This window comes from Cognatishimia sp. WU-CL00825, assembly GCF_040364665.1.
Taxonomy (GTDB): Bacteria; Pseudomonadota; Alphaproteobacteria; order Rhodobacterales; family Rhodobacteraceae; genus Cognatishimia.
Genome location: NZ_BAABWX010000005.1, coordinates 1 through 57,671 on the forward strand (window position 1 = coordinate 1; position 57,671 = coordinate 57,671).

51 protein-coding genes are annotated in these 57,671 nt (G+C 52.1%); 29 read left to right on the plus strand and 22 right to left on the minus strand.

The annotated features are described in order from the left end of the window. From ABXG94_RS14675 to ABXG94_RS14690, 4 genes are all read right to left on the minus strand, one after another. A partial coding sequence (locus ABXG94_RS14675; protein WP_353535469.1) for a DUF1513 domain-containing protein occupies window positions 1-1,060 on the minus strand: 1,060 nt, incomplete at its 3' end. Further along, a complete protein-coding gene (locus tag ABXG94_RS14680) occupies window positions 1,061-2,065 on the minus strand; it encodes an imelysin family protein (protein ID WP_353535471.1) in 1,005 nt (334 codons plus the stop codon). It abuts the gene before it with no gap. Further along, complete coding sequence (locus tag ABXG94_RS14685; protein ID WP_353535472.1) at window positions 2,065-3,579, minus strand: di-heme oxidoreductase family protein; 1,515 nt, start codon at window positions 3,577-3,579, stop codon at window positions 2,065-2,067. Before ABXG94_RS14685 ends, ABXG94_RS14680 begins: the two co-directional genes overlap by 1 nt. A 60-nt stretch (window positions 3,580-3,639) precedes the next feature. After that, window positions 3,640-4,872: an imelysin family protein gene (locus ABXG94_RS14690; RefSeq protein ID WP_502901722.1), complete on the minus strand. Its 1,233-nt coding sequence runs from the start codon at window positions 4,870-4,872 to the stop codon at window positions 3,640-3,642. Window positions 4,873-5,201: 329 nt separating this feature from the next. Between ABXG94_RS14690 and ABXG94_RS14695 the strand changes: the two genes are divergently transcribed. Continuing rightward, window positions 5,202-6,032, plus strand: coding sequence for an amidohydrolase family protein (locus ABXG94_RS14695; protein WP_353535475.1), 831 nt, complete (start codon window positions 5,202-5,204; stop codon window positions 6,030-6,032). A 44-nt stretch (window positions 6,033-6,076) separates the two neighbouring features. Here the strand turns inward: ABXG94_RS14695 and ABXG94_RS14700 are convergent, their stop codons facing one another. The 4 genes from ABXG94_RS14700 to ABXG94_RS14715 are packed head-to-tail and all read right to left on the minus strand — an operon-like array spanning window position 6,077 to window position 10,957. Beyond that, window positions 6,077-7,612 carry a sulfatase family protein gene (locus tag ABXG94_RS14700; RefSeq protein WP_353535476.1) on the minus strand — a complete coding sequence of 512 codons (1,536 nt, stop codon included), beginning with the start codon at window positions 7,610-7,612 and terminating at the stop codon, window positions 6,077-6,079. Between the two features lie 3 nt (window positions 7,613-7,615). Continuing rightward, a complete protein-coding gene (locus ABXG94_RS14705; protein WP_353535477.1) occupies window positions 7,616-8,482 on the minus strand; it encodes a carbohydrate ABC transporter permease in 867 nt (288 codons plus the stop codon). Then, the gene (locus ABXG94_RS14710) at window positions 8,479-9,393 is read right to left on the minus strand and encodes a carbohydrate ABC transporter permease (protein ID WP_353535479.1); all 915 of its coding nucleotides are present in this window, start codon (window positions 9,391-9,393) and stop codon (window positions 8,479-8,481) included. Before ABXG94_RS14710 ends, ABXG94_RS14705 begins: the two co-directional genes overlap by 4 nt. 52 nt (window positions 9,394-9,445) lie before the next feature. After that, a complete protein-coding gene (locus tag ABXG94_RS14715; protein ID WP_353535480.1) occupies window positions 9,446-10,957 on the minus strand; it encodes an ABC transporter substrate-binding protein in 1,512 nt (503 codons plus the stop codon). A 112-nt stretch (window positions 10,958-11,069) separates the two neighbouring features. Between ABXG94_RS14715 and ABXG94_RS14720 the strand changes: the two genes are divergently transcribed. Beyond that, window positions 11,070-12,026, plus strand: a complete 957-nt coding sequence (locus ABXG94_RS14720; protein ID WP_353535482.1) for a LysR family transcriptional regulator — start codon at window positions 11,070-11,072, stop codon at window positions 12,024-12,026. Window positions 12,027-12,028: 2 nt separating this feature from the next. Here ABXG94_RS14720 and ABXG94_RS14725 read toward each other — a convergent pair whose 3' ends face one another. The 5 genes from ABXG94_RS14725 to ABXG94_RS14745 form a co-directional block, all read right to left on the minus strand. After that, window positions 12,029-12,448 carry a GlcG/HbpS family heme-binding protein gene (locus tag ABXG94_RS14725; RefSeq protein WP_353535483.1) on the minus strand — a complete coding sequence of 140 codons (420 nt, stop codon included), beginning with the start codon at window positions 12,446-12,448 and terminating at the stop codon, window positions 12,029-12,031. Continuing rightward, complete coding sequence (locus ABXG94_RS14730; protein ID WP_353535484.1) at window positions 12,438-13,220, minus strand: DODA-type extradiol aromatic ring-opening family dioxygenase; 783 nt, start codon at window positions 13,218-13,220, stop codon at window positions 12,438-12,440. Before ABXG94_RS14730 ends, ABXG94_RS14725 begins: the two co-directional genes overlap by 11 nt. A gap of 2 nt (window positions 13,221-13,222) precedes the next feature. Further along, window positions 13,223-14,185 (minus strand): glutathione S-transferase family protein, encoded by a 963-nt coding sequence (locus tag ABXG94_RS14735; RefSeq protein WP_353535486.1) that lies wholly within the window; start codon window positions 14,183-14,185, stop codon window positions 13,223-13,225. 101 nt (window positions 14,186-14,286) lie between these two features. Next, window positions 14,287-15,180: a LysR family transcriptional regulator gene (locus ABXG94_RS14740; RefSeq protein WP_353535487.1), complete on the minus strand. Its 894-nt coding sequence runs from the start codon at window positions 15,178-15,180 to the stop codon at window positions 14,287-14,289. Window positions 15,181-15,245: 65 nt separating this feature from the next. Continuing rightward, complete coding sequence (locus ABXG94_RS14745; protein WP_353535489.1) at window positions 15,246-16,577, minus strand: MFS transporter; 1,332 nt, start codon at window positions 16,575-16,577, stop codon at window positions 15,246-15,248. Between the two features lie 168 nt (window positions 16,578-16,745). Here ABXG94_RS14745 and ABXG94_RS14750 point away from each other — a divergent pair, with 168 nt between their 5' ends. Continuing rightward, a complete protein-coding gene (locus ABXG94_RS14750) occupies window positions 16,746-17,585 on the plus strand; it encodes a 2OG-Fe(II) oxygenase (protein WP_353535490.1) in 840 nt (279 codons plus the stop codon). Between the two features lie 13 nt (window positions 17,586-17,598). Here the strand turns inward: ABXG94_RS14750 and ABXG94_RS14755 are convergent, their stop codons facing one another. Further along, a complete protein-coding gene (locus tag ABXG94_RS14755) occupies window positions 17,599-18,540 on the minus strand; it encodes an asparaginase (RefSeq protein ID WP_353535491.1) in 942 nt (313 codons plus the stop codon). 195 nt (window positions 18,541-18,735) lie between these two features. Here ABXG94_RS14755 and ABXG94_RS14760 point away from each other — a divergent pair, with 195 nt between their 5' ends. From ABXG94_RS14760 to malQ, 9 genes are all read left to right on the plus strand, one after another. Further along, window positions 18,736-19,410: a D-lyxose/D-mannose family sugar isomerase gene (locus ABXG94_RS14760; RefSeq protein ID WP_353535492.1), complete on the plus strand. Its 675-nt coding sequence runs from the start codon at window positions 18,736-18,738 to the stop codon at window positions 19,408-19,410. A gap of 13 nt (window positions 19,411-19,423) precedes the next feature. Continuing rightward, on the plus strand, window positions 19,424-20,359 hold the full coding sequence (locus tag ABXG94_RS14765; RefSeq protein ID WP_353535493.1) for a carbohydrate kinase family protein: 936 nt from the start codon (window positions 19,424-19,426) through the stop codon (window positions 20,357-20,359). A gap of 147 nt (window positions 20,360-20,506) precedes the next feature. Then, window positions 20,507-20,749 carry a DUF2934 domain-containing protein gene (locus tag ABXG94_RS14770; protein ID WP_353535494.1) on the plus strand — a complete coding sequence of 81 codons (243 nt, stop codon included), beginning with the start codon at window positions 20,507-20,509 and terminating at the stop codon, window positions 20,747-20,749. 148 nt (window positions 20,750-20,897) lie between these two features. Then, window positions 20,898-23,291: a glycogen/starch/alpha-glucan phosphorylase gene (locus tag ABXG94_RS14775; protein ID WP_353535495.1), complete on the plus strand. Its 2,394-nt coding sequence runs from the start codon at window positions 20,898-20,900 to the stop codon at window positions 23,289-23,291. Window positions 23,292-23,330: 39 nt separating this feature from the next. Further along, entirely contained in the window at window positions 23,331-25,529 is a 2,199-nt protein-coding gene (glgB, locus tag ABXG94_RS14780; RefSeq protein WP_353535497.1) for a 1,4-alpha-glucan branching protein GlgB, read from the plus strand. A 35-nt stretch (window positions 25,530-25,564) separates the two neighbouring features. After that, on the plus strand, window positions 25,565-26,824 hold the full coding sequence (gene glgC / locus ABXG94_RS14785) for a glucose-1-phosphate adenylyltransferase (protein WP_353535498.1): 1,260 nt from the start codon (window positions 25,565-25,567) through the stop codon (window positions 26,822-26,824). 1 nt (window position 26,825) lies between these two features. Next, window positions 26,826-28,262 (plus strand): glycogen synthase GlgA, encoded by a 1,437-nt coding sequence (gene glgA, locus ABXG94_RS14790; RefSeq protein ID WP_353535499.1) that lies wholly within the window; start codon window positions 26,826-26,828, stop codon window positions 28,260-28,262. An 8-nt stretch (window positions 28,263-28,270) separates the two neighbouring features. Further along, on the plus strand, window positions 28,271-30,373 hold the full coding sequence (gene glgX / locus ABXG94_RS14795) for a glycogen debranching protein GlgX (protein WP_353535501.1): 2,103 nt from the start codon (window positions 28,271-28,273) through the stop codon (window positions 30,371-30,373). Next, complete coding sequence (gene malQ, locus ABXG94_RS14800; RefSeq protein ID WP_353535503.1) at window positions 30,370-32,337, plus strand: 4-alpha-glucanotransferase; 1,968 nt, start codon at window positions 30,370-30,372, stop codon at window positions 32,335-32,337. Before glgX ends, malQ begins: the two co-directional genes overlap by 4 nt. A gap of 73 nt (window positions 32,338-32,410) precedes the next feature. Here the strand turns inward: malQ and ABXG94_RS14805 are convergent, their stop codons facing one another. The 3 genes from ABXG94_RS14805 to ABXG94_RS14815 all read right to left on the minus strand — a co-directional run bounded on the left by ABXG94_RS14805 (window position 32,411) and on the right by ABXG94_RS14815 (window position 36,071). Next, the gene (locus ABXG94_RS14805) at window positions 32,411-33,895 is read right to left on the minus strand and encodes a heme biosynthesis protein HemY (protein ID WP_353535505.1); all 1,485 of its coding nucleotides are present in this window, start codon (window positions 33,893-33,895) and stop codon (window positions 32,411-32,413) included. Between the two features lie 10 nt (window positions 33,896-33,905). Beyond that, window positions 33,906-35,300, minus strand: coding sequence for a hypothetical protein (locus ABXG94_RS14810; protein WP_353535507.1), 1,395 nt, complete (start codon window positions 35,298-35,300; stop codon window positions 33,906-33,908). A gap of 75 nt (window positions 35,301-35,375) precedes the next feature. Next, window positions 35,376-36,071, minus strand: a complete 696-nt coding sequence (locus ABXG94_RS14815) for a uroporphyrinogen-III synthase (RefSeq protein ID WP_353535508.1) — start codon at window positions 36,069-36,071, stop codon at window positions 35,376-35,378. Between the two features lie 70 nt (window positions 36,072-36,141). Between ABXG94_RS14815 and tsaD the strand changes: the two genes are divergently transcribed. The 5 genes from tsaD to ABXG94_RS14840 are packed head-to-tail and all read left to right on the plus strand — an operon-like array spanning window position 36,142 to window position 39,339. Next, window positions 36,142-37,239 (plus strand): tRNA (adenosine(37)-N6)-threonylcarbamoyltransferase complex transferase subunit TsaD, encoded by a 1,098-nt coding sequence (gene tsaD / locus ABXG94_RS14820; RefSeq protein WP_353535509.1) that lies wholly within the window; start codon window positions 36,142-36,144, stop codon window positions 37,237-37,239. After that, on the plus strand, window positions 37,236-38,195 hold the full coding sequence (locus tag ABXG94_RS14825; protein WP_353535511.1) for an NAD(P)H-dependent glycerol-3-phosphate dehydrogenase: 960 nt from the start codon (window positions 37,236-37,238) through the stop codon (window positions 38,193-38,195). Before tsaD ends, ABXG94_RS14825 begins: the two co-directional genes overlap by 4 nt. Window positions 38,196-38,197: 2 nt before the next feature. Further along, window positions 38,198-38,470 (plus strand): YciI family protein, encoded by a 273-nt coding sequence (locus ABXG94_RS14830; protein ID WP_353535513.1) that lies wholly within the window; start codon window positions 38,198-38,200, stop codon window positions 38,468-38,470. Further along, the gene (locus ABXG94_RS14835) at window positions 38,470-38,889 is read left to right on the plus strand and encodes an EVE domain-containing protein (protein ID WP_353535514.1); all 420 of its coding nucleotides are present in this window, start codon (window positions 38,470-38,472) and stop codon (window positions 38,887-38,889) included. The genes ABXG94_RS14830 and ABXG94_RS14835 overlap by 1 nt, the downstream gene beginning before the upstream one ends. A gap of 54 nt (window positions 38,890-38,943) precedes the next feature. Further along, the gene (locus ABXG94_RS14840; RefSeq protein ID WP_353535516.1) at window positions 38,944-39,339 is read left to right on the plus strand and encodes a DUF1761 domain-containing protein; all 396 of its coding nucleotides are present in this window, start codon (window positions 38,944-38,946) and stop codon (window positions 39,337-39,339) included. A gap of 264 nt (window positions 39,340-39,603) precedes the next feature. Here the strand turns inward: ABXG94_RS14840 and ABXG94_RS14845 are convergent, their stop codons facing one another. The 3 genes from ABXG94_RS14845 to ABXG94_RS14855 form a co-directional block, all read right to left on the minus strand. Further along, complete coding sequence (locus tag ABXG94_RS14845; RefSeq protein WP_353535518.1) at window positions 39,604-39,945, minus strand: DUF2853 family protein; 342 nt, start codon at window positions 39,943-39,945, stop codon at window positions 39,604-39,606. A gap of 237 nt (window positions 39,946-40,182) precedes the next feature. Continuing rightward, on the minus strand, window positions 40,183-41,577 hold the full coding sequence (gene ahcY, locus ABXG94_RS14850; protein ID WP_353535519.1) for an adenosylhomocysteinase: 1,395 nt from the start codon (window positions 41,575-41,577) through the stop codon (window positions 40,183-40,185). Window positions 41,578-41,670: 93 nt separating this feature from the next. Then, window positions 41,671-41,985 (minus strand): hypothetical protein, encoded by a 315-nt coding sequence (locus ABXG94_RS14855; protein ID WP_353535520.1) that lies wholly within the window; start codon window positions 41,983-41,985, stop codon window positions 41,671-41,673. A 387-nt stretch (window positions 41,986-42,372) separates the two neighbouring features. Between ABXG94_RS14855 and ABXG94_RS14860 the strand changes: the two genes are divergently transcribed. Both ABXG94_RS14860 and ABXG94_RS14865 read left to right on the plus strand, forming a co-directional pair. Next, window positions 42,373-42,960 (plus strand): HD domain-containing protein, encoded by a 588-nt coding sequence (locus ABXG94_RS14860; RefSeq protein ID WP_353535522.1) that lies wholly within the window; start codon window positions 42,373-42,375, stop codon window positions 42,958-42,960. Then, window positions 42,957-43,445 (plus strand): GNAT family N-acetyltransferase, encoded by a 489-nt coding sequence (locus tag ABXG94_RS14865; protein WP_353535523.1) that lies wholly within the window; start codon window positions 42,957-42,959, stop codon window positions 43,443-43,445. Before ABXG94_RS14860 ends, ABXG94_RS14865 begins: the two co-directional genes overlap by 4 nt. Before the next feature lie 3 nt (window positions 43,446-43,448). Here the strand turns inward: ABXG94_RS14865 and ABXG94_RS14870 are convergent, their stop codons facing one another. Together ABXG94_RS14870 and ABXG94_RS14875 are read right to left on the minus strand one after the other, a co-directional pair. Further along, the gene (locus tag ABXG94_RS14870; RefSeq protein ID WP_353535525.1) at window positions 43,449-44,003 is read right to left on the minus strand and encodes an ActR/PrrA/RegA family redox response regulator transcription factor; all 555 of its coding nucleotides are present in this window, start codon (window positions 44,001-44,003) and stop codon (window positions 43,449-43,451) included. An 80-nt stretch (window positions 44,004-44,083) separates the two neighbouring features. Next, window positions 44,084-44,701 carry an SCO family protein gene (locus ABXG94_RS14875; protein ID WP_353535527.1) on the minus strand — a complete coding sequence of 206 codons (618 nt, stop codon included), beginning with the start codon at window positions 44,699-44,701 and terminating at the stop codon, window positions 44,084-44,086. A 171-nt stretch (window positions 44,702-44,872) separates the two neighbouring features. Here ABXG94_RS14875 and regB point away from each other — a divergent pair, with 171 nt between their 5' ends. From regB to ABXG94_RS14925, 10 genes are all read left to right on the plus strand, one after another. Further along, window positions 44,873-46,270, plus strand: coding sequence for a sensor histidine kinase RegB (gene regB, locus ABXG94_RS14880; protein WP_353535528.1), 1,398 nt, complete (start codon window positions 44,873-44,875; stop codon window positions 46,268-46,270). Between the two features lie 66 nt (window positions 46,271-46,336). Beyond that, window positions 46,337-47,875: a PAS-domain containing protein gene (locus tag ABXG94_RS14885; protein WP_353535530.1), complete on the plus strand. Its 1,539-nt coding sequence runs from the start codon at window positions 46,337-46,339 to the stop codon at window positions 47,873-47,875. 47 nt (window positions 47,876-47,922) lie between these two features. Continuing rightward, a complete protein-coding gene (gene tsaE / locus ABXG94_RS14890; protein ID WP_353535531.1) occupies window positions 47,923-48,399 on the plus strand; it encodes a tRNA (adenosine(37)-N6)-threonylcarbamoyltransferase complex ATPase subunit type 1 TsaE in 477 nt (158 codons plus the stop codon). Further along, window positions 48,392-49,414, plus strand: coding sequence for an aminoglycoside phosphotransferase family protein (locus tag ABXG94_RS14895; protein ID WP_353535532.1), 1,023 nt, complete (start codon window positions 48,392-48,394; stop codon window positions 49,412-49,414). The genes tsaE and ABXG94_RS14895 overlap by 8 nt, the downstream gene beginning before the upstream one ends. After that, entirely contained in the window at window positions 49,390-50,082 is a 693-nt protein-coding gene (locus ABXG94_RS14900; protein WP_353535533.1) for a nucleotidyltransferase family protein, read from the plus strand. The genes ABXG94_RS14895 and ABXG94_RS14900 overlap by 25 nt, the downstream gene beginning before the upstream one ends. Further along, window positions 50,075-53,008 carry a double-strand break repair protein AddB gene (addB, locus tag ABXG94_RS14905; protein WP_353535535.1) on the plus strand — a complete coding sequence of 978 codons (2,934 nt, stop codon included), beginning with the start codon at window positions 50,075-50,077 and terminating at the stop codon, window positions 53,006-53,008. Before ABXG94_RS14900 ends, addB begins: the two co-directional genes overlap by 8 nt. Continuing rightward, window positions 53,005-56,364: a double-strand break repair helicase AddA gene (gene addA / locus ABXG94_RS14910; protein WP_353535536.1), complete on the plus strand. Its 3,360-nt coding sequence runs from the start codon at window positions 53,005-53,007 to the stop codon at window positions 56,362-56,364. The genes addB and addA overlap by 4 nt, the downstream gene beginning before the upstream one ends. 59 nt (window positions 56,365-56,423) lie before the next feature. Further along, window positions 56,424-56,744, plus strand: coding sequence for a thioredoxin (gene trxA, locus ABXG94_RS14915; RefSeq protein WP_353535538.1), 321 nt, complete (start codon window positions 56,424-56,426; stop codon window positions 56,742-56,744). Between the two features lie 136 nt (window positions 56,745-56,880). Continuing rightward, window positions 56,881-57,228, plus strand: a complete 348-nt coding sequence (locus tag ABXG94_RS14920; RefSeq protein ID WP_353535540.1) for a Lin0512 family protein — start codon at window positions 56,881-56,883, stop codon at window positions 57,226-57,228. After that, window positions 57,228-57,596: a Lin0512 family protein gene (locus ABXG94_RS14925; protein WP_353535542.1), complete on the plus strand. Its 369-nt coding sequence runs from the start codon at window positions 57,228-57,230 to the stop codon at window positions 57,594-57,596. Before ABXG94_RS14920 ends, ABXG94_RS14925 begins: the two co-directional genes overlap by 1 nt. The last annotated feature ends 75 nt before the right edge of the window (window positions 57,597-57,671 follow it).

Sequence of the window (57,671 nt, forward strand, 5' to 3'; positions counted from 1 at the left end):
AAATCAAGTGATTGTCCCATTGATACTCTGTCTTGGTTACAGCCTGGATTCCATCCGCTGAAACAGTGCTTATATACCCCTGCCCTGATGTTAGAACCAACCCTTTTGCCCCAGGTGCAACGCCGCAAACATCAAATTGACCCAACGCCGTTGTGTGCCCAGACCTTAGATCGTGTAGCAGCGCGACGTTTCCCCTTGGAGAGGTCGCGACCAAGTTCTGCCCGTCCGATGAGAACGCAATACTGCCAATATATCCTTGTAAATCAATATGAAAGGGCGCTGTCGGCAGCTTTGACAATGCACCGCCCTGCCTATGAGTGAACATCAACGGGACGTCTGATTTGGCACCTTGCCATTGGCATCCAACAGCAACCAAACCATCGGCGCGTACCGACAGATGCCGAATCGACGCTTTTTGCATGTTGGCTGGCAAACGGGCTTGCTCTCGCAGTGTTCCGTCTTGCGAAAGATAGCTGAGATTGGGGTGCATTGTGGCAATGTTCAGCTTGGCGCGACCGCTGTCAGGATGGGTTTCGATGCCGCCGTTTGCCACCACAAGCGTTTGGTCATCCGGCATAAGTTTTAAATCATGCGCCCCCACACCACCCGAAAAAAACTCTGCAATGCGCCGGTATCCTGCCTGCACATCCCAGACCCCGATCTTGCCCTCTGCCCTTTCAAAATCGTTTTCGGTTGTGAACAACAAACGCCCATCAGCAGAAAACACACCATGCCCATAAAAATGACGACCAGGTGGCGCAAATATCCTCTGGGAAACCTCGCTGCTTGAACAATCTAGAACCAAGGCAAATGTGCCAGGCCGGCGGGCAAATGCCACCGCATGGGGACGCGTGGGATGTGCCGCAGCGGCGTGCCCGCGCGCAGGTAACGCAACCTCAAAAAGGGGCGCAGCTTGGGCACTCAACCCAACCAAGGTATATCGCCCGTCTGATCGTCTCGCCGCGCTCAGGTAAGCAGGATTACCAACATCTGCCCAACTTGTAAGCGGAAAGGTCGCCACCGCCCCAAGACCCGCCAGAAAGCTGCGCCGCGAAGTCATCTAGTCACCATCCAATGAGTTAAATCCCGCAGAAACGCCCAATGCCGGTGCCAGCTCGTACGTTACAATTTCGCGTATGCGGTCGACAGATTGACGCAACACATCGACCCTAAACCGCCCTGCAGGGTCCGCAACCCCGGCAAATTCTGGATCATTTAGGTCAATTGATAATTCTAACGACCGCTCAAATGCGGCCTGCAAAGATTTTGCAATCTGCGGCTCGCCCCCTGAAAGCAACAACGCCAAATCATAAGTTGCCTCAAGAGACAGGGTCACATGGCGCAGAGATCGCTTTGACCTTCGGGCTTCGGCGCGGTTTGGGCGAGGGCGTTCAAAGCTGCCAAGCGGGCGGCCCAGACGTGCCTCAGATGTAAATTGCAGCCCCGCATGAAGCGCTTTGAAAATCTCGCGCAAAGAGTCCTCTTCTGTTTGATAAATGCTGCTTTCCGCTGGATTGCGCAAAACACTTTGATAGCTTTGCCAACCCCAATTTATCGCGGTCGCATTCCGACGTATCTCTTGGGTAAGGGCCTGTACCAAATCACAGCGATAATCCGCCGTGGCTTGTGTTTGAAACGCCGGGTCAAACAACAAAAACTCCAAGGCATAAAGCCCGCGAACTGCGATAGACAGCGTTTTAAACTCTGCCGGGTCATAAATCGCTGGATCAAGATCGCGCAGCAGCGCATTCAAACCTTTGGCGGTGAACCCTTTGGTATCCGGCCAGAATGCAATGGCAAACGCCCGATCTTCCTCTTCACTTGGACCTATGCGCAAATGACTTGCCAAAACCCATGCGTCAAAAGCTTGCGCATAAGCTGCACGCAGTTCGGGTGCGTCTGGCGCGCAATACATGGTGGCCACATCATGCAGAGTTGTGGCTTGTCTGGCCAATGTATCAAACGCAGGCAGCACATGCTGATCCAGCGCCTGTGATACGGTGTTTTCAGCGGCAAAGCTGGGCTTTGCTGCCAAAAGAATGATCCCCAATACCAGTTTTAACATCAAAGGCTTTCCAAAAAGCGGATCAGTGCAGCACGATCCTTGGCCGGCATTCTCACTACCGCATCACGTTGATCCTGTGCCTCGCCGCCATGCCACAAAACGGCCTCTAAAAGGTTACGTGCGCGTCCATCATGTAAAAAGTAAGTGTGCCCTGACACCTGCTCTGTCAGCCCAATGCCCCATAACGGCGGTGTGCGCCATTCCGTGCCGGTCGCGCGCGCCTCGGGGCGATGATCTGCAAGGTCAGGCCCCATATCGTGCAACAGCAAGTCCGTGTATGGCCATATCAACTGAAAGCTTTGCTCTGGCTGGTCCTGCAATCGATGCGTGACATGACTCGGCTGATGGCACAACACACATCCTGTGGCATAGAAGATTTCTTTGCCGCGCAGCACCTGCGGGTCATCTATGTTGCGGCGCGCGGGCACACCCAGATTTCGGCTATAGAAAACGGTAAGGTCCAAGCTTTCCTGATCGATCTCAAAAACCCGATCATCCTGATCGCCGTGTGGGGCATTCAGGCAGTGCACCTGCCGTTCAGTGCATTCCCCATGCGGGGCCGGGAAAAGCGGATTAGAGATACCGATATCGCCGGCAAATGCCCCGGCAGATTGCTGCATGACCGTTGGATTTCCAGCCTTTTGACCGAAGCGACCCAACATTGGCATGTCATATTCAACTGACCAAACCACATTCGCTCTGCCGGAAATACCGTCCTGATCCGCGTCGTTTGGATCAGCCAAAGACAAGATATCGGCTGCCGGGATCGCTTCGAGCAAGCCAAGTCCAATCATCTGAGGAGCAACGCGCGGCGACAACATGGCGTCAGGGTGCAGCGGACCATAACCTAGGTCTGCGGCTTTATATGTAGGGTGTCGCAGGCTGGCCGTCTCTCCACCAGACAAAGCCAACGCAACCTCTTTATAGTCGATCTCTAGTCGATATTCAGCCGGCACTTCTGCAAGCGAGCTGTCTTGCAATTGCGTGCCATAGTTTGGGTCAGGCGCCGTCGCGAGATAATCTTGGATTTCTTCAATCATGTGCTCTGAGCCACCGGGAATAGAAACCCGCAGGAACATTGACACCGCATTATCCAAAGCATTTTCAGGAGGGTGTCCCCGTCCGTCTTTGATATGGCATCTTTGGCAAGAGCGCGCGTTATAGATTGGCCCAAGACCATCAGAAGCCAGCGTTGATGAAGGTGCGCTGACCCAAATCTTACGAAAGAACCCGTTGCCTACTTTGAAGTCCAATTCTTTGTCAAAACTGATATTGGCAGATGGTTCTGAAAAAGCATTCGCGTCTTTGCGCGCGCGCACTGTGGCTGCTCCGGCGCTGTTTTCTTCAAATTGTTGAGGGCGTAAAAAGTCTACTGGCATTGCCGTAGTTGCCAAAATGCGGATTCTTTCCGCGTCGCTTCGAGGGATGATATTCAAATGTGGTTCATCCAGTGGCCCTGATAGAACTGCCGTGGCAGAACCTGCCAAGGTGGCTGCGCACAATATGCGGTACATGCTAGAATTCCTTGCTTAAACCGTGGCGCGCATCCCGCCACGGTTGCTCTCAAATAATGCTTAGTTGAAAACAGCTTTCGGATTGTCCAAGGATTCCGACCCCTCAAACTCGACCCCATCCAGATCCAGCGCAGACACAATGCGTTCGATGGATTTGGTTTGATCAATCAGGCCGTTCACGCCGCCCATAATCAGCGCTTCACCGGCTTGATTGCCACGTTCAAGCATCTGATCATAAGAAAACCCAGCTTCTGCCGCTGTCTTGATCGCACCCAGTGCTTTCATCGTTGTGAATAGTTTATGCTTCATCTCTGCGTCCAAATCTGCGTTTGTAGCGGAGACCAAATCAGACAAAGACGCGCCCGACACAACCGTGCCGTCGATGCGTGTATATGAGCCGAAATAGACATTTTGCACGCCCAAACCATCGTAATAGTGACTGTTATGGGTATTGTCAGAGAAGCAATCATGCTCTTCTTCGGGGTCATTTAGCATCAGGCCAAGGCGCATGCGTTCGCCAGCCTGTTCGCCATAAGACAAAGATCCCATACCTGTCAGCATCGCCACGATTCCCGCCCCTGGATGGGCAAGAACTTCGGTTCTTGCAGCGCCGCCTTCAGCCCATTGCGCGGTCATCCACGCGAGGTCTGAAACCAAAAGCTCTGTAACCGCCTCAAGATAGTCTGCGCGCCGATCACAATTCCCACCGGTGCAGGCCTCTGCGGATGCATAGTCGGTCCATGGCCGCGCGCCCGCGCCAACGTCATGTCCGTTCAGGTCCTGACCCCAAAGCAAAAATTCAATGGCGTGGTATCCGGTGGCCACGTTGGCTTCGACACCATCTGCTTCTTGCAGCGTATTTTCCAACAAGGTCGGCGTGATTTGCATGGCGTTAACCGTTTTTCCACCTAAGATGAATTCAGCATTCGCAATCACATTTAACGCTGCGACAGCATTTTCATCAGTTGCCCCGCCGTAGGCCGCATCAACATAGTCAATCAGTCCCTCATCCAGAGGCCACGCGTTCACTTTCCCTTCCCAGTCATCAACAATGGCGTTGCCAAAGCGGTACACTTCGGTTTGCTGGTATGGCACTCGGGCCGAAATCCAGGCTTGTTTGGCGGCAGCAAGGTTTGTCGCTGACGGCGATGCAATCAAGCGATCAACCGCTGTTTGCAATCGTTTTGCAGTGGTCAAACTGTCAGCGTATTTTGCTTCTGCAATGTTGGCATAGTTCGTAAGAACCGATTTTTGGGTGCTGTTGTCAGCGGCGGATGCGCTTGCACCCATCATCAAAAGCGCAATGCCTGAAGAAATGATTTTCATGAGATTTGTCCTGATTTGATTTGTTCGAACGCCTGCGTATTGCCAGGAACGTCGATCACTTTTGGAATTCTCGCCTGAATAGGCCTGCGACGGGTTTCCATCTGAATTCACACATTTTCGGCGCACCATTTAATTGTAGAAACTTGACTATTTTGAACCTGGCACAATAACTGACTAAAACAGTAATGTTAGTCAACCCGATAAATTTAGTCAGGTTAATTTCTTGGAAATTCTGAAAGGTTTGGATGTTGCCGACATCATATTCTATGAAGGAAAAGCAGATAGATTGGGACACTATGATTATTGATAGCCATCAGCATTTTTGGCAGCTTTCTAGAGGCGATTACCCTTGGCCCGACGAATCTGTCATGCCGATTTTTCGCGACTTCGGCCCAAACGATCTGAAACCACTTTTGGCTGAAACAGGGGTCAAAGGTACGGTCTTGGTTCAAGCCACTGACACAGCGGCAGAAACCGAATTTCTATTGCGTTTGGCGGGGAAAACCGACTTTGTTTGTGGCGTTGTTGGATGGTTGGATTTTTCCAGCGAAGACGTCGTTGAAACAATTGATCGGTTGCGCTCTAATTTTGCTCTAAAGGGCTTTCGGCCGATGTTGCAAAACATAGAGAAAACTGATTGGATCTTGCAGGATGCACAGAAAATTGGCCTTTCCCACATGGAAAAAAATCGCCTTTGCTTTGATGCTCTCATTCAGCCACGCCATCTGTCAACGCTGAACCAGCTTGCCAAACGCTACCCTGATCTACCTATTGTGATAGACCATGTTGCCAAACCAAAACCTGAGAAAAACCATTTACCGCCAGAGACTTGGATGAATGGCATAAAGGCCTTGGCAACGCGCCAGAACGTATTTTGCAAGCTGTCTGGCATGGTAACCGAAATCGGCACCGACTGGACCTATGATGATGTTGCGCCAACTGCAGACTTCATCCTTGCGACCTTTGGAAGTGACCGGGTGATGTTCGGCAGCGATTGGCCAGTGGTCAATCTGGCCAGCGATTACGCGACCTGGTGGCAAACAGTTCAAAAGCTGATTGCGCCGCTATCGCCAAGCCAAAAGCAAGCCGTGTTGGGTGGTAATGCCCAGCGCTTTTATCGGCTATAAATATCCCTGACCCGCACGCCCTGCGGGCCAGCACAAAACAAAAGCTACGCCTGCGCCAACCTCGGCATTTTCATAGGCTCAGACTGCAGCAAAGACTGTACCATACGGGTGAGAACGTCTGTTTTGAGATGCGCAGCATCTGGCGCGTCCCAAAGATTGTTCACTTCCCGAGGATCTTCTTTGAGATCAAAGAATTCGCCGTATTCTCCATGACGGTAAACCGATATTTTATAACGGTCTTCAATGTAACTGGTGACATGTGGCATCTCTGGATTGTGCCTGTTCTCGCAGATCGCGAATTTTCGTTCTGCAGGCCCCCGCCCAGTCCAAGCGTCAAGCTGAGAAAGCCCCTGCAAATCATCAGGCCGTTCTTGTGTCGCGGCCTCGATAAAGGTGGGCGTAAGATCTACCAGGCTTTGGATGTCATCGCTAACTTTGCCTGCGGCAACCCTTCCGGGCCAGCGGACAATAAAGGGCACCTTTAGCATATCTTCATAGTGAAAGGGGCCTTTGGCAACCAAACCATGCTGCCCCAGAAAATGACCGTGATCTGTGGTGAAAACTATCAAAGTGTCTTCGGCCAAATTCAGATCATCCAGTTTATCCAAGATGCGTCCAACTTCACGATCCAGAAAACTCATCATGCCATAATAGACAGCCATATCTTTCTTAAGCGCCTCTGCGTCATAGAGATGGCTTGCACAACCGTGTGCTTCATGCGGCACGTGCCAATTGGCAAAATCAGGGTTCTCTTGCTGTGTCATCGCAAAGTGCGGCGCGTTCAATTCATGTTCGCCGGCCACCATTTTGCCCGGTTCCATATCTTCGGGATCATACATAGTGGCCCAGGGTTCAGGCACCGTATAAGGCGGGTGTGGATCAGGAAAAGATGTCCACAGGAAAAACGGCTGATCTGCCTCTGCGGCCTCTTGGATAAACGCAACAGAACGTTCGCCGATCCAAGGGGTATAGTGCAAGTCTTCGGGAAGCGACCACGCGCGAGATTCACGCGCCCAATATGGGGCATTTTTTGCCATTTCAGGTGCTTTGGCAGAAGTTTCTCCGGGCAAGGGCTGAAAATATTCTCGCCAATCCGTCAGACCTCGGTCCTCCATCCAGGCCGCGTAATGCTGGCCCACATGAGCCTCATCCGCGTGATTTCGAGCCAATTCAATATGATCAAATCCATAATACGGCCCATGAAAGTCACGCCAGAAATCCAAGTCTCTTAGGACGGGTTGTTTTTCCAGACTGTCTCCGGCCAAAGGTTGAAAATGCGCTTTGCCAACTAAACCGGTGCGATACCCCGCTTGGCTAAGCACCGACCCAACGGTTGGCACATCTTCTGACAATTTCACGCCTATTGTCCAAGCACCATGATGTGACGGGTATAGGCCTGTCACAATGCTTGCCCGGGAAGGAGTGCAAACAGGGCTTGGGCAATAGGCGCGATCGAACCGCGTGCCCTCACAACACAATCGGTCGATATTCGGCGTTTTGATTTTGTCGTTCACAGTGCCTAGGGCCGTGAAGTGCTGTTGATCTGTGGTGATCAGTAAGATGTTGGGACGTTTGGTCATAATCTAACCCTTCACCGCACCGGCAAGGCCGTTGATGAAATAGCGTTGCAATAAGATAAACAGCACGACAATCGGCAAAATCGAAATGGTTGCTGCGGCCGCCATGCCTGTCCAGTCGATGATCTGTTCACCCTTGAATGCATAAATGCCTACAGACAGGGTGCGGATCGCCGGATTAGCCAAAGTGATGACCAGCGGTAATAGAAAATCATTCCAGGCATGCAACACTTGCATGATCACCACAGTGACCACCATTGGCATTGCCAGAGGCAGCATCACGTACCAAAAGGTTTGCAGAAAACTGACCCCATCGACGCGCGCAGCTTCTTCCAACTCGTTTGGAAGCTGACTAAAATATCCAGCAAATAACACGACGAAAATCACCATCGCATGGCCCGAAGTCGCCAAGGTAAGCCCCAGCAAATTTGACGACAATCCAAGCGCCGACAGCAGCTCGAAGATCGGAATAATGGTAAAGCCCTGCGGGATAAAAACGGTCGCAACAAACGCGATGAAAATCGGCGTACGACCAGGAAATTTATAGCGCCCCAGAACATAGCCCAACATTGCCGTACAGACCGTGACGATAACAACAGAGCCCAGCGTTACCATTAAAGTGTTGAGGAAATACTGGCCCATATGAGCTTCGGTCCAGGCGCGGCTGTAGTTATCCCAGGCCCAGGACTGCGGCACCAATCCAGGGTTTCCAAAAATTTCCGTGTTGGATTTCAAGCTTGTCGAAACCATCCAGACAAAGGGATAGATCCAGATCAAACACAGACAGGTCAGAACAAACGAGGTCACAGCCACAGCGCGGGTTGGCCGATGATCGCCATAGATCCAGCGCTTTGGGTTAAGCAGTTTTATCATTCTGAAATTCCCTTTGCGCTGCGCGTTTTTCGCGTCACGATGCTTTGGACAGCGGTCAAGGTGAGCACCACCGCACCAAAGAAAACGCCCGCAGCAGCCGCATACCCCAGCCTTGGAATAGAGCCGTCCCCCGTCGCAAAGGCGGTGCGGTAGATAAATATCTCCATGACTTCAGACGAGAAGAAAGGCCCGCCATTGGTCATCGCCATGATCAAAGGAAATACGTTTAGCGCCCCAACCGCGGAGATCAGCAAAATCGCTAGGGCAAATGGCAAGATAATCGGCAGAACGACATGATAGAGAAGGCGCGCGCGCTTACAATTGTCCAAACGCGCAGCATCATACACCTCTTCGGGCACAGTTTGCAGCGCGGCCAGCCAATAGATCATTGTGATGCCAAGCCACTTCCAAACGTAAACCCCGATGACGGATGGCATGACAGTATCTGCGCTGCCAAGGAAATCGACCGGACGGGAAATAAGCCCCAAATCCAACAAAATACCATTTACCGGACCGTTGAAAGGGCTCAGCAGAAATGTCCAAACAATGCCGATGACAGCTACGGGTGTCACTACCGGCAGAAAAATCATGGTCCGGAAAAAGCTCGACATTTTCAGCAGCTGATTGTTTAGCAGAACCGCCACCACAAGCGAGAGCGCCATTTGCAACGGCACGGTACCCAGCAGGAATAAGAGCGAGCGACCAAACGCGTCCCAAAAGATTGGGTCTGTGAACAGTTTTACAAAGTTCCCCAATCCGACAAACACTTTGGCCGAATTGAAACCCGACCAATCGTGAAGGGCGAAATACATGGATGCTACGATGGGGTAGAAAACGAACATGCCGCCCAGGATCAGGCCCGGCAATATCATCAAATATTGGTAACGATACTGGCGCAGAATTTGCAACATAGTTTAGGGCCTTATTAAGGTCGGGTCGGCGCAAGGTGCCGACCCGATTAGCTTAGTAATCCGCCGCGCCGAAATCGACGTTTGGATTCCAATTCGCAAAGACCAAATCAGATCGGTCAACGCTTGCACCCTGAGATTTTGCCGAGGCAAAGGCCGCATCCAAAGAGGCGTTGTAACGGTCTTTCAGTGCCTTCATTTCTTTTTCCACGCCCTTTAGCTGGCCAGAAACCAGCCCCTGAACTGTGCGCGCAAAGTTGATCTCTGGGGCCTGAAAACCGGCGATAACCTTTGTCAGATCACCATTGCGAACAACCGGGTTTGGTCCAACACGGATTTGATCATTGAACATATTCAACGCTGCTTTGGCGCGCGGTGACATATCTGCACCGGCAATCGCATCTGGGAAGATTGGCGGATCACCAGCGCCAACGATATTGGCCCAGGCGGTTTGCCCCTCGGTTGTGCCAAGATAGTGGAAGATATCGCCGACAATGCCGCCATTCTGCGACCCTTTGAATACCCACATGGTATTTTGTGGCGCGGCACCTTGGCCAATTGTCAGTTTCCCTACGGGCCCAGAGTCAGGCACTGGCCCGCTGGACACTCCAAAATCAAATTCAGGATTTGAACCTTCCCAGCCTGGGATATTCCAAGGGCCCTGCAAGATCATGCCCGCTGCACCTTGCGGCATATATGCGCGCGCTTGCGGCGCATTCATGCTCATGATGCCAGGGAAGATGCTGCCATCAGCCTGCATGGCGATCAACAGCTCTACTGCAGCAATATATTGATCACTATCAAAGACATAGTCACCTGTGCGGAAATCAATATCCGCCTCGATTACGCTGTCTCCACCCGCGCTAGCACCAGCCATGCGGCCCATATTGCGCACGGTTTGTGCCCACCGCCCAAGCTGAGAGCCACCGATGATAAAGCCAAAATAGCGACCTTTGCCGGCTTCGGTGATTTTCGCTGCGGCATCGCGGAATCCGGTCCATGTCAAAGGCTTATCTTCGGGATCATATCCCGCCGCCTCTAGGTAGGCTTTGTTGTACAATAAATGCGTGCCATAGCGCTTGTTTGACGTGAACGGTAACCCATAGGTTTTGCCGTCAAACATATTGATACCTGGCAAAAAGGCCCCATCTGGAAAACCAGCCTTCCACTCTTCGATATTAGGAATGAAATCGTCGTAAGGCTGAATCCAGCCCTGAGCGACGGCCTCGGCCGGATTAACGCTTTGCGGCAATGCAAATACATCGTGCGCCGAATTGTTTCTCACACCCAGCGGTACAACCTGTGCAATCTCTTTCCACGGCAACGCGTCATAGACCACATCAACTCCGCGATCTTTACTGTATTGCTCAAAGAACTGCTTAAAGAAGACAGCTTTCTGGTCGCCACTATCAATCCAACGGAACTTTGAGTCCTTTGCAATTGCATTGATCGCTTTCGGTAGCATTTCGGCGCTCGCAGGCCCGGCCAAAGCAGCAGCCCCCAGCGCTGCGGTTGAACCTTTGACAAACGCCCGGCGCGACATGTTCATAGATTTCGTAAAAGTCATTTCTTCCTCCCAGAAGGGGCACTCCTCTGCCCAAGATTTGAACAATATGCCCGAGGTGATGAATTAATAAAAGTTTACTTTTTTTCATTTTTGATTACAAAGCTTAATCATTATGCTCAGCAACCTCGAATCCATCGCCCGGTTTGTCACCATAGTCGAAGAAGGCACAATGCGCCGCGCCGCTGAACGGCGTGGTGTGACGCAAGCCGCCCTCACGCGCAGCCTAAAACTGCTGGAAGACAGTGTTGGTGCCGCATTGTTTGATCGTCGCGCACGTGGACTTCATCTGACGCAGATGGGGCACGAAGTTCTGCAGCAAGCCCGTCATTTGTTGCGAGAAGTTCAATTGTCAGAGGCTGAAATTCGCGCCCGCCATGCGGGAGAACGCGGCCTATTACGCTTGTCTGCGGCCCCTGTGTGGTTGTGGTCTGTGATCCCAAGTATCTTACCGCAGGTACACAAAACCTATCCAGGCTTGACCTTCGAACTCACCGCCCAAAACTATGAAGAAGCGATCCCTTTGCTGAAAAATGGCGAATGCGACGCCTTTTTCGGAGGCTTCCAAAAAGTGGAACCCCTGCCCTCTTTTCTAGTTAGAACGCCAATGTTTACCGCCCGTCTGGCCGTGGCCGCACGAAAGAGTCACCCGTTGATGCAACAAGATCAGGTGACCCTGCATGATTTGCTCAACTGCAACTGGATCTCGTTTCAAAACGATGTCGCCTATTTGGATACGCTAAATGCCATTATTCACCGCCAGACAGGTGAAACCATCAAAGCGGCGATCCACTGCGACTCGATGCTGCCAGCGCTAGAGCTATTGCGTCACGGGAACTATGTCTCTTTGCTACCAAGCAACTTCGTCAATCATCTTTACGGCGACGGAGTGGGAATCTTGAGTTTGAATATTGACGATATTTCTTTTCAATCAGGGCCAATCTATCGACGTGGCCTGAACAGCAATAGCGCGTTTAAGTTGCTTTTGGACTTGGCACAAAAACGCGTTTCAGACCTGGGTCTCGAAGATCCGTATTTGCCCGACAACCTCAGCAGGCCTCAGACCACTTAGGGCTAAACAGCGCGGATGGCCTGATCGATCGCTGCGCGCGCCACGGATTCGTCCTGTAGCGACGACGCGCCGGAAATTCCAACCGCACCCACCAATCGCCCGTGCTGGTTGACAAGCTCTCCACCCGGCTGCGGCGCGAAACCTTGGGGCGACAGAGCGGAAATTGCCGCCGAAAACCGATCTGGCAGGATGCCATTTTCAAATATCTCGAAAAGTTGACCGGTACTCATTCCCATGCCAATCGCAGCATTCGCTTTGGCTAATGCAATCGAATGGCGCAGCGAGCCCGCGTTGTCCTGTGCCAGCGAATACTTAATATTGCCCCCAGCGTCCAGAATCACAATTGCCAGCGAAAATATCCCCATTTTTTGTGCATGAGCCACTGCGCCGTCTGCAATTTTGCGTGCCAATTCAAGTTGCATCGCTTACCTCCCAGGCAGCCATACCAATAGATCCATAGCTATAAGATCGATGCAGTTGGCGCATCACTGCAGATCGGCGCGCACTGCAAACACCACAGATCACAATCAATGGCAAAAAATGTTCAGCGGTAGGGTGACTTGGAACATTGGGTTGATGTTCACTAAATCGCAACAATTCAGACCAGTTTTGCGACGCTAGAACATTTTCAACCCAATCGTCAAAATCTGTCGCCCATTTCGGAGGAAGTGTGCCTTCTGGCGCGATCCGTCGCAAATTATGGACCGTTGCGCCAGAGCCAATGACCAAAATATCCTGATCTGCAAGTGCTGCGAGCGCCTGACCAAGTTGAAAATGTTGCTCTGGCGACGCGGTGTGATCCAATGAAATTTGAACAACTGGCACGTCCGCCTTGGACAACATTAAACGCAAGGGGATCCACGCACCGTGATCTAACCCTCTGCGCGCGTCTTCTGTTGCTTTAAAACCAGCGTTGTCCAGCGCGGCTTTGGCCGCCGTAATCAACCAAGGTGCGGTACGCGCCGCGTACTGAATTTTGTGCAGTGCCGAGCCAAAACCGCCAAAATCATGAATCGTTTTCAGATCCGGGGCCGTGGTAATGCTCACCCCAATAGTTTCCCAATGCGCAGATATGATCACAATACCTTTGGGGCGCGAACGCTTCTTGAGGACTGTCGCCAAAAACTGTGCGGCCGGGATATCGCTGATTGCCAAATCAGGCGCACCATGTGGTAAAAACATTGCTGGCTGCATGATTACAATCCCAATGCTTGCAGGTCTGGACCGTCCGGTATCAACCCATTTGGATTTAGATCCTTTATCGAATAATACCCGGCTTTAATATGATCGATACGGACGGTTTCCCGTATTCCAGGGATTTCTAGTATCGTCTTTAAGAAACCCGACAGATTTGGATAGTCTGCAATGCGGCGACGATTGGTTTTGAATAAACCAACATATGCAGCGTCAAACCGGATCAAAGTCACGAACGCCCGCACATCAGCCTCTGTGAGCGTTGCTCCAAGCAAAAATTTGCGACCATCTGAAAGCCTTGCCTCAAGCACGTCAAGCATTTCGAATATGGCATGATTTGCCTCCTCATAGGCAAATTGAGTAGAGGCAAAGCCCGCCTTGTACACACCGTTGTTTAAGGCTCCATACAATTGGGTATTAAGCGTTTCGATGTCCTCCAAGAGGGTCTTTGGGCGCAGATCGATGCTGGGCGAAGCAAGATCTCCGAAACCAGAATTGAGAATTCGAACGATGTCTGCGCTTTCATTATTTATGATGCGCCCGGCCTGCTTGTCCCATAAAACCGGCACCGTTGCGCGACCAGAAACGTTTTGATCAGTGTGACTATAGAACTCGTGCACATAATTGGCGCCAATCAGAGTGTCGTGCGAATTTGCACCTAGAAAATCCCCAAATCGCCAACCTTGGTCCGACAAGCGCGGATCGACCACAGATACGGAAATGACACTTTCTAGCTTCTTAAGCGTCCGAACCATCAACGTGCGCGACGCCCAGGGACAGATATAGGCGACGATCAGATGATAACGATTGGCTTCGGCTGGCGAGGCCGATTGCCCCTCGGGTCCAGCTGAACCATCTGGCGTAATCCAGTCGCGAAAAACTGAATTCTGACGGACAAATCGCCCATCGACATCTGCGGACTGAATTGGTTGCCAATCCGCGTCCCACTTACCGTTCACTAGCATCGCATGCTTCCTTTATTGACCCCTGGTCAAATACATAGGCGATGCGCCCCATTCCTATAATATACCAATCTGTTGTTTCATTATAAACAAATCATTGATAATTATGAACTCAAAGCGTCGACAATGAAATCGACAAACACCCTTACCCGCGCCGACAAATGGCGATTTTCAAGGTACACTGCATAAATGCCAAGGCTTTCAGGCTGATATTCTTGAAGAATCGGGCAAAGCGCCCCTTCTGCGATGTCTGCAGCCACAACATAATATGGGCAAAGCATAACCCCCGAATTGCGCAACGCATAGCGACGGGCCGCGGCTGCGCTATTGACCTTCAGACGGCCTGTAACCTGAATGGTCTTTTCGCTCTTTGCATCCATTGGATCAGAAAACATCCAACGATCGCCAAGTCTATAATTCGAATCAATTATGCAGTCATGTCCAATCAAATCATCAGGCGTTGCTGGTTTTCCGTTGCGGGACAGGTAATTGGGGCTGGCGCAATACACCAGATCCGTCTCTGCAATTTTTTTGGCAACAAGCGAGGAATCTTCCAATTTACCAATACGGATCGCAACGTCGAAACCTTCGTCATTAAGGCTGGTGTGGCGGTCGGTCAGGTGCATATTGACCTGGACCTGAGGATAAGTGATTGCAAATTCTGCAACAATATCAGCTAGAAACAATTCGCCATACGTTGCAGGGGCGGTCAGTCTTAGCGAGCCCTTTGGGTCCAGATGATCTTGCTGCAAGCCCGCGGACAACTCGGAAAAATCATCCAGAAATTGTCGACTTTTTTCTAGATATGTTTCACCTGTTACCGTCATCCTGACATTGCGCGTCGACCGAATAAACAATTGTGTTCCAAGCCTATCTTCTAGGGTGCGCACATACTTGCTTACCAATTGGGGGGTCATTCCCAAACGCTGCGCCGCAGCTGTAAAGGACTTTGCATCCGCCACAGCAACATAGGTTTTCATAAGGTCAATGCGGTCCATATAATCAACATATTGTTGATTATCCTTAGAGAACACCCCCAACCGTCCATATTTTCAAAACCTGACTATGTAGCAGGCAGATTTTGAGGCGGTACTTGATAGGTCGAGGCCAGAGCGGCTGACGCAATGATCACCATCGCAGCAATCGGAAAAAGCCACGCGCCAAACGAGACATACAGCACGCCACCCGCAACCAAGCCGACAATGCTGGCAATCGCACCTGCGCTTTGTGCAAAACCTTGAACCGCCCCTTGTAGCTCATCGCCCCCAGCCTGAGACAACACTGCCATGAATGTAGGCCACATCAACCCATTGCCCAGCGCCACCAGCATCGCGGAAAAATAGATCACCACAACTGATCCTGACAAGAGCATTGCAAATCCAACTGCAAGCGCCAGCCCGCCCACGCCCATCAATTGCCGATCTTCAAACCGATCAGAAACGCGCGACAAAATTGGACCCTGAACCACAATCATAGCTAAACTGAGCACAGCAAAATAGGTGCCAATCTGCGGCACGGTCCAGCCAAGGCCCTGGACCGCGTGCACCGGAAAGGCCACATAGAAAAAGCTGAACCCAAGCATCACAAGGAAATTAATCGCCAGCAGCGCCGTCATGTTTGGCAACTTGAGTATCACCCAAAAACCGTTCGCCTGCCGATGTTGTATTTCATATGCGCTTCGATGTTCCTGGCCATATAGATCGCAAGCCGTTGGGTTTTCCAACGGTTCTGTAATCGCCCTTGGCGTGGTTTCAGAAAGGCCAAATCGCATCAAAACCAAGGCCGCTGCGGATATGGCAAAGGCCGCTGACACCGGCAATACCGGCCCAAGCACCGTGGCACCAAGCAGTCCAGCCAAAGCTGGACCCAGTACAAAACCAAGATTGCTAGAGACCGCCATCCGGCCAAAATTTTTCGCACGGTCTTGTTCTGACGTTATGTCGGCAAGATAAGCATTAGAGACCGATACATTGCCACCCGTCAGACCATCAGCCGCGCGTGCAGCAAACAAAACCAAAAGCGGCAGAGTTACAACAAAATCACCAAGCCACTTGCTTTGCACATTCAGCAGTATTGTGCCCGGCAATGCAAACGCCAACAGAAAAATGCCCCAAGATGCCAAGGTCCCAAGCTGGCTAAGCAAAAGAACGCGCCGCCGACCGGTGCGATCGGACATCTTGCCAAGAACCGGCGCACCAAAGAGCTGAAAGAAAGAGTAGGTTGCCGCCAGAATACCATAGACAACTGCGTTCCCGCCCCATTGCGAAACAAGCACCACCAGAAACGGGGTCACGATAGAAAAGCCCAAAGTTCCGACGAAATTCACCGCCAATAGAGGGGCGATTGACGGCTGCTTCGTAAGTGTGTTTTGGTTTTCTTCCATTTCAATCCGCATAGGCCAGCGATTCTCAATTAGAATAGGTCAGTTTGATCAACATTGCCTAATGAACACCAATACTGTTGCTTTGAACCGCCTCTCGCGCAAAATCTTAACGGGTTTTCTTCGGACCGTGACCAAGGTGTGATACAGACGTCAAAAGCCCGATTGTTAAGAGACAGTAATATGACCGATCCTATTTATCCAATTGATCCCAATAGTCTGCTCACCAAGTCATCTGAGGCCAAGGCCTTGGGCACGACTTATGCTGAGCGATACCAATCTGGCGAACCCTACAATCACATTTGCATTGATGGCTTTTTGCCAGAAGACATATTGGATAAAGTTATCGCCGACCTGAAACAGCTGCCTGATGCCGAGTCTAGCTTTAGTCGCCCGCAAGAAAACCTTAAGACTTCTTACATTCCTGAACGGCTCCCTGATTTTAGTAAGAACTTGTTTTACGCATTAAATTCGCGGCCGTTTATTATGTTTCTAGAAGAAATGACCGGGATCAAAGGTCTAATTCCCGATCCATATTTCTTTGGGGCAGGCATCCATAAAACCCAAAACGGCGGGCATTTGGATATTCATGCGGATTTTAATGTTCATTCCGTTATGCGTGTCGAACGCCGCTTAAACGTTCTGATTTATCTCAACCGGGACTGGCAAGCGGAATGGGGTGGAAATTTCGAAATCTGGGACAAAGAAATGGCGCATAAAATGGCCAGCTTTACGCCCACCTATAATCGCATGGTTTGTTTCTCGACTGGATCAGACACGTTTCATGGCAATCCTGAACCCGTGAACCATCCAGAGGGCGAACCCCGCCAATCAATTGCGCTCTACTATTATACGGCAACTTGGGATGACACCCGCAAAGAACATACAACCATCTTCAAGCCACGTCCGGATAGTGGTGACAAAGAAGATCGCCAAGTTGCACGGCGCGAATTTGTAAAAGATATGTTGCCGCCGCGGGTATATCGTCGCATCGCGGGTCACTTGCACCGTATCGGGCTTTGATGGGCATTCCTTGCTATGTGGTGAACTCACCGCATAGCGACTGCGCCAAACGCCCAATGCCGCCTTCATCCAGCGACAAGACATGTTGCAGCTTGGCATAGGCCGCCTCGACAGTCATATCGCGGCCGTCAACAACCCCGTTGTCCCTCAGGATAGCACCCGAGGCATAGGTGCCCAGCGCCATGCCACCTTCGGGGCATTGACTGACAGCAAGCACGGGAATGCCGCGCGTTTTTGCCGTGACCAGTGCGCTTTCCAGCTCTTTTGTATCCGGAGCCGTACCAGACCCATAGCACCGCAACAAAAGTGCATCACAGTTTTCTGCTGCATAGTTGAATAAGCCGCCCGCAAGGCCCGGGGCCATTGCCAAGACTGCAACCTGTTTGACCTTATAGGCATGCAGGCGAAACTTCGACGAGGTCCGTCGCGGAATTGTTGCATTCGGGGTTTCTCGAAACGCATCGAAATCTGTGGAATGTGATTTCCGCACACGTGCGCCATGCATCAATTGACCTGAAAATTGAACCCAAACACCGGCTGGTGCCGTCAGCCCAGCCTGTAAGGCGTCACGCAGATTGCGGTGACCATCACTGCCCTGTTCTGAAAGCGGCAACATAGAACCGGTTACAATCACTGGCACATCTAGGCCTTCGAGCGCAAAGCAAAGCGCAGCCGCCGTATAGGCAAGCGTATCGGTGCCGTGGGTAACGACAAATCCTTGGTAGTTCCCACGTTCTTGGGCGATGATTTGCGCAACACGCGTCCAATCTGACGGGTCGGCATTTGCGCTGTCGATCAAGGGTGTTAACAAGCGTAGATCGACCTGTGACACGAGTGCGCCGGATTGCGAAAGCGCGTTGATGCAGTCTTCGACCACGCCGGAGCGCGGTGCAAATCCTTGCGGCGTTGCAACCATTCCAATGGTGCCGCCTGTATGTATTACTAGAATGGACATAGTGCCTGCCTAAGCCAGTTCAAATCTATGTTCTATGATATTTTTTAAAATTAGGGGTTTCGAAACCGGTTTCGTCAGGCATGAAGCCTGAAGATGAACTGCAATGTCTCTTGATTTTGTAGCAAAGCAGGTCAAAAAATGATAGCGGTAACATTAAGTGCCAAAGAGCGCTTTTTTATGAACTAGGAGAACCCCGTGAAACGGTCTGACGTAAATGAAATCTTGCTGCGCGGTGATAGCTTTATTCGGTCTTTTGGCTATGTCATGCCCCCGTTTGCCTATTTCTCGCCTGAAAAACTGCAATCGGTTGGCGGCCTGTACAAAGAACGTCAAATGGGATGGGACATCACGGATTATGGCCAAGGCAAGTTCGACGAGTTAGGCTTATTTTTGTTCACGGTCCGTAATGGTTTAAACGATGATCTAAAAAGCGGTAAGGGCATGCTATATGCCGAAAAAATCATGATCAGCCGCGAAAAACAGTTGTCGCCCATGCACCGGCATTTCCTGAAGGCTGAAGACATCATCAACCGCGGAGGAGGCACACTTGTGCTTGAGCTTTTTGCGGGGGCCGAAGATGGATCGATTGATCGCAATGCACCAGTTTCCGTGCCAGTCGATGGGATTATGCGTACCGTTGATGCCGGCGGATTGCTGAAATTGGAACCGGGCGAATCTGTTACGCTTATGCCTGGCGTTTGGCATGCCTTTTGGGGCGAAGGTGGAGACGTTTTGATCGGCGAAGTTTCGACAGTGAATGACGACCGGACAGACAATGATTTTGAGATGAAGATTGGGCGATTCTCTTCGATTGAAGAAGACGAAAAGCCAGTGCACCTATTGGTGTCAGACTACGACAAGTGGCTTTAGTTGGGGGTTTACCATGATTTTATGCGCTGGTGAGTGCCTGATAGACATGTTGCCCGTCACGGCGCAAGACGGCGCAGCCGCGCTGCAGCCAGCGGTAGGTGGCGCGGTCATGAACACGGCTGTTGGTCTTGGGCGGCTTGGGGTGCCAGTAGAGTTTTTATCCGGTATTTCGACAGATGCCTTCGGCCAACAAATCAAAACCCACGTAACGGCCAGCAATGTTTCGACCAAGCTCGCGGTGTTGAGCGACCGCCCAACAACACTTGCGTTTGTCGCAGTAAACAATGGCGTGGTTTCATACGAATTCTACGACGAAAACACCGCTGGTCGCATGATCAATCCCCAAGATATTGCGGCTATACCTGAAGACGTTAGCGCTCTGTTTTTTGGGGGGATCAGTTTGATCAGTGAACCCGCCGCCGATACCTATGCCACGCTTTTGAAAACCCATGCCGCACAACACGTTGTCATGATGGACCCTAATATCCGACCTGCTTTCATAGCGGACGAGCATCGGTATCGTGCACGCTTGGCGCAAATGCTCTCTGACACTGACATCGTAAAGACATCAGACGAAGACCTGGCTTGGCTGTTCCCCGAGATCCCAAGAATCGAAGATGCAATTGGAGCCCTGTTGAACTTGGGGCCAAAGTTGGTCCTGTTCACAGAAGGTGCCAAAGGCGCTACGGCTTGGAACTCTCAGGGTCAAAGCCTGTTTGTACCGGCTCCAAAGGCCAAAGTTGTTGATACAGTAGGGGCAGGTGACACGTTTAATGCGGGATTTTTGGCTGCGCTATATGATGGCCAGCACTTGAAAAAGTCAAAGATTGCCTCCCTATCAGAGGCAGAAATTGCCAAAGCTTTGGCATTTGCCGCGCGTTGTGCCGCCGCGTCTGTTGAACGCTCTGGTGCGCAGCCACCATGGCGGGAAGAGGTGCAGGGAGGCTAAAGTGTCAGCGGCTCTTCGGCTTCCGAAGCGATATGTGCAACAATGCAACAATTCCATATTGCATGCGCAGCGCCATATTGTGCGGGCGCAGCATTTCACTCTATGTTAGCGCTATCATAAGTACACCATAGCCGCCCAGGACATGACATGACCAACACCACACTTTCAGAAACACAAATTCGCGAAACAGCATACCTTTGTTGGTTGGATGAAGGTCAGCCGGAAGGTCGTGATCAAGCGCATTGGCTTAAGGCAATCGACATCCTGACGCCTACGACAACGGGCGACAAGCCAAAACGCAAAACAAAGGTCGCTGGCGCAGCCGGAAAACCCAAAGCCAAACCCCGCGCAAAGCCCAAGGCGCGCACAAAGAAAGCCGCGACAAAATAGGCCCAATCTTTCAAACGCCGGTGAATGTTCCAGCTTTGTATTGAAACAGGCCCACCCAGAGCTTCTCGGCTTGCAAATCCCCTGCTTGCCGAGTTTACCTTGGTTAAAATGACCGGCCCACGGCCAAAACGGATGCACAGAAAGCAATATGTCAAATCAACATCAGACCACGCTGACGGCGGAAACGCTGCGCAAAGACATCACTCAGCACCTAAAGCTGTCAATTGGCAAAGATCCCGAGCACGCAAGCTTGTATGACTGGCGGATGTCGCTGTCTTTGGCGCTGCGTGATCGCGTTGTTGAACCTTGGTTTGCATCCACACGCAAGACATACGAAGGCAAGCACAAACGCGTTTACTATCTGTCGATGGAATTCTTGATTGGCCGCTTGATAGAAGATGTCACCATTAACCTGGATGTCGAAGATATCGCACGCCAAGCCATGTCCGCGCTTGGGCAAGACTATGACACCGTAGTTGTCGATGAACCTGATGCCGCATTGGGCAACGGTGGTCTTGGACGTCTTGCAGCTTGTTTCATGGACAGCCTTTCTACCCTCGCAATTCCAGCCTATGGCTACGGTATTCGATATGAACACGGCTTGTTTGAGCAGCATTTTCAAGATGGCCAGCAAATCGAAACCGCCGAAGGTTGGCTTGCCCAGCGCCATGCCTGGGAATTTGAACGCCCCGAAGTCGCCTATAATATTCATTTTGGTGGCTACGTAAGCGACACTGATGGCAAAGCCACATGGCATCCATCTGAAACCGTATTGGCGTCTGCCTATGATACGCCGACGGTTGGCTGGAAGGGTCAATGGGCCAACACCCTGCGTCTTTGGGCTGCCAAACCTATCAAATTGTTTGATCTGGAAAGCTTTAACCGGGGTGATTATGTTGGTGCAAACGCACCCGAGCGTTTGGCCCGTACCATCTCTCGCGTGCTTTATCCCGACGATACGACTGAAGGCGGCAAAGAGTTACGGCTGAAACAGGAATACTTCTTTACGTCGGCCTCTATCAAAGATCTTTTGCGTCGCTTTCTATCCGAAGGCCACAAAATCGAAGACTTAGACCAGCATGTTGCGATCCAGCTTAACGATACACACCCGGCGATTGCTGGCCCGGAACTTGTGCGTATTTTGATCGACAAACACGACATGGGATTGGATCAAGCCATCGATCTCGCCCGCAAATGTCTTGGCTACACAAACCACACATTGCTTCCAGAAGCGCTTGAACGGTGGCCCGAAGATCTGTTTGCACGTATCTTGCCACGTCATCACCGCATCATTGAAATGATCCAAGATCGCCACTTGCAAGCCACCGGCTCTGACATCCGCATCATCGAACATGGCAATGTCAAAATGGGTGAATTGGCGTTTATCATGGCCCACAGTGTGAATGGTGTCTCGGCGTTGCATTCTGAATTGGTCAAAGAGACGGTTTTTGCAGACCTAAACACCACCTATCCAAACCGCATTTTAAACCAAACCAATGGGATCACACCTCGCCGCTGGCTGTACTCTTGCAATCCGGCCCTGCGCAATCTGATCAATGACACGATTGGCACCGGATGGCAGCAGGACCTTGAAAAGCTGCAAGACCTGACCGTGCATCTGGATGAATCGTCTTTCCAAGAGGCTTTTAGAAAAGCCAAAACAACCAACAAAGAACACTTGGCGAAGTGGCTTAAGTCCCGCCATGATGTGACGCTTGATACCTCTGCGATGTTTGACATCCAGATCAAACGCATCCACGAATACAAACGCCAACACATGAATATTTTGGAAACCATCGCGCTTTGGAACGATATTCGTGACAATCCAAATGCCGATTGGACCCCGCGTGTTAAGATTTTTGGTGGGAAAGCGGCCCCTGGATATGCCTTGGCAAAATCGATCATCCGCCTGATCAATGATGTTGCAGCCACGATCAATAATGATCCGGTCACGCGCGAGTTGCTGCAGGTTGTTTATCCAGAAAACTACAATGTCTCGATGGCGGAAATCCTAATCCCAGCTTCGGACCTATCCGAACAAATCTCGACCGCAGGCAAAGAGGCATCTGGCACGGGCAATATGAAACTTTCGTTGAATGGTAGCCCAACTATTGGCACCCTAGACGGCGCGAACGTTGAAATCCGTGATCATGTCGGTGCAGAGAACTTCTTTTTGTTCGGCCTGACCGCCGCCCAAGCGCAAGAAAAACGTCACGAGCACGGCTATTCGCGGCGCGCGATTGAATCCAGCCCGCGCCTGAGCCGTGTTCTTGGCCAAATTGCTGGTGGCGTCTTCTCGAATGGAGATCATCACCGATATTCCGATATTCTGCATAACCTATACGAACATGACTACTTTTTGGTCAGCTGTGATTTTGACGAATACTTCGACAAGCAGCGCGAAGTAGACGCAGTGTATCGCGACGTCAATCGGTGGACACGCATGGCAGCGGCCAACACCGCTGGCATGGGCTGGTTCTCGTCTGATCGAACGATACGCGGCTATGCAGACGACATCTGGGGCGCAAAATCGGTGATCTAATCACCTCCAGAAAACCCAAACAATGAAGAGGATTGGCAAGTGATCAACGCTGAAAACAGCAGACAGATTGTAGACGGCACGCACGCTGATCCTTTTTCGCAACTGGGAATGCATCAGGTCGATGGAAAGCCAACGATCCGTGTCCATTTTCCTGGTGTCGACGCGGTCGATGTTCTGGATGCCAAGACAGGTCGAAAAGTGCTGTCACTTGTGCCCCTGCCTGACACGCCAGCTGTTTTTGTTGGCACGGCAACGCGGCGCAAAATCCCATTCGCTTATCGGTTACGATTGACCAAGGGCCCACATGTCTGGGAGGCCGACGACCCCTATCGCTTTGGACCGGTATTGGGCGAGCTTGACGAACACCTGATTGCTGAAGGTGCGCACTTGGATCTTTGGAAGGTTCTGGGAGCACATGTCATTTCGCATCAGGGTGTTTCCGGCACGCATTTCGCGCTTTGGGCACCAAATGCGCAACGGGTTTCGGTTATTGGAAATTTCAACGACTGGGATGGCCGGCGCAATCCAATGCGCAAGCGTGGCCAAACGGGCGTCTGGGAAATCTTTATGCCCGGGCTGGGCGATGGCGAAGTTTATAAATACGAAATATTAGATGCGCATGGTACTCTGTTGCCGCAAAAAGCGGACCCATTTGGGTTTGGTGCAGAGCACCCACCAAAAACCGCTTCTGTTGTGCGCACCTTAGACGGCCATGCTTGGTCTGACGCAAATTGGATGACCAAACGCGAAGCTTTGCATCGCATTGATCAACCAATTTCAATTTATGAAGTACACTTGGGATCATGGAAACGCGTTCCAGAAGACGGCAACCGACCGCTCTCTTATCTCGAACACGCGCAACAGCTCGTGGCCTATGCCAAAGACATGGGCTTTACCCACCTAGAATTAATGCCGATTTCAGAGTTTCCGTTTGATGGGTCTTGGGGGTACCAACCTGTTGGCTTGTTTGCCCCGACCATACGCCACGGTACGCTAGAGGAATTTCGTGCTTTCGTCGAAGCCTGCCATGCTGCCGATCTGGGTCTTATTCTTGATTGGGTGCCGGGCCACTTTCCCGAAGATCAGCATGGTTTGGGTAAATTTGACGGTACGCCGCTTTACGAACATGCCGATCGCAAAGAAGGCTTTCACCCTGATTGGAACACGCTTGTCTATAACTATGGGCGCAGCGAGGTTTCTAACTATCTGGTTGCAAATGCCCTTTACTGGCTGCGTGAACATCATATCGACGGTCTGCGTGTCGATGCCGTGGCGTCTATGCTCTACCGCGACTATTCGCGCAAAGAAGGCGAGTGGGTGCCCAACAAAGACGGCGGTCGTGAAAATCTGGAAGCCATCGAATTTTTGAAGCGCACCAATACCGTGACGTATGGTGAGATGCCGGGCATCGTTACGATCGCCGAAGAATCCACGGCATTCCCAGGTGTAAGCGCACCCGCGGACCACGGCGGGCTTGGCTTTGGGTTCAAATGGAATATGGGATGGATGAATGACACTCTGTCCTACATTGAACAGGATCCGATACACAGAAAGTACCATCATCACAAAATGACCTTTGGTTTGCACTACGCATTTTCAGAGAACTTCGTGCTGCCGATCAGCCATGATGAAGTTGTGCACGGCAAAGGTTCTATGATTGAAAAAATGCCCGGTGAAGGCGACGACAAGTTCGCCAACCTCCGGGCCTATTACGGGTTCATGTGGGGCCATCCGGGCAAGAAACTGCTGTTTATGGGTTGCGAATTTGCGCAAGGCTTAGAGTGGAACCATAACGCAAGTCTTGATTGGCATTTGCTAGCTCATCCGCAACACGGCGGAATGCAGAACCTCGTGCGCGATCTCAATGCCTTGTTTCGCTCGACCCCTGCTTTGCACCAACAAGATTGCAAACCCGAAGGCTTTGAATGGATCGAAGAAGGCGCAGCCGACGAGTCGATCTTTGCCTGGGTGCGCAAAGGCCATAACGATGCCGCCCCGGTTTTGGTGGTCAGCAACTTTACTCCCATCGAACGCACCGCGCGACGTATCGGGGTGCCAAAAGCCGGCCGTTGGGTTGAAAAACTGAACTCCGATGCCAGCCACTATGGCGGTAAAGATCGTGGAAATATGGGCTTTGCTGATAGCGAAGAAGTCGCGGCGTCAGGGCGTCCGCATTCCGTCTCGCTCACACTGCCCCCACTGTCGACATTATTTTTTGAACTTGAAGAGGGGGCATAAGCCCTAACAGAGAATTGAAATTGGGAGGAAGACCGATGGACAACGAATCTCAGAGACTGGCACAGCAATCGATGGCATTTGTGCTGGCAGGTGGCCGCGGCAGCAGACTTTACGAACTGACTGACATAAGAGCTAAGCCTGCCATGTATTTTGGCGGCAAAAGTCGGATCATTGATTTCGCACTGTCAAATGCAGTCAATTCCGGCATCCGACGCATCGGCGTTGCAACGCAATACAAAGCGCACTCTTTGATCCGACATCTGCAACGCGGCTGGAGTTTTTTCCGCGCTGAACGCAATGAATCCCTGGACATCTTGCCCGCTTCTCAGCAACTCAACAATGAAAACTGGTACAAGGGTACGGCCGATGCGGTGACCCAGAATATCGAAATCATTCGCGGTTATGGACCAAAATACATCATTATTTTGGCAGGTGATCACATCTATAAACAAGACTATTCGCTGATGATCAAACAGCATGTCGACAGCGGCGCTGATGTGACGGTTGGCTGTATCGAAGTACCGCGCATGGAAGCCACGGGCTTTGGCGTCATGAAGGTTAACGACACAGACAAGATTTTGGATTTCGTTGAAAAGCCTGCCGATCCCCCTGCGATGCCCGGACACCCAGATATGGCGCTTGCCAGCATGGGAATCTATGTATTCGAAACGGAATACCTGTGTGAATTGCTGCAAAAAGATGCTGAAAACCCGGACTCTCAGCACGATTTCGGTGGCGATATTATCCCGGACATCGTGAAAAACGGCAAGGCGATAGCACATCCTTTCAGCAGGTCATGTGTGCGCACCGGTTTGGAAGAAAAACCCTATTGGCGCGACGTCGGGACCGTTGATGCCTTTTGGCAGGCCAATGTCGATCTGACCGATTTCAAGCCTGAATTAGATCTTTATGACAATGAATGGCCAATCTGGACCTATTCGGAACTGACAGCTCCTGCAAAGTTCATTCACAACGAAGAAGGCCGGCGTGGGCACGCGGTATCGTCTATGGTTTCAGGCGGATGCATCATTTCTGGCTCAAAGCTTGATCAATGTTTCTTATTCACTGGCGTGCGCACCCATTCGTTTGCGGAACTTAATCGTGTGGTTGCGATGCCCTATGCTGAAATTAAACGCAACGCGCGTCTAAAGAATGTGGTCATTGACAGGGGCGTTGTTATTCCAGAAGGACTGGTAGTCGGCGAAGACCCAGAGCTGGACGCCAAAAGATTTCGGCGCACTGACAATGGCATTTGCCTGATCACGCAGACAATGATTGATAAATTGGATCTCTGACATGAACCTGCTTTTCGTCGCCTCTGAATGCGCCCCCTTTATCAAAACAGGGGGGTTGGCAGATGTGATAGGCGCAGTTCCAAAAGCGTTGACTGACGCGGGGGTCAGCGTCAAAGTTCTGATCCCAGCTTATCCTGCCCTGGCAGATTTGGCGGCGACGGGGCAGGTGGTAATGTCTTTTGACGCGTTGTTTGGTGGGCCGGCCAATATCATCGCGGTGCAGTCAAACGGGTTGGATATACTCTTGCTGCAGGCCGATCATCTTTATGATCGTCCAGGCAGTATTTATCTGGGACCCGACGGTCAAGACTGGGCTGATAACGATCTACGGTTTGCGGCCCTGTCTTACGCAGGTGCGCAAGTGGCCTTAAACGGACTTGGAGATTGGAAGCCCGACGTCATCAATGCGCATGATTGGCAGGCAGGGCTTGTTCCGGCGTATCTCAAACAAAGCGGTGGTGAAACGCCGCCCGTGGTGATGACCATTCACAACATCGCTTTCCAAGGATTGTTTGACGCAACCCGGCTTTCCACCCTTTCGTTGGACGCCGAACTATATACACCCCAAGGCATTGAGTATTTTGGCAAAATCAGCTTTTTGAAAGCCGGTTTAGCGTTGTCTGACAAGATCACAACGGTCAGCCCAACCTATGCAATCGAATTGCTGACCCCGGAATTTGGCATGGGGCTGGATGGTCTTTTGCGTGAACGGCAATCAGATCTATGTGGTATTCTAAATGGTATTGATCTTGATATCTGGAGTCCCGAAAAGGATCAGGCCTTGGTGTCGACCTATTCCGGGCGGGCGCTTAAGGGCAAAGCCAAGAATCGCAGTGAAGTTGAAAAACGATTTGGGCTAAAGGCCGACAGTGGTCCCCTGTTTTGCGTCATCAGCCGCCTAACCTCGCAAAAGGGTCTGGATATGCTGCTGGACTGCTTGCCAGACCTGATTGCCCAAGGTGGGCGATTGGCTGTCCTTGGCAGCGGGGACCCGGATCTAGAACGTGCCTTTGTCGAGGCATCAAACCGCTACAAAGGGTCTGTTGGCACGATCATCGGTTACAGCGAACCCCTGTCGCATTTACTTCAGGGCGGTGCAGACGCCATTCTTATTCCTTCGCGCTTTGAGCCCTGTGGGCTTACCCAGCTTTATGGGCTGCGCTATGGCACAATTCCGGTGGTGGCCCGAACGGGTGGGCTTGCAGACACCGTAATTGACGCAAACGAAGCCGCATTGCTGGCAGAATGCGCCACAGGCATTCAATTTACACCGGTGACAGCGACGATGCTGGGACAGGCGATCGCACGCACCTGCGCACTCTTTGCAAAACCCAAGGTCTGGGCATCGATGATGCGCCGTGCAATGCGGCATCCTGTGGGTTGGGATTTGTCCGCGGACGCCTATCTCGAGGTTTACCGATCATCCCTTGAAGGTTGAGAAATCCAATGACTAAGTTTCAATTGTCCAGCGGTACACCCCGCCGTCTTGGGGCACATCACGATGGGTTTGGTGTGAATTTTGCTGTGTTTTCTGAACATGCGAGCAAGATTGAGCTTTGCCTTTTTTCCGCGGACGGCCAAGACGAGATTCAGCGTATCGCGTTGCCCGAGCGTTCCGGACCTGTATGGCATGGCTATTTAAAAGATTTGCCGATTGGCACGCTGTATGGGTATCGAGCCCATGGGTCTTATGCTCCGGAACAGGGCCACCGATTTAACCCCAACAAGTTGTTGCTAGATCCATACACGCGAGAAATGCATGGCGATTGGGCCAATGATCCCGCAACGCTTGGCTATGATGAAAACTCTCCTGCCGAAGATCTGTCCTTTGATGCCCGTGACAGCGCAGCTTTTGTACCAAAATCAGTTGTCTCGGACCCAGCTCTTTTTAAGGGGCTAAAGGGGCAACACAATCCACACTTAGATCGTGATCTGATCTACGAGGCCCACCCCAAGGGACTAACCAAACTGAATGCTGCGGTGCCCAAAGACATCCAGGGTTGCTACGAAGGACTTGCTTCCCAGCCCATGCTCGACCACCTGAAGTCCCTAGGCGTGCAAGCCATCGAACTCTTGCCGGTCCACAGCTTTGTAGATGACAAATTCCTGGTTGACCGGGGGCTGCGGAATTATTGGGGGTATAATTCGATTGGGTTCTTTGCCCCGGAGCCACGTTATTTTGGGCCAGAAGGCCTAAAAGGGTTTCGCGCCATGGTCGAACGGTTTCATGCAGCCGGGATCGAGGTCATTCTGGATGTGGTTTATAACCACACCGCCGAAGGCGACCAACGTGGACCAACGCTTAGTTTCAGAGGGCTGGACAACGCGTCGTATTATCGCCTGACCGCAGGCCAACCGCGGTATTACGTCAATGATACCGGATGTGGCAATACATTGAATGTCGCGCATCCCTATGTGCTGCGCATGGTCCTTGATAGCCTGCGTTTCTGGGTTGAATGCATGGGAATTGACGGGTTTCGTTTTGATCTGGCAACGACTTTGGGACGCGAAGACCACGGATTTGATCCACGTGGTGGTTTTTTTGATGCCCTGCGCCAAGACCCGGTTTTGTCGCAAGTGCGCATGATTGCAGAGCCTTGGGACATTGGACCGGGTGGCTATCAACTCGGAGAATTCCCTCATGAATTCTCGGAATGGAATGATCGGTATCGCGACTCTGTTCGTCGCTATTGGCGTGGAGACGCCCATAGCGCCCAAGAACTTGGGGCGCGGCTCTTGGGCTCTGCTGAAATGTTTGACCGCGCCGGTCGGCACAGCGACACGTCGATTAATTTCCTTGCGTCTCATGATGGGTTTACCCTGGCTGACACCACCTGCTATGCACAGCGCCACAATCATGCGAATACAGAAAACAATCGCGACGGCCATCACAGCAATTACAGCGACAATGGGGGCGTCGAAGGCCCCACTGACGACCCCAAAATTCAAGCTGTGCGCCAACGCAGACAACGCAATATGCTGGCAACTCTCTTTCTGTCTCAAGGCACGCCAATGCTGCTGGCGGGTGATGAAATCGGCAATTCTCAGCAGGGCAACAACAATGCCTATTGCCAAGACAACGCGCTTGGATGGGTGAATTGGGATCAAGCGGATACAGACTTGCTTGAGTTTGTAAAAAGCCTTTCCAGATTTCGAAAAACTCATCTGTCTGTGCGCCAAAAGCGATTTTTGCATGGTGCTGCACGCAAACGCGATGGGCACCCCGATGTCGACTGGCGGGATTTTGATGGAGAGCCTCTTGAGTGGCGAGATCCAGGGCTTGCCAACCTATGTCTCACGCTGCGCTGCTCTGCCGAAGCGCCGAGTTTTGAGACGGACAGCGATGTGGTATTCATCGTTTTCAATCGAAGCTCAGAACAAGCCAATGTCATTCTGCCAGACACACCCGACGGGTTGCATTGGATTCGGGCAATAGACACAGATAAATACCAACAAGGTGCATTTTGCGAACTTGAAGTCGCCAAAACAGTGGTTTCCGGGCAATCGGTGGTCGCCTTTGTTTTGAAAGCCAACGAGGCTAAGGCATGAACGCAAATAACGAGCTCGCGGCCCTCGCCGACCTCTGTGGGATTATGCCAAGCTTTTACGAAGCCAATGGCACAGAGAGGGTCACATCACCTGAAACCCAAAGGGCGCTTTTGGCCGCCAACGGCGTTGATGTATCATCCGACGATGCCATTCGTCAAAGCTTGGCCGACATGCGTCACGCCATCGAAGATCGGTGGTTTCCCGAAGAAATCATATTACAGAGCCAGCAGGAATCGCCCCAAAATTTTGGTCTTGGCGCTACGTGGCAGTTACGCGTCGATGGCTGTGACGCGGTAGTTGCCCAAGGATTGCCCAGCGATCATATAACTTTGCCGCCCCTGCCCTCTGGCGTCTATGAATTAACGGCCACGGCCTCTGGCCGCACAGAAATCGTCACAGTGCTGGTCGCGCCCGAGCGGCTGCCGTCCATTCAATCTTTGACCGACTCTGATCGTCTTTGGGGCATCAATTTTGCGCTGTATGGCCTGCGATCAAAGCGCAACGCTGGTCTGGGTGACTTTGTTGATCTGGGTGATTTTGCAGAAATTACGGCCAAGCAAGGCGTGGCGTTTCTGGGGATAAACCCGCTGCATAATATGGGGTTTGACGACCACATCGCCATTAGCCCTTATTCGCCGTCCCACCGTGGGTTTTTAAACACTTCCTACATTGCGCTTGATACAATTCCCGGCGTAGCTGCCACAGATAGAGCTGACTTTGAAACGCTAAGGCAATCAAGTACCGTTGCATATCAGGCCCACAAAACAGCACACAATCAAAAGCTGTCAGAGGCATACAAGATCTTTCAGGCAACAGCCCCACAGAGTTTGAAATCAGATTTTGCTGAATTCCAGGCCGCGGCACCACAAGATTTGCTAGAATTTGCAGGGTTCGAAGCCACCAGCGCGCTCTATGGTCCAGACTGGCGGAAATGGCCTGACGCCCCTGAGGCAATCGACCCCGAGCATCTTGAATTTCATTTGTGGTTGCAATGGGTTGCCGAAATACAATTATTCGAGGTTCAGGCGCGCGCACGCGCTGCTGGCATGCCGCTGGGCCTGTATCTTGATTTGGCTGTGGGGCCGCGCAGAGACGGTGCTGAAAGCCGGTGTGAAAGCGATGTTATTGCCACCGGGGTTTCCATCGGAGCCCCTCCCGATCATCTTAGTCCGGAAGGTCAAAACTGGCAGCTTGCCGCCTTTTCGCCGCGCAAACTTAAGGCCCAACGCTATACCGCTTTTCGCCGGATATTGGCGCAGACAATGCGCTATGCAGGGGTGATCCGCATCGATCACGTCTTGGGTCTAAACCGCAGTTTTTGGATTCCCGATGACGGCAGCCCCGGCGCATATATTCGCCAACCCTTTGAATCGCTTTTGGCCATCATCAAGATAGAGGCAGAGCGCCACAACTGTGTGGTTATTGGTGAAGATTTGGGGCTTGTCCCTGAAGGGTTTCGCGAAACCATGCGCCATCATGGTTTCTACGGCTATTCTGTTATGCAGTATGAAAAAAATGATCACGGTGGTTTCCGTGATACGCAAAATGGCCCAACCCAGGTGCTGTCATGCTTTGCCACCCATGACACGCCGACGGTGGCTGGATTTCAAAACGCCCGCGATATTGACTGGTGGCAGGAACTCGCGTGGATTGACGAGGGAACCGCACAGAACATGCGCGCGCAACGCAGCCACGAAGTCGCCTCGCTTGGCCCGGCTGCGGACTTTGCTTTCACTGTTCACGGCTTGCTTGCCGATTCCAATGCTGGGCTGGTTGCGGTGCAATTTGACGACATTCTTTCTGAGGTCGAAGCGCAAAACTTGCCTGGTACCATTGACGAGCATCCAAATTGGCGTCGCAAATACAGTTTATCGTTGGAAGATATGCCCGGTGATGACCGACTGGTATCCCTTGCCAATCTAATGCGCAACGCTGGCAGAGCACGCTTCAAGGCAGCGAACTAATCGGTAAAAACCGCGACTGTCGCAGGTTAGATAATTGTGGGACGTAAACACGTCCCACAAATTTGCGTTCAGCCTACTTTTCATCTTCCGGCTGCAGGACCTCAACTGTCGTCTCTTCAGCAGTCGATTCTAGTGTTTCGTGAACCACTTCGTCTACCGCGTCAGAAGCCCCTTGGTCTTCGATTGCCCCAACAATCAACGGCAGCATTTCTAGCCCCGTCGTATTAACCATTTCGGATGCAGCTGGCGTCTTCCAGCTGAGAGTGTCAAAGCTCTGGCAATTTTCACAAACCGGTGCCCATTCGGCGTGAATATTCTGACAATTATCGCACACCCATTGCGGTCCACGCGACGCCGTCAACGCGCGTGCTAGCCATCCTTTGACCACCGCATCATCCGCGCCTTCGCCACGCTCGATTGCCGCCATCATGGTCAATGTACGCGCGGTTGGATCGCTTTCCCAAAGATCGCCCAATGCGCGACGCGCTGCCGGAAAATCTTCGGCTGCAATTTGCAGCTCTGCCATCAACAATTTGGTTTCGGAATGATCCGGCGTTGACTTTATTAGGGCTTCAAATCGTTTGATGCGGGCAGCGGGTGTTTCATCTGGAACAATGGCTGCAAAGGCCGCTGCAAGATCCGGATGCGGTTGGGCTTCCCAAGCTTTCTTCAATACCCGCAGCGCGTAACGTGGTTTACCCTGTTCAATATAACCTTTGGCCGCAAGCACCGCTGCCGGGATCAAATCAGGGGACAAACGGTTCGCTTCAATCGAAGCCTCGCGCATTTCTATCGTAGAATCTGTCGCTGCAAGATCTTTGGCTTCTGACAAGGCCAGAACAGCGTCACGCCGCTTGTGCACGTCGCGCGGCAACGAACCATGCTTAAGCTTTGCATTCAAAGTCTCGCGGGCAGCGGTCCAGTTTTTTGTTTCTGCCTGTAGCTTTAGCAAAACATCCTGTGTTTCAACATGCTTTGGCTTCAGTGCAAACGCTGTCTCAGCCAGTTTCAATGCAGTCTCTGTGTTGCCGTCTTCCAGCTTTTGCTTCATCAATCCGCGCACACCAACAAATCGGGTGCTTTGATCTTTCAGCAATGTTTTATAAACATCTTCGGCCTTGCGGCGATCGCCAGAAACTTCTGCGGCCTGCGCCGTTATCAAATTTGTCAGCTCTGGCTTGCGCAACAGACGCTCGGCCTTGCGCGCCTTGTCCATAGCCACGCGACCTTCACCCGAGGCCAATGCCATCATGCCCTCTGTCAAAGCTTGATAGCCGCGCCGTTCGCGGCTGCGGTTGAAATAGCGGCTCATTGCGGTTTCATCGCCATTCAGAAAATGGGCAAGCGCAACAAGAAAGGACAAGGCCTTTAGGATCAACCAAACCGCAACAACAAGCACAATCAGGCCAATGACAGACATCAAAGGGCTCAGAGTGTATTCCACCCCAGCCACCGTAATCATCACCCCGCCTTGGCTTTCCATCAAATAACCAGCCCCAAGGGTCATGGCGGCAATGGTGACAACGAAAACCAGAATTTTAGTAAGAGACCAGAGCATAAATTAACCCTTAGTTAGCGTTCAATTGTTGCATCAAGTTGGCGGCAGCTTCCGCAGCATCGATACGCGTTTTGGCTTCTGTGACCCAGCCTGCTAAGGCATCTTGGGCTTCTTGTGGCAACGCAGAAATTTCAGTCAGCGCGTCTGAAACTTCGCCAGACCTTAGGTTATCTTCAGCACGGCTCAATATCGCGTCCGCATCCTGACCATCTTTGGGCGCAACCGACCGCGCTCCTAGTTGCGATTTCATAAAGGCCGTAAAACGGTTTTCACTATCGTCTTGTATCTGACGGGCAGCCGCCAAGGCTCGCCTTGCCGCGTCAGGATAACTTGTTTGCAGGCTGGCCAGAGTTGGCACGCCGCTGTCCGCCATTGCGGACAAAGCATCAGGCACGCTTAGGCCCGCATTCACAGAGAAATCTGACAAGGCTGTACGGTAAGGTGCCCCGCTGTCGATGGCAGAAGTGACCCGTGACAAGGCCGCCCGAGCCAAAGCGTCGCGTGCTGTGATTTTGGCATTTTCTTCCATCGCCGCTGCTTCAGCGCGTTGCGCGGCGACCGACGATTTTAAGGCTTCCAATTCGCGCTCGTAGGCTTGGATCGCAGAGGAGGGCAACCCTTGCGTAATAGGACGCTTTTCAAGACCAACAAGGCGCGCATCAATATCAGCAAGTGCCGTAGCAATATCATCGATGCGGCCATTAAAGGCAGCAATATCAGCAGCAGTGGCGTCCACTGAAGTCGCAAGTGTAGTCGCGGCAGACTGCGCGGCGATCACGTTGCCAGAGGTCTCGTCGTATTGCGCTGAAAGGGTTTCGATGCGTTTGGATTGTGTGCGCAGCTCCGTTGAAAGCCGCGTCATCGCAACCTCATCGCTTCCCGAAACAAGACCAAGAAAAATTGCCGCTCCAAATCCTATCGCTGCGGTCGCGGCACCACCTAGCAAAAGTGTGCCTACACCCGGGCCAGACTTCTCAGACGGGTCTTTCCAGTTCCAGTTTTCTTCTTCGACAAAGTCTTCATCATCCTCTGCTTCATCTGAAGATGCATCGCTCTCTGGTGGCTCAGCAGGTTCTGTTTTTTGGTCGTCTTCTGGGGCTGCGTCCCCCTCTAGCGCTATCTCGTCTGGCTCAGCGGCATCGGTTTCCTTTGTCTCGGCGCTGTCGTCCGCAATGTCCAATTCCGCTGTTTCAGAGTTTTCGACATCATCGACATCCGCCTCGTCTTTGTCAGAGGCAAGGTCTTGGGTAGCAGTGTCGGCAAAATCCGTTGCGGCTTCCGAGGACGGGCTATCATCTACAGGTATCTCTTGAACAACCTCTGCATCAACAATGTCTTCGGTCACCTCAGTTTCCACTTTGGTGTTTTGGTCGGTCGACACGTCAGTCTTGTCTGCCTTGGCCACGTGATGTCACCCTTTCGAATCCAATTTCCCAACTCTGGGATAAATCTAGGCAACAGACGCACTGGTCACAATGCGTCAAGCTGCATCTATCAAGCTTTGAATGCCCTCTAACATGGCCTTGGCCGTCGGGACAGAAACAATTAATCGCGATCGTGTGTCCAGATCAACAACCTCTTTTGACACAGCGCCGCTCATCAGTATCAAGTGAATTGGTGCTGAAAACGGCCCCATGTCTGCAAATATCCGCGCCGAACGCGGCGAAAACAGGGGAACAATCACCGGCGCTTCCCCGGTCAGTGCAGCCGAGGCTTTGGCGGTAAGCTTTTGCGCAATCTGCTGATAGGTCACAACATCCTGTATGGGTATGCCCAAATTCGAAAGGCGTTGCGCCAGTTTGCCGCGGCTGTGCTCGCCTCGGAAATGCACCAATGGGCCTTGTAAGGCCTGACCTTTAATCAATTTCAATAAGGCTTCGACGTTTCCATTGGCCGATATCGTTGACCAACCCGCCTTTTGGGCCTCTGATGCTGTGCGGTCACCCACGCACCAGGCAGGGACATCTAAGACCGGGCTATGGCGCACCGCATTGGCCGATGTAAAGATGGCACCGGTCACGTCAGACTGATCAAAGATCGAGGGCTTGGACACCACTTGAATAACCGGGGCTTGCAGGATTAACCCGTCAAACCCAACTTGGCGCAGCGCCTCGGCAAACTCAGCTGACTGCGCCCTAGGGCGCGTCAGGATAACGAGTGGTTTGGTATTTGCCATCAGCCTCCCCATTGTTTGCTGCGCCTTACGGTGTTACCTCCGCTACTATAACCGCGCAATGGCAATGAGTATGACACGCACCCTTACAATATTGGGATTGGAAAGCAGCTGCGACGATACATCTGCAGCGATCCTTCGACAAAAAGGCGATGCACCCGCCGAAATTTTGTCAAATGTGGTCTATGGCCAAAGTGATTTGCACGCTGCGTTTGGTGGTGTTGTGCCTGAAATCGCCGCGCGCGCCCATGCCGAGAAATTGGATATTTGCGTCGAAGACGCTTTGATGGCAGCAAATGTTTCGCTGGACAGCATAGATGCCGTCGCGGTGACTGCCGGCCCCGGTCTGATTGGCGGCGTTCTGTCTGGCGTGATGTGCGCCAAAGGTCTGGCTGCGGGTTTGAATATTCCGCTCATAGGTGTGAACCATCTGGCCGGCCACGCGCTAACCCCGCGCCTGACGGATCAAGTGGCTTATCCTTACTTGATGCTTTTGGTTAGCGGCGGACATTGCCAGTTTTTGATAGCACGCGGTCCAGAAGATTTTAGCCGCATCGGTGGCACAATTGACGATGCGCCGGGCGAGGCCTTTGACAAAACCGCCCGGCTGCTAGGCCTGCCACAACCCGGTGGTCCATCGGTGCAGTCTGCTGCCCTAGATGGCGATCCCAAAAGGTTTGCCTTGCCGCGCCCTCTGCTTGATCGCCCGGGCTGCGACATGTCGTTTTCTGGATTAAAGACCGCTTTACTGCGCGCACGCGATGCCATTATCGCCGAAAAAGGCGGGCTCACTGAACAAGATCGCGCTGATCTTTGTGCGTCTTTTCAGGCGGCAGTTGTAGATGTGGTCGGCAAGAAAACGGCGCGTGCGATCATGCAATACTTGCGGGAAACGCCCGACACGCCGCTTTTGGCTGTGGCGGGCGGCGTTGCTGCAAACACTGCCATTCGGGCTGAATTAGAGTCTGTTTGCCAGACACATGGCACGCAATTCACGGCTCCTCCGCTGAAACTGTGCACGGATAACGCTGCGATGATCGCCTATGCAGGCCTGGAACGCTTTAAGGCGGGCAAGCAAGACGATATGCATTTGACTGCGCGGCCCAGATGGCCGTTGGACACCCGCGCGCCTGCCCTCTTGGGAAGCGGTAAAAAAGGAGCAAAAGCATGACAATTGGCGTTGTTGGAGCTGGCGCATTTGGCACATCGCTCGCGATTTCCATCGCCCGAAGCGGCGCCCCTGTTGTGCTTTGGGCACGTGACGAAGCGACAGTTAAGTCTATCCAAGAAACGCGCACAAATGCGGCCCGTTTACCCAACATTCAAATCCCCGAAAATGTTGTCGCCACAAGTGATCTATCGGACTTAACCGATGACGTTGTGCTGCTTTCCGTTCCAATGCAACGGCTGCGGGAGGTTTTGAACAACGCCCCATCTTTGCAGGGAAAAACCCTTGTGGCGTGCTGCAAAGGCATCGAGCTAACGACCGGACTTGGTCCGGTTGCTGTTATTTCCGACTGCATGCCCTCTGCCACGCCTGCAATTCTAACCGGTCCAAGTTTTGCAAGTGACATCGCTAAGGGCTTGCCAACCGCGCTTACGTTGGCCTGCAGCGATGCGCAGGCTGGCTTGGCACTGCAACAGCAATTACGCGCACCAAACCTGCGCATATACCGCACAACCGATACCATTGGTGCTGAACTTGGCGGGGCCTTAAAGAACGTGATCGCGATTGCTTGTGGTGCGTCTGATGGGGCCGGACTGGGCGACAGTGCCCGTGCCTCGGTGATGACGCGTGGCTTTGCAGAAATCAACCGAATGGCTCTAAAACTGGGTGCACTACCCGATACGTTGGCCGGACTTTCCGGCTTTGGTGATCTGACCTTGACCTGCACATCAGATCAATCACGAAACTATCAATTTGGTCATGCGTTGGGCCGCGAGGTTCCCTTTGATGTTGCCATAACCGTTGAAGGGGCAGCCACAGCCCGCGCCACTCTGGAAAAGGCCCGAAAGCTTAATATTGAAATGCCTATAACAGAGTCTGTTGTGGCACTACTTGACCAAAAACTTAAGGTACGCGAGGCTATGACCCAACTGCTCGCTCGCCCTGCAAAAGAGGAATAATCATGCGTTTTGCCCTAGTCGCCAAAGACAAACCGAATTCACTGGAAGTGCGGAAAGCCAATCGCGACGCACATGTGGCTTATTTGAAATCATCAGATGCCGTCGAAATGGCCGGCCCCTTTTTAGATGAAAATGGCGAGATGTGCGGATCTTTGATTGTTCTGGAAATGCCTGACATGCAAGCCGCCCAAGCTTGGGCCGCCAAAGACCCTTATAAAGCTGCTGATCTGTTTGCCAGCGTCGAAATCACGGCCTGGAACAAGGTGATCGGATAATGCGTTACTGGCTGTTCAAATCCGAACCATCGACCTGGAGCTGGCAAAACCAGATCGACAAGGGCGAAATAGGCGAGGAATGGGACGGCGTGCGCAACTACCAAGCGCGTAACTTCATGCGCGAGATGCAAATCGGGGATCTTGGGTTCTTTTACCATTCTCAGAAAGAAAAATCAGTGGTTGGTATTGTCGAGGTAGTGGCTACTGCCCACCAAGATTCGACAACCGACGACGCCCGTTGGGAATGCGTGGATATCAAAGCCGTGCGATCATTGGCGCATCCAGTTGGTCTAGACACCATCAAAGCTGACCCGCGCTTAGACGATATGATCTTGGTGCGAAACTCGCGGCTGTCCGTGCAACCCGTCAGCGAGACTGAGTGGACGATCATCACGGCGCTTTCGGAAAAACCTAACTAAACCGACCCAAGGAAATTGGGCATTGCAAAAAACCAAGATGGACAGGAGAAGATTATGGAAGTTGTAAGTGTAATTGCCGCAGCGATCACAGCCTATGCGTTTGGCGCAATTTGGTACATGACGCTGGCAAAACCTTGGATGGCGGCATCAGGTGTCGAAGTCGGCGAAGACGGACGTCCCGCGAATTCAGCCAATAAAGTGCCTTATATTGTTTCAATCATCTGTCTGATCGTAGTGGCAGGCATGATGCGCCATGTGTTCAGCCTTGCGGGCATCGACACAGCCGGCAAAGGCGTGCTGGCTGGTCTTGGGATCGGTCTGTTTCTTGTCACACCCTGGGTCGCTACAAATTATACCTTTGCTGGTCGTCCAAAAGCATTGATCTTCATTGATGGTGGGTATGCCACCATTGGCTGCACAGTGATGGGTTTGGTGCTCACTCTGCTCTGATTTTCCAGGCCCAAATTGCGGCCCAAAAATAGTCTAACCTCTAAAATGAACGAGGGTTCCAAGCTGTACTGCACCGGAACCCTCGTACCCCACGTGCTCCCTACTCACCACACGCGTATTTTGAAAGGTTCGGCCATCCTAGCCTGTTGTCTAATTTGTAAGGCAAAAAAGCACCTCAGAGCAAATGGCAAATGCTTATAATCAATTGCGAATTTGCATCGAATTGCTAAGCGCCCGCGTGATTGCCAGCGGGCGCTGCAGGTGTCAGCCGTAAATCGACTCTTTGCTAAAATGCTTTGTCAGCATGTAATACACAACCGCGCGGTACTTATTGCGCTCAGAGCGGCCATAGGTTTCAATCACTGAATTGATGGCTTCCATCAACTGAGGACCATCTGCCAAGCCTAATTTCTTGATAAGGAAGTTGTTCTTTACAGTTTCCAGCTCCGCGGCTTGTGTCGCCGCCACAGTGGACGCATCTGCGTTATATATCGCAGGACCACATCCAATGGTCACTTTCGTCAAAAGGTCCATATCCGGCTGCATGCCACATTTGTTGCGCAGGTCATCCGCATATTGCGCGATCAAGTCGTCGCGTTTTCCCATGGTCACTCTCCCAGTCACAAATTACGGGGAAAATTCCCCTTACTCCGAAACTTTAGGGTCAAATTGTCTGATCACAAAGGAAAAGATTTACCAGTTTTTCCCCGCAAGTCGCGTCGCAAGGGCAAGGCAAGCAATTGCGCCCGCCAATCTCAGCTTTGAATGCGCGTCACGAGCGATGACTTACATGTAAAAAGGGCCCCGATATCCGAGGCCCTTGTCTTTGATGATCTAGGTTGATCAATATCGATAGTGCTCTGGCTTGAACGGCCCGTCTGGTGTCACTCCGATATAGTCGGCTTGTGCTTTATCCAGTTTGGTCAGCTTGACGCCGATCCGCTCCAGATGCAGCCGCGCCACTTTTTCATCCAAATGCTTTGGCAAAATATACACGTCGTTTTTGTATGCCTCGCCGCGTGTCCACAGCTCGATCTGCGCCAGAACCTGATTGGTAAAGGACGCGGACATAACAAAGGAAGGGTGCCCGGTCGCATTGCCCAGATTTAACAAACGGCCTTCGGACAACAGGATGATACGGCTGCCTGACGGCATTTCGATCATGTCCACTTGATCCTTGATGTTTGTCCATTTGTGGTTGCGCAAATTCGCAACCTGGATTTCATTGTCAAAGTGGCCAATATTGCCAACAATCGCCATGTCTTTCATCGCGCGCATATGCTCGATCCGAATGACGTCTTTGTTGCCGGTCGTGGTAACAAACAGATCCGCAGTATCGACCACGTCCTCTAGCACCACCACTTCAAAGCCATCCATTGCAGCCTGCAAGGCACAGATGGGATCAACTTCGGTGACCTTGACGCGCGCACCAGCGCCGCGCAACGAAGCAGCAGAACCTTTGCCAACATCGCCATAGCCACAGACCACGGCCACTTTGCCGGCCATCATTGTGTCTGTTGCGCGACGAATGCCATCTACCAAGGATTCTTTGCAGCCGTATTTATTGTCAAATTTCGACTTGGTGACTGAATCGTTCACGTTGATCGCCGGGAAAGGTAAATTACCTGTTTTCACCAATTCATACAGACGATGCACGCCAGTAGTGGTTTCTTCAGAAACACCTTGGATCATCTCACGCTGCTTGGTGAACCACCCAGGGCTTGCCTTCAGGCGTTTTTTGATTTGTGCAAAGAAAGCAACTTCTTCATCGGATGTCGGCACCTCAATCAGATCGGTTTCACCGGCTTCAACCCGCGCCCCCAACAGAATGTACATGGTGGCGTCGCCGCCATCATCCAGGATCATATTGCAGCCGCCTTCTTCAAACATAAAGATGCGATCCGCATAGTCCCAATACTCTTCAAGAGTTTCGCCTTTGATTGCAAAGACAGGCGTACCGCCCTTTGCAATGGCTGCTGCAGCATGATCTTGGGTAGAGAAGATATTGCAAGACGCCCAGCGCACATCCGCGCCTAGAGCAACCAGCGTCTCTATCAATACAGCTGTCTGGATTGTCATATGCAACGAGCCCGCGATGCGCGCGCCCTTTAGCGGTTTGCTCTCGCCATATTCGGTGCGCAAAGCCATCAGGCCCGGCATCTCTGTTTCAGCGATGTCGAGTTCCTTGCGGCCGAACTCCGCGAGAGAAATGTCTTTTACAATGTAGTCTGTCGGCATCTCGCCGTGCTCCTTGCCACGTGTAATCATGGCTCAGATAGCACTGCCGCGCCCTATCGACAATGGCGGGTTATATGCGAGCGAGTTTGGACCTTAGCTTTTGACGCCTTCGGGCACCTCTTGGACTTCATGTTTAAAAAAGTCGGTACCAACGGCAACGACACATGAAATGCCTTGGGGGTTGGTTAAGATCACGGTGAACGTGCCTGTTCTTTCTGACGCCCAAACTTCTACCATTGTCTGAACGGCCTGGCTGCCTTGCAGTCCACTTGCGGTCAAGGCCTCGGAATACTTGCTTTGCAGCCGATCTACGACCGTTTCACGCAAGCCACAATTTGCAGCATGTGCCGGCGGTGCCGTCGCTGCCATGCCGAACAAAAGTCCGGCTGCCATCAATCTTTTGAACATAACTAACTCCTTCTCATGTGGTCAAAGATTTGAGAGGGAGGCACGCAGGGAGGAAGCATTGTGCCCCCCTCGCATTATATATCGTGATCTCAAGAAGAGATTTCAAAGCACAGCGCTTCACAATCTCGTCGGCAACATTGATCTCGATGCCTTTAGCGTGCCGCCAGATCAAGTCAATTTCAAGGCAAAATCTTGTATATTGGTCAAATTTATGACACAATATGTGGCAGATGTCACGGATCCCCCTCTGTGATATGCGAAAGAAAGCGTTCGATTTGCCCCGGTTTTCGGGTCCAAGAATTTTTGTGCAAATCATAAAGTTGCATTGCATATCGCCACGTCCTGAACAAAACTCCGCAAAATGCAAAAACAAATCACAGGCTTATTATGGCGCGCGCTTGGCAACGAATGCTTTCTGGTCGCAGGCTTGACCTGTTAGATCCTACCCCGGTTGACGTCGAAATCGAAGATATCGCGCATGGGCTTGCTTTTGTGGCCCGCTGGAATGGACAGACCCGTGGCGATTATGCCTATTCGGTCGCAGAACATTCAATCTTGGTAGAAAACCTTTATGGCCGCCTTTATCCGAAAGCCCCAATAAAATGGCGTCTTGCAGCCCTGCTGCACGATGCGCCTGAATATGTGATTGGCGATATGATTTCCCCTGTCAAAGCCGCGGTAGGTCCTGGTTATGAAGCGCTGGATGCACGTTTGGTCGCCGCCATTCATCTTCGGTTTGGCTTACCGGCGTCTTTGCCCAAGACCATCAAGGCCCAAATCAAGCGCGCGGACAAAATCAGCGCCTATATGGAAGCGACCCAAATCGCGGGGTTTTCTGAAAAAGAAGCGGCCAAATTCTTTGGCAAACCCAAACCTGAAATTCAGGCCGGGTTAGAAATTACGCTCAGACCACCAATTGAGGTACGAAACGACTTTACCAAGCGTCACAATGCGCTTTTGAAAGACCTAAAATGACGCAAACCCTTATCCGCCAAGCTGGCAGTATGGATTGTCGCGCGATATCTGACTTGCTGAACGAAGTCATCGAAGTCGGCGGGACCACCGCATACACAAACGCTGTCACTGCTCAATACGTGCACGCAAAGATGCAATCAGAAAAGCGAAACGCCTGGCACCTGGCTGAAAACGAAACAGGTGATATTTTGGGATTTCAGTGGATTGCGCAGGCTGATTATTTGCCAACGGATGCTGCCGAAATCGCGACGTTCGCGCGTATTGGCAAAACAGGTCTGGGCATCGGCAGCAAACTTTTTGAGGCCACAAAGGCCGCTGCAATATCACTGGGATACACTTGGATAAATGCGAATATCCGTTCGGACAATTCAGGCGGTCTGATCTACTACCAGTCTCGTGGCTTCGAAGATTATGGCACTCAAAAAGGCATTAAGCTTGCTGACGGTTCAATCGTCGACAAGGTCTTAAAGCGGTTCAATCTTTGAACATTAGCGTGGCGACCGTTTGGCCAAGATGCGCTGCAGTGTTCTGCGATGCATATTTAGGCGACGTGCGGTTTCTGACACGTTGCGATCACATAACTCATACACCCGTTGAATATGTTCCCAGCGCACACGGTCAGCAGACATCGGGTTTTCTGGCGGCGGCGGCAATTCACCTTCCGAAGTCAGCAAAGCATTGATGATGTCCTGCGCATCTGCTGGCTTTGCCAGATAATCTGTCGCGCCGATCTTAACGGCCGCAACCGCAGTGGCGATGGCTCCGTAGCCTGTCAAAATAACAATACGACAGTCTTCGCGCTTATTCTGCAAAACCTCGACAACATCCAAACCGTTGCCATCTTCTAGTCGCAGATCAACAACCGCATAGGCCGGTGGGCGCGCGGTTGCTATCGCACGGCCTGCGACCACTGAACCGGCGGTTTCAACTTCAAACCCACGCTTTTCCATCGCCTTGGCGAGACGACGCAGAAACGGTTCATCGTCATCGACCAACAACAAAGATTTGTCGGGGCCGATACGGTGCAAGTTGTTTTCCGCCATGAATGCCCTTCTCCGAAACACTTCAGATTTTAAACGCTTTTATCCCGCTCGCACACGCCCGTCAAACAGACGCATGGGATTTAGCTTTTGTTTGCGTAGCAACTGACGGTGTCCGCGATTTGCTCTGGTGTTGTTTCACGTCGGAAATATTCAACAAACCCGTGCTCGGGCAGGACCAAATAAGTAAAAGTTGAATGATCTACGAGATAATACTCGTCCTCTGCGTCTTGCTTTTTGTAATACGTCTTATAGGCGCGTGAGGCGGCTTTGATCTGCGCTGTGGTTCCGGTCAAACCAATCATTTTGGGATGCAGATAATCTGTGAATTCCTTCAGCACTTCTGGCGTGTCACGTTCTGGGTCAATGGTGATCATTGCAGGTGTCGACATAACGCCACGCGTTTCAAGCAATTCAACCGCTTCTGCATTGCGCGCCGTGTCCAAGGGGCACACGTCTGGGCAGAAAGTATAGCCAAAATACAGCAGAGTCGGCTCTGTAATAACATCCTGATCCGTCACCGTTAGCCCATCTTCGCTGACCAACTCAAAAGGGCCACCAATTGCCCCGGCACCGCCCGCGACAGTGCTCGAACGACACTCTGCGAACTGATCGTCCTCAGAGCCATTTGTGGCATACCAAATCCCACCCATTAGGGCGATCAAGGCAACGGTGGACACAGCGGCAATCGCACGGATCATCGGAAGCTCCTTTAACAACTGGTAAAACTCAACGCGAGACCTAGGCCCCTCTTTCACGCGTGGCAAGGGTGCGTGTCATCACGTTGCAGCAAACGCGCCAATCCATCGCAGGCATTTGTCTATTTGCCGTTACCAGCCTAACAATGTCCTACCCAAATGCGTGGAGCCAATATGACCGACCTTTCTACAGATCTTTTGTCCGGCCAAACGCGCAGCAACTGGATTCGCCTGCGTACGATCACCATGGTGCGCTGGATTGCCGTGGCTGGGCAAATAATCGCGCTCATCGTTGCGCAGCATTTCTTTATGCTCCAACTAAACTATGCGCTGTGTTACTTGGCCATTGGCGTGTCTGTCTGTGCCAATCTGATCGGCACATTTGTCTTCCCCGAAAACAAATTGTTATCCGAAACTGAAAACGCGGGCATGTTGCTGTTTGATCTTTTGCAACTTTGCTTTCTGTTGTTTCTCACAGGCGGCCTGCACAATCCATTTTCAATCTTGGTAATCGGGCCAGTGACAATTTCAGCGGCGACGTTGACGGTGCGATCGACCATTACGCTGGCGACGGTTGCGTTGGTGTTGGTGGGTCTGCTCGTGCAATTTCATCTGCCTCTGCGCACGACCGAAGGGTTTACACTGCGGATCCCTAATATCTTTCTTTACGGGAATTTCGCGGCGATCACGATTACAATTGCGTTTTCGTCAATCTATTCCAGACGCGTGGTCTCCGAGATTTCTTCAATGTCCGAGGCTTTGGCCGCCACCCAAATGGCTTTGGCACGTGAACAAAAACTTACTGATCTTGGCGGGGTGGTTGCAGCGGCGGCGCATGAATTGGGCACGCCCCTTGCAACCATCAAGCTGGCGAGCGGCGAATTGATGGAAGAACTTGACGCCGAAACAGAGCTTTATGAGGATGCCGCGCTAATCAAAGCCCAAGCCGACCGCTGTCGTGACATCTTGCGATCAATGGGGCGGGTCGGAAAAGACGACTTGCAATTGCGGCGCGCGCCCTTGTTAACACTGATCGAAGAAGCCGCAGAGCCGCATCAAAATCGCGGCAAGAACCTGCGGTTTATCGAAGATATCACCCAATCATCTGTCGGCGAAGTCCCAATTGTTTTACGCCGCCCGGAAATCGTACACGGCATTCGAAACTTGATCCAAAATGCCGTCGACTTTGCGCGTCAAAACGTTTGGGTAGAAAGCGATTGGGACGAAACTCAGATCACTATTCGGATTATGGACGATGGCAAGGGGTATCCTCCGCATTTGATCGGCCGCATCGGCAATCCGTTTGTGCGCAATCGACGCAGTGAAAGAGACCGAAAACAAAGACCGGGATACGAAGGCATGGGACTTGGGCTTTTCATCGCCAAAACGCTGTTAGAACGCACGGGTGCCAAACTTAAGTTTGCCAATGGAACAGATATGCAGGCAAAAGGTCTAAAAAACTATGAAGGTCGTGGGGCTATCGTAGAGGTAACTTGGCCGCGCGACAGGTTCGAAGCCCAAAATGCCCAACTGGTGCCCACAGCGCAGAATCCAAGGTTTGAAAGTGAATAGACGCTAACTTCGTTAATTCCTCATTAACAATTACAGGACACACTCCAATGAAAATTGGAGAAACCAATGCTCGGAATTCAAGCTGTGCCGCTTGGTTGGATTGCCCTGTCCGTCATCGGCGCAACCCTTGCAGGCTATTTCATAGCACGCGGACCAAGGCTCGTGCTGCCCGGTATTTTCAAGCAGAAAATCCCAGCCCCCTGCCCACGTTTGGTTTTTCTATTTGAACGTGGATGTCTTGCCGACGCCAGCCCCGCAGCGCTGCAATTGATGGGTCAAAAAAAACTGCAACATCTCTCTTGGGACGATATCAACACATTGATCGCTGAACGTGTGCGCGACCTGCCTGCGGTCTTGGGCGCGGTGGGACAAAGCGTTCAAATATTCCCCAAAACCGCGCGTTACGGAGAGGCACAGGTGTCATTGGAACAATGGCATGAAACAACCCGCGTTGAATTGCACAATTGGCCTGAAACCCACAATTTGCGGCAGCTAACCGTCATTTCAAATTCTGAATTGGCAACGTTAAGACATGTGGCCCATCAAAACCCAGTTCTGTGTTGGCGCACCGACCAATCAGGTCAGGTTCTTTGGCAGAATGATAAATGTCATGAATTGTGTAAAAAGCACCAAAATTCGCTGTTACTTGGCATGAATGCCTTACTTGATCTCGCAGCCGAGCAATCAGGATCAAAGACGAGGCGCGCAGCCATTTCGAATGAGGAAACAGAAGCCACGCTTCATTTTGACATCAACCAGCACGATTTAGGCGACGGCTTTCTGTATTTCGCTCAGGACGTCACTGCCATCGTTAACGCTGACCGCGCGCGACAAGATTTTATTCAAACCCTCGGCAAAACATTCGCACAAATCTCTACGGGGCTAGTGATCTTTGACAAAGATCGCCGGCTTGTTCAAATCAATCCCGCTCTGATGGATATGCTGAAGCTCGCGCCCGATTTCTTGTCGAGAAAACACACGTTGCAAAGCTTTTTTGATTACCTGCGCGAAACACGCATGATCCCGGAACCGCGTAGCTATGCCACCTGGCGTAAAAAACTAACCAACCTGATCCTAGAGGCCAGCCACGGGACATTTACCGAAAATTGGCAATTGCCATCAGGGGCGACTTACAAAGTGTCCGGGCGGCCGCACCCCGAAGGCGCTATCGCGTTTTTGTTTGAAGATATCAGCGTGCAATTGTCGCTCACGCGGCGAATCAACACCGAAATTGAGCACAGCCAGGCCATCCTGGATTGCCTTGAGCAAGCGGTGGTTGCAGTCAACTCTTCCGGTCAAATCACCTTTACAAACCAAGCCTTTCGTACCCTTTGGTGTGTTGATCCTGACAGCAGTTTTGCGACCTTTTCTATGCGAGATCTAACAGCCTTGTGGAAAACCGAATTCAGTGACAAAAATCTAGCTAAACTTTCTGAATTTGTTGCAGCCAATGGGCGTCGTCAGAATTGGAATTTTGCCTCTGGGTCCAAAGCTCAGCGCAGGCTTAGGGTCTATGTGTCTGCTTTGCCGTCCCAAGAAACATTGATCCGCTTCAAACTCGCGGATGTAACCCCATCTATGTCAGCAGCGAAAACCCCCGCTTAGTAACGCTTCGGGCTTGCAGCGAACTGCCAGCAAGCTATCCTTTGTGCATGCATGAATTTTGTTCGCAGCGCTTGCTAAGATCACCCGAAGAAACCACACAACTCGCCACTGGATTCGCCGCCGCGTTGAAGCCCGGCGACACCATATTGCTGACTGGTGATATCGGAGCCGGTAAAACCCACTTTTGCCGGTCCCTGATCCAAGCGCGGCTGGGATATCTCGAAGACGTCCCCTCGCCAACTTTCACGCTGATCCAAACCTACGACACCGAAGATGTCGAACTTTGGCACGCCGATCTTTACCGGCTTTCCAGCCCTGATGAGGTGATCGAACTTGGTTTGATAGAGGCGTTTTCCGAAGCGATTTGCCTTGTTGAATGGCCCGACCGTTTGGCAGAACTTGCACCCAAAACCGCCCTATCGGCAGCCTTTAAAATGACCGAGACTCCCGGAGAGCGATCTTTGACGCTGCGCTGGACAACACAATATTGGACAGACCTCTTGAAAGAACACAACCTTGCCTGATCGTTTCGCGCTAATTCAAGATTTCCTAAGTGACAGCGAATGGCAAAATGCCACGCGCAGCGATTTGGCGGGTGACGCCTCGAATCGTCGGTATGAACGGTTGCGTCTTTGTGATGGGCGGCGCGCAGTTCTGATGGATGCACCACCGGAAAAAGGCGAGAATGTGCACCCCTTTGTGGCGATTGCAAAATACTTAAAGGCCTTGGATCTGTCAGCCCCTAGAATTCTACGCGAGGACGCGGAACATGGGTTTTTACTGTTAGAAGATTTGGGCGATGACTTGTTTGCGCGCGTGGTGGCAAACGATACGACAAAAGAACCCGAATTGTATCGAACCGCAGTCGACGTTTTGCTCGACCTGCATCAAGCTGCTCCACCAAATGAGATTGCCGAATATACGGCGCCGATAATGGCGAATATGTCGGCTTTGGCTTGGCGGTGGTATTTGCGCACCATTGGTACAGAGTTCGAAGACCAAGCCCAACGGTTTGAGCAAAAATTCGAGCCTATTTTGGCAAGATATGCCCCGTGCCAAAATGTATTGATCCAAAGAGATTACCATGCCGAAAACTTGCTGTGGTTGCCAAATCGAACAGGTTCAGCGCGGGTTGGGCTGTTGGACTTCCAAGACGCTCTCGTCGGTCATCGTGCCTATGATCTGGTGTCTTTACTTCAAGATGCCCGCCGCGACGTTTCACCTGAAACCGAGATCCAAATGCGCGATCTCTATGTGGCTAAAAGCGGCTCTGATCCAGCGGAATTCGACGCTGCCTATCATGTTTTGGGTGCCCAAAGGAACTTACGTATCATCGGGGTTTTTGCGCGTCTTTGCCTGCATTTTGGCAAACCGCATTATGTGGATTTGATCCCGCGTGTCTGGGGCTTACTAGAGCGGGATCTGCAACATCCCGCCTTGTCAGACGTGGCCCAACAAATCAAAACTGATTTGCCAAAGCCAACAGCTGAAATTCTTCACAGGTTAAAAGAACAATGCCAATCAATCCCAACGCTGTAATGCTGTTTGCCGCTGGGTTTGGCACCCGCATGGGGTCGCTCACCGCGCAGACCCCCAAACCCCTAATCAAGGTTGGTGCAACCGCACTGATTGATCATACCTTAAGTTGGGTCCAGGCCCTCGAGCCAATTCAAAAGGTGGCAAATACCCACTATCTGGCAGAGCAACTGCACGCCCACCTTGCGACAAGTAATGTCCAAATAAGCCATGAAACCCCTGAAATTCTGGACACCGGCGGCGGTTTGCGTCACGCCTTGCCATTGTTGGGAAACGGACCGATTTACACAAGCAATACCGATGCGATCTGGCATGGGCCAAATCCATTCGAATTGGCGCGAGCGGCGTGGCAACCAGAAAAAATGGATGGCTTACTCGTTTGCATCTCTAAAGAAAGCGCAATTGGTCATACCGGTCCTGGCGATTTTATCATTTCTGAAAACACGCCGATTACGCGTGGATCAGGTGCAATTTACGGCGGGGTTCAAATCATTAAGACCGATCTGCTGCACTCTATTCCAGAGGCGCGCTTTTCGCTCAATCTGCTTTGGGACAAAATGATTGCATCGCAACGTCTATTTGGGCTGACATACCCCGGAAAGTGGTGTGATGTCGGTTCTGCAAAGGGGATCAAATTGGCCGAAGATCTTCTGGGGGAAACCGATGTTTGACCTAAGCGAAAAACCCAGAGTTTTTGGTGTTGCACCAGGTTCAGATTTTCCAAGAACTCTGGTGGATGGTCTGCTTGAACGCATGTCTGGTCAGCCACCAGAGGCAATGGCACGTGTCCAAGTTATCGTAAACACACAACGCATGGCCCGGCGTCTCAGGGACCTTTTTGATCAAGGCCCCGCGATGTTATTGCCGCGCATCAGCTTGCTGACATCACTTGGGGGCAATGGCATGCTCCAAGATTTGCCGGCTGCGATCAATCCGCTGCGGCGGCGGTTTGAGTTGATCCAATTGATGTCCAGTTTGCTAGAACAACAGCCCGATTTAGCGCCGCGCGCATCCCTATTTGACCTTGCTGACAGTCTTGTTGGCCTGATGGACGAAATGAGTGGCGAAGGCGTGACCGCGGAGGCCATTCAAGCGCTGGACGTGTCAGATCAGTCCGGACACTGGGAACGCGCTCAGGCGTTTTTTGGCATTGCCCAGCGTTTTCTGGACAATGTTGATCACGCCCCTGACAGCGAGACACGTCAAAGACTTTTGGTAGAGCGGCTTGCGGCAACATGGGAAAATGACCCGCCAAAGCATCCTGTCATTCTCGCCGGCTCTACAGGGTCGCGCGGTACAACCTTGCTTTTGATGCAAGCCATCGCCAAGTTACCACAAGGCGCATTGATCTTGCCGGGATTTGATTTTGACACGCCAAAGTCGGTTTGGGCAAGCCTTGCGACTGATCCACCCGCCGAAGATCATCCACAATTTCGGTTTCAAAAGGTGCTGTCGTCGATTGATCTCGACCCGACCTCCTTGCAACCCTGGCACCATAGCCAGCCACCCTGCCCCGCACGCAACAAATTGATCTCGCTTGCTTTGCGTCCTGCACCAGTGACCGATCAATGGTTGTCCGAAGGACCACATCTGACAGGTATCGCCGACGCCACCCAAGAGGTCACTTTGTTAGAAGCGGCGTCAATGCGGGAAGAGGCGCTGGCCATCGCGCTACGCTTGCGCAAAGCATCAGAGGACGGGCAAACCGCAGCTCTTATCACGCCAGACCGCATGTTGTCGCGGCAGGTCACGGCCGCGCTTGATCGATGGGATATCCTTCCAGATGATTCCGCTGGCACCCCCCTGCAACTTACGCCCCCTGGGCGATTTTTACGCCATGTCGCCGAATTGTCGCGCCATAAGCTGACATCGGAAATGTTGCTGACATTGCTCAAACACCCGCTGTGCCATTCTGGGGATGCACGCAACGTACACCTAAGGCTCACACGTGATTTGGAACTGACTTTGCGCCGCAAGGGCATCACCTATCCCGAGCCAGACACGTTGACCCATTGGGCCAGCGTGCAAAAGGACGCAACACAGTGGATGCATTGGCTGGTCACCTGTTTTTGTGGTCAAGAAAGCCCTGGCGAAACCGTACTTTCAGCAAGGTTAGACACACATTTAGCCTTGGCAGAACACATCGCGCGCGGGTCGGCGGTGGCGGAGGGCGCGGGTGGCCTTTGGCAAGAAAAAGCCGGACGCGAGGCCGTCAAGATTACAGCTGATTTACAGAACAATGCAACCTATGCTGGTCCCTTGAATGCCGCCGATTACTGCGATCTCTTTGGCTCCATTTTAGGCCGAGGAGAGGTTCGCGACCGAGACGCGCCGCATCCAAATATTCTGATTTGGGGCACGTTGGAAGCTCGGGTTCAAGGCGCAGATCTGATGATTTTGGGAGGGCTGAACGAGGGCAGTTGGCCAGAAAGCCCAAGCCCTGACCCTTGGCTAAACAGAAAGATGCGGTTTGATGCCGGATTATTGCTGCCCGAACGTCGCATCGGCCTATCAGCCCATGATTTTCAACAAGCCGTGGGTGCCAAACAAGTTTGGCTCACGCGCTCCATACGATCTGACGAGGCCGAAACAGTGCCGTCACGCTGGATCAATCGCGCAGTCAATTTACTTGACGGCCTGCCAAAGCAAGGTGGCAGACAGGCATTGGCAGACATGCGCGATCGAGGTCAGCATTGGCTTTCCATGGTCAAATCACTCGAGGCTGTGTCCCAAACCGAGCCAGCCAAGCGCCCCTCACCGCGCCCACCTTTATCGGCTCGTCCCATGCATCTTTCAGTCACTGAAATCAAAAAACTGATCCGTGACCCCTATGCAATCTATGCGCGCCACTGCCTGCGTTTGCGCCCCTTAGATTCACTTATGAAAACCCCGGACGCCCTGTTGCGCGGTATCGTTATTCACGAGGTGCTCGAAGAATTTGTGAAGGATATAACCCAGAATGCTGACCTGTTAACGCGGGACCATTTGGTGTCGATAGCGGAGACAGTTTTGGCGGAAAATGTCCCCTGGCCCGCTGCACGTGTCTTGTGGAAATCGCGTATCGAACGCATATCCGAGTATTTTGTCGCCGCAGAGGCCAAGCGGCAAAACAGCGCAAAGCCCATTGGGTTTGAGAGCGAAGCAAAATCAGAAATCCCTGCGCTTGGTTTCACCCTGCGCGGCAAGGCTGACCGGATAGATCGCGCCAAAGACAACAGACTTTTGATTTATGACTATAAAACCGGAACGCCCCCCACTCCTACCGAACAGCGCTATTTCGACAAGCAGTTGTTGCTTGAAGCCGCAATGGCAGAGAATGGTGGATTTGGCGACATTGATGCCGCCACAGTTGCCGATGCCATCTATCTTGGCTTGGGCAATACACCCAAGGATGTCGCAGCTCCTTTGACTGACATTCCCACGGCGCAAGTCTGGGCTGAATTTGAACAATTGATCGCCAGCTATTTGGATATCGAACAAGGTTTCACCTCACGCCGTGCTTTGCGCAAAGATGGCGACCATAGCGACTATGACCAACTTGCCAGGTTTGGTGAATGGGACGTAACCGATGCCCCGGTATCCGAGGAATTGACATGAAGCGCAACGACGCCACAGAACGACAGGTACAGGCCGCGCGGCCCGACGCCTCAACCTGGCTTTCTGCAAATGCCGGATCTGGAAAGACCCGCGTGTTAACCGATCGCGTGGCGCGCTTGTTGCTTCAGGGTGTGCAACCGCAGCACATCCTGTGTCTGACCTATACCAAGGCCGCCGCCTCTGAAATGCAAAACCGATTGTTCAAAAGATTGGGCAATTGGGCAATGAAAGACAATGCAGGCCTGAAAAACGAACTACTTGAACTTGGCGTTGATGGGGATATCGGCAGTCAGCAATTGCGCGATGCGCGCACCTTGTTCGCTCGTGCCATCGAAACCCCGGGTGGTCTGAAAATTCAAACCATTCACTCGTTTTGCGCATCCCTTTTGCGCCGCTTCCCCCTAGAGGCTGGAGTCAGCCCGCTGTTTAAGGAAATGGAAGATCGTGCGGCCACCATGCTGCGCGAAGACATCGTGGCTGAAATGGCCGACGGCGCGCATACGCATCTGGTTCAGTCGCTGGCTCGGTATTTCACCGGGGAAAACTTTGAGACGCTGACCTCTGAAGTCGTGCGCAATGCCGCTGCCTTCACACCTGCACCTGACACGGACACAGTCAACGAAACACTTGGGTTGGCCGCTGGCACGACCGAGGAATCCATCGCTTCTGATGTCTTCTTGGGCGATGAGGCAGATCTGGTAAGCGCGTTGATTGAGGTTTTGGGAACGGGCAGCGCCATGGATGGCAAAGCCGCCGTTAAACTATCGCAAATCCAAAAAGTGGATTTTAACAGCCTCCCCGTTCTGGAAAGCGTTTTTCTGACTGGAGCGGGTGCAAAAGAGCCGTTCACAGCCAAAATCGGCGGTTTTCCCACCAAAAAACTGCAAAAAGACCACCCAGATCTGATCGCCCGCATCGAAAAATTTATGCTGCGGGTCGAGGCGGCACGCGCCCAGCGCATTGCTTTGGCAAACGCCCAACGCAGCCTTGTTTTGTGGCGTTTTGCACATCAGTTTTTGCAGCTCTATACAACTCAAAAGCAACAACGCGGTTGGCTTGATTTTGACGATCTGATCCTGCGCGCCCGCAACCTGTTGTCAGATCAAGCCGTGGCCGAGTGGGTTTTATATCGTTTGGACGGTGGGATTGATCACATATTGGTCGACGAAGCCCAAGACACCAGCCCTGTGCAATGGCAGGTGATTGAAAGACTAGCGCAAGAGTTTACGTCAGGCGAAGGTGCACGCGATGGCGCACCGCGCACGATCTTTGTTGTCGGCGATAAAAAACAGTCGATTTACAGTTTTCAAGGGGCGGATCCTGCGGAGTTTGATCGCATGCGCACAGATTTTGCAGAGCGTCTGCAGGGGTCTGAAGCGCCGTTGCAATCGCTTGAACTTGAATACTCTTTCCGGTCGTCCGATGCCATTTTGCGGGTGGTTGATGCCTGCTTTAAGATCCGGCCAGACACATCCTTTGATCATCACATCGCGTTCAATGGGGATTTGCCAGGGCGTGTCGATCTTTGGCCTGTGGTTGAAAAATCGGAAACCCCCGAAGAGGGCGATTGGTTTGATCCTGTCGACCGCCTAAGCGAAACCCATCACACCGTCTATCTGGCCCAAAATATCGCGCGCGAGATCAAGCGCATGATCACACAAGGTGTCACTATTCCAGCCGATAAGGACGAAAACGGCGTTTACGGCCAACGTCCAGTCCGTGCTGGGGACTTTCTGATTTTGGTGCAGCGCCGGTCCGATTTGTTTCAAGAAATCATTCGCGCCTGCAAAGTCGCCAAATTGCCCATTGCGGGGGCTGACCGACTAAAGGTTGGCGCTGAAATGGCCGTGCGGGATCTGGCGGCTTTGCTAAATTTTCTGGCAACACCCGAAGACAGTCTTTCTTTAGCGACGGTTCTAAAATCACCGTTGTTTGGCTGGTCTGAACAGGCTCTGTTTGATCTGGCGCACCGGCGCTCTGGCCCATTGTTGTGGCAAGCCCTACGGGATCGGGGCGACGAATTCCCGAAGACAATGGGCGTGTTGGGCGACCTGATGGGAAAAACAGACTTTCTGCGCCCGTATGATTTGATCGAACGGGTGCTTACGCGTCATGATGGCCGGCGCAAACTGTTATCGCGCCTGGGAAACGAAGCAGAAGATGGCATCAACGCCCTACTGTCGCAGGCGCTGTCATATGAACGCAGCGCTGTGCCTAGTCTGACTGGCTTTCTGGTTTGGATGGAAACTGATGATCTGGAAATCAAACGACAAATGGACAGTGCCAGCGACCAAATTCGGGTGATGACGGTGCATGGATCAAAAGGGCTTGAAGCGCCGATTGTAATCATGCCCGACACGGGCAAACGTCAGATCCGCACGTCTGATCAAATTGCCCTAAGCAAAGGTGTGCCGCTTTGGAATACGGGCGGCGCAGCAGCCCCACAGACGCTAATTGAAACCCGTGAAAACATGGTTAACGCCCAGCGCGCAGAACGACTGCGTCTGCTGTATGTCGCCATGACCCGCGCGGAAAAATGGCTGATTATTGCGGCCGCTGGAGATTTGGATAAATCAGGCGACACTTGGTATCAAATCGCCGAGGCTGGTCTGAAATCGCTTGGCGCATTACCGCAGGATTTTGTCTTTGGCCTGGGATTGCGGTACTCGCACGGGGATTGGACGGGGCCGAGGCTGGAATCGGATGTTGAAAGAATATCGACGCTGCCCGCTTTGCCTGATTATTTCAATCACAAGGCTCCTGATTGCGCCGCAAAGCGCGACACCCTTAGCCCGTCAGAACTGGGCGGCGCAAAGGCGCTGCCAGGGGACGCAGGGCTGGACGAAGAAGAAGCCAAAAAACGTGGGCGACAAATCCATTTGCTTCTAGAACATTTGCCGCATTCTGATGCGCAAGACTGGCCCCAAATCGCGTCTGACATTCTGAAAAACAGCGGCGAGCCTGCTGCGGAGGGTGACCAAAGCCTGCTGCAAGAGGCCCAAGCGGTGTTACTCAGCGACGCGTTGGCGTTTATTTTTGCGCCTGACACTTTAGCTGAAGTGTCGCTGACAGCCGATTTTGAAGGCGAACGGCTGCATGGCACCATCGACCGGCTGATCGTCACGGAAAGCAAAGTTCTTGCCATCGACTTTAAAACCAATGCGGTGGTGCCTGACCGACCAGAGCGGGTTCCTGAGGGGCTGTTGCGCCAAATGGGAGCCTATGCCCATGCATTGGCACAAATCTATCCCCATCATCAAATTGAGACCGCGCTGCTCTGGACCCGAACCGCCAGCTTGATGCCGCTTTCTAACAAGTTGATCACCACAGCTCTCGGAAACGTGTATCCATCTTGACGCATCGACATATGGTACTTAGGTTCAGGGCCGACCCAAATTATGCTTAGGAGAGCCCAATGGCCACCGTCGCTGTCACCGATGCCACTTTTGACGCGGAAGTCAAAAATTCTGATATCCCTGTAGTTGTAGACTTCTGGGCAGAATGGTGTGGCCCCTGTAAACAAATCGGCCCAGCTCTGGAAGAGTTGTCCGCTGAATACGACGGTAAGGTGAAAATCGTCAAAGTTGACGTCGACAGCAACCCGAGCACGGCGGCGGCTATGGGCGTACGTGGCATTCCCTCGTTGTTCATCATCGACAAAGGGCAGGTTGTTTCCAACCGTGCCGGCGCAGCGCCAAAAGCAGCGCTGCAAAGCTGGATTGACGACGCGCTTTAATCCGCATGCAGATAGAATTCAGAGAGGCACCCAAACGGGTGCCTTTTTTGTAGGCTGGTCTTAGACAATTCGGGCGTTGGCCTCTTTTCAAACAGAGCGCGCTGCCGCAATCTGCGGCCAAACGAAAGGATCTGACATGGCCAAAACAAGGGTGCTTGTCGAGTTCGGGATTGGCACATCCCTCAGACGCGAAGATTATACCCAAGCCGCGGCGCGCGCGCTAAAGGACGCGTTATGGCACAATTCAATCAACATGGCTGAACTGTTTGATTTTCAAAAGGATTCCATGCTGATTGACGCCAAAATTGGCGTTGCAAATCCGCAGGCGGTCGACGTCGAAGAGTTGCTAAAAATCTTTCCGTATGGTCAACCCAGCATCACCGTTGAAGAGGGTGGACTGAATGTTTCGTCAGCGCGGCGGGATGGGCATACTGTGATTGCCAATGCGGCGATCATTGTATCATTTGATATGGAGAAAGCCTGATGTCTGACAAACGGATCATTCTGGAAATGGGCATGGGCAATGACCTGTACGGCATGGATTACACCAAGGCGGCAAAGCGCGCGGTGCAGGACGCGCTGCACCATTCGTCGATCACCTTGTTTGCCAATCTTGGCATCGACCACACGGATATGCGCGTCGAGGTGACCATCGGCGTGCAAGAGCCAGATGCGGTGGATTGCAACGCGGTTGCTGCTGAACTGCCACGGGGTCGCGCCACGGTGCGCGCGGTCAAAGGTGGGTTGGATGTTGCTGATGAAACCGCAGGCACCCGCCATGTAGTGGCCACAGCTGCGATCGAGGCTTATTTGCCGGACCTGGCCGGGCAATATAGATTAAGCGAAGCGTAACACCCTGAAAACAAAGGCCGTTCTGTTTCCAGAACGGCTTAAACATCTGATAAAACTTGGGGAGGACAAGTTGTT

Bases quoted from the DNA above. Each gene is read 5' to 3' on its own strand.
- ABXG94_RS14680 (WP_353535471.1), bottom strand. From the start codon at position 2,065: ATGTTAAAACTGGTATTGGGGATCATTCTTTTGGCAGCAAAGCCCAGC.
- ABXG94_RS14685 (WP_353535472.1), bottom strand. From the start codon at position 3,579: ATGTACCGCATATTGTGCGCAGCCACCTTGGCAGGTTCTGCCACGGCA.
- ABXG94_RS14690 (WP_502901722.1), bottom strand. From the start codon at position 4,872: ATGATGGGTGCAAGCGCATCCGCCGCTGACAACAGCACCCAAAAATCG.
- ABXG94_RS14695 (WP_353535475.1), top strand. From the start codon at position 5,202: ATGATTATTGATAGCCATCAGCATTTTTGGCAGCTTTCTAGAGGCGAT.
- ABXG94_RS14700 (WP_353535476.1), bottom strand. From the start codon at position 7,612: ATGACCAAACGTCCCAACATCTTACTGATCACCACAGATCAACAGCAC.
- ABXG94_RS14705 (WP_353535477.1), bottom strand. From the start codon at position 8,482: ATGATAAAACTGCTTAACCCAAAGCGCTGGATCTATGGCGATCATCGG.
- ABXG94_RS14710 (WP_353535479.1), bottom strand. From the start codon at position 9,393: ATGTTGCAAATTCTGCGCCAGTATCGTTACCAATATTTGATGATATTG.
- ABXG94_RS14715 (WP_353535480.1), bottom strand. From the start codon at position 10,957: ATGACTTTTACGAAATCTATGAACATGTCGCGCCGGGCGTTTGTCAAA.
- ABXG94_RS14720 (WP_353535482.1), top strand. From the start codon at position 11,070: ATGCTCAGCAACCTCGAATCCATCGCCCGGTTTGTCACCATAGTCGAA.
- ABXG94_RS14725 (WP_353535483.1), bottom strand. From the start codon at position 12,448: ATGCAACTTGAATTGGCACGCAAAATTGCAGACGGCGCAGTGGCTCAT.
- ABXG94_RS14730 (WP_353535484.1), bottom strand. From the start codon at position 13,220: ATGCAGCCAGCAATGTTTTTACCACATGGTGCGCCTGATTTGGCAATC.
- ABXG94_RS14735 (WP_353535486.1), bottom strand. From the start codon at position 14,185: ATGCTAGTGAACGGTAAGTGGGACGCGGATTGGCAACCAATTCAGTCC.
- ABXG94_RS14740 (WP_353535487.1), bottom strand. From the start codon at position 15,180: ATGGACCGCATTGACCTTATGAAAACCTATGTTGCTGTGGCGGATGCA.
- ABXG94_RS14745 (WP_353535489.1), bottom strand. From the start codon at position 16,577: ATGCGGATTGAAATGGAAGAAAACCAAAACACACTTACGAAGCAGCCG.
- ABXG94_RS14750 (WP_353535490.1), top strand. From the start codon at position 16,746: ATGACCGATCCTATTTATCCAATTGATCCCAATAGTCTGCTCACCAAG.
- ABXG94_RS14755 (WP_353535491.1), bottom strand. From the start codon at position 18,540: ATGTCCATTCTAGTAATACATACAGGCGGCACCATTGGAATGGTTGCA.
- ABXG94_RS14765 (WP_353535493.1), top strand. From the start codon at position 19,424: ATGATTTTATGCGCTGGTGAGTGCCTGATAGACATGTTGCCCGTCACG.
- ABXG94_RS14770 (WP_353535494.1), top strand. From the start codon at position 20,507: ATGACCAACACCACACTTTCAGAAACACAAATTCGCGAAACAGCATAC.
- ABXG94_RS14775 (WP_353535495.1), top strand. From the start codon at position 20,898: ATGTCAAATCAACATCAGACCACGCTGACGGCGGAAACGCTGCGCAAA.
- glgC (WP_353535498.1), top strand. From the start codon at position 25,565: ATGGACAACGAATCTCAGAGACTGGCACAGCAATCGATGGCATTTGTG.
- glgA (WP_353535499.1), top strand. From the start codon at position 26,826: ATGAACCTGCTTTTCGTCGCCTCTGAATGCGCCCCCTTTATCAAAACA.
- glgX (WP_353535501.1), top strand. From the start codon at position 28,271: ATGACTAAGTTTCAATTGTCCAGCGGTACACCCCGCCGTCTTGGGGCA.
- malQ (WP_353535503.1), top strand. From the start codon at position 30,370: ATGAACGCAAATAACGAGCTCGCGGCCCTCGCCGACCTCTGTGGGATT.
- ABXG94_RS14805 (WP_353535505.1), bottom strand. From the start codon at position 33,895: ATGCTCTGGTCTCTTACTAAAATTCTGGTTTTCGTTGTCACCATTGCC.
- ABXG94_RS14815 (WP_353535508.1), bottom strand. From the start codon at position 36,071: ATGGCAAATACCAAACCACTCGTTATCCTGACGCGCCCTAGGGCGCAG.
- tsaD (WP_353535509.1), top strand. From the start codon at position 36,142: ATGACACGCACCCTTACAATATTGGGATTGGAAAGCAGCTGCGACGAT.
- ABXG94_RS14825 (WP_353535511.1), top strand. From the start codon at position 37,236: ATGACAATTGGCGTTGTTGGAGCTGGCGCATTTGGCACATCGCTCGCG.
- ABXG94_RS14830 (WP_353535513.1), top strand. From the start codon at position 38,198: ATGCGTTTTGCCCTAGTCGCCAAAGACAAACCGAATTCACTGGAAGTG.
- ABXG94_RS14835 (WP_353535514.1), top strand. From the start codon at position 38,470: ATGCGTTACTGGCTGTTCAAATCCGAACCATCGACCTGGAGCTGGCAA.
- ABXG94_RS14840 (WP_353535516.1), top strand. From the start codon at position 38,944: ATGGAAGTTGTAAGTGTAATTGCCGCAGCGATCACAGCCTATGCGTTT.
- ABXG94_RS14845 (WP_353535518.1), bottom strand. From the start codon at position 39,945: ATGGGAAAACGCGACGACTTGATCGCGCAATATGCGGATGACCTGCGC.
- ahcY (WP_353535519.1), bottom strand. From the start codon at position 41,577: ATGCCGACAGACTACATTGTAAAAGACATTTCTCTCGCGGAGTTCGGC.
- ABXG94_RS14855 (WP_353535520.1), bottom strand. From the start codon at position 41,985: ATGTTCAAAAGATTGATGGCAGCCGGACTTTTGTTCGGCATGGCAGCG.
- ABXG94_RS14860 (WP_353535522.1), top strand. From the start codon at position 42,373: ATGGCGCGCGCTTGGCAACGAATGCTTTCTGGTCGCAGGCTTGACCTG.
- ABXG94_RS14865 (WP_353535523.1), top strand. From the start codon at position 42,957: ATGACGCAAACCCTTATCCGCCAAGCTGGCAGTATGGATTGTCGCGCG.
- ABXG94_RS14870 (WP_353535525.1), bottom strand. From the start codon at position 44,003: ATGGCGGAAAACAACTTGCACCGTATCGGCCCCGACAAATCTTTGTTG.
- ABXG94_RS14875 (WP_353535527.1), bottom strand. From the start codon at position 44,701: ATGATCCGTGCGATTGCCGCTGTGTCCACCGTTGCCTTGATCGCCCTA.
- regB (WP_353535528.1), top strand. From the start codon at position 44,873: ATGACCGACCTTTCTACAGATCTTTTGTCCGGCCAAACGCGCAGCAAC.
- ABXG94_RS14885 (WP_353535530.1), top strand. From the start codon at position 46,337: ATGCTCGGAATTCAAGCTGTGCCGCTTGGTTGGATTGCCCTGTCCGTC.
- tsaE (WP_353535531.1), top strand. From the start codon at position 47,923: ATGCATGAATTTTGTTCGCAGCGCTTGCTAAGATCACCCGAAGAAACC.
- ABXG94_RS14900 (WP_353535533.1), top strand. From the start codon at position 49,390: ATGCCAATCAATCCCAACGCTGTAATGCTGTTTGCCGCTGGGTTTGGC.
- addB (WP_353535535.1), top strand. From the start codon at position 50,075: ATGTTTGACCTAAGCGAAAAACCCAGAGTTTTTGGTGTTGCACCAGGT.
- addA (WP_353535536.1), top strand. From the start codon at position 53,005: ATGAAGCGCAACGACGCCACAGAACGACAGGTACAGGCCGCGCGGCCC.
- trxA (WP_353535538.1), top strand. From the start codon at position 56,424: ATGGCCACCGTCGCTGTCACCGATGCCACTTTTGACGCGGAAGTCAAA.
- ABXG94_RS14920 (WP_353535540.1), top strand. From the start codon at position 56,881: ATGGCCAAAACAAGGGTGCTTGTCGAGTTCGGGATTGGCACATCCCTC.
- ABXG94_RS14925 (WP_353535542.1), top strand. From the start codon at position 57,228: ATGTCTGACAAACGGATCATTCTGGAAATGGGCATGGGCAATGACCTG.